Annotated in this window: 55 protein-coding genes, 1 tRNA gene and 1 pseudogene (2 of these 57 running past the window's edge); 31 read left to right on the top strand and 26 right to left on the bottom strand. The window is 57.1% G+C overall.

Annotation, left to right across the window (positions count from 1 at the left end; genetic code table 11):
* On the top strand, positions 1–463 hold the end of the coding sequence (locus AC2TDA_RS07765) for a DUF6504 family protein (protein ID WP_480845218.1). It extends 1,190 nt beyond the left edge of the window; the window shows 463 of its 1,653 coding nt (coding positions 1,191–1,653); its start codon lies off the left edge, out of view; its stop codon occupies positions 461–463.
* A gap of 3 nt (positions 464–466) precedes the next feature.
* Here AC2TDA_RS07765 and AC2TDA_RS07760 read toward each other — a convergent pair whose 3' ends face one another.
* Positions 467–1,192, bottom strand: a complete 726-nt coding sequence (locus AC2TDA_RS07760) for an SDR family NAD(P)-dependent oxidoreductase (protein WP_480877523.1) — start codon at positions 1,190–1,192, stop codon at positions 467–469.
* A gap of 193 nt (positions 1,193–1,385) precedes the next feature.
* Here AC2TDA_RS07760 and AC2TDA_RS07755 point away from each other — a divergent pair, with 193 nt between their 5' ends.
* From AC2TDA_RS07755 to AC2TDA_RS07715, 9 genes are all read left to right on the top strand, one after another.
* Positions 1,386–2,720 carry an NAD(P)/FAD-dependent oxidoreductase gene (locus AC2TDA_RS07755; RefSeq protein WP_480877525.1) on the top strand — a complete coding sequence of 445 codons (1,335 nt, stop codon included), beginning with the start codon at positions 1,386–1,388 and terminating at the stop codon, positions 2,718–2,720.
* The gene (locus AC2TDA_RS07750; protein ID WP_480877527.1) at positions 2,671–3,216 is read left to right on the top strand and encodes a hypothetical protein; all 546 of its coding nucleotides are present in this window, start codon (positions 2,671–2,673) and stop codon (positions 3,214–3,216) included. The genes AC2TDA_RS07755 and AC2TDA_RS07750 overlap by 50 nt, the downstream gene beginning before the upstream one ends.
* Entirely contained in the window at positions 3,216–4,439 is a 1,224-nt protein-coding gene (locus AC2TDA_RS07745) for an MFS transporter (RefSeq protein ID WP_480877529.1), read from the top strand. Before AC2TDA_RS07750 ends, AC2TDA_RS07745 begins: the two co-directional genes overlap by 1 nt.
* Complete coding sequence (locus AC2TDA_RS07740) at positions 4,436–5,053, top strand: DUF3833 domain-containing protein (protein ID WP_480877531.1); 618 nt, start codon at positions 4,436–4,438, stop codon at positions 5,051–5,053. Before AC2TDA_RS07745 ends, AC2TDA_RS07740 begins: the two co-directional genes overlap by 4 nt.
* Positions 5,050–5,589, top strand: coding sequence for a DUF3833 domain-containing protein (locus AC2TDA_RS07735; protein ID WP_480877533.1), 540 nt, complete (start codon positions 5,050–5,052; stop codon positions 5,587–5,589). Before AC2TDA_RS07740 ends, AC2TDA_RS07735 begins: the two co-directional genes overlap by 4 nt.
* Positions 5,590–5,727: 138 nt before the next feature.
* Positions 5,728–6,936: a YcaO-like family protein gene (locus AC2TDA_RS07730; RefSeq protein ID WP_480877535.1), complete on the top strand. Its 1,209-nt coding sequence runs from the start codon at positions 5,728–5,730 to the stop codon at positions 6,934–6,936.
* Positions 6,933–8,261, top strand: a complete 1,329-nt coding sequence (locus AC2TDA_RS07725) for a TfuA-like protein (protein ID WP_480877537.1) — start codon at positions 6,933–6,935, stop codon at positions 8,259–8,261. Before AC2TDA_RS07730 ends, AC2TDA_RS07725 begins: the two co-directional genes overlap by 4 nt.
* Positions 8,262–8,312: 51 nt before the next feature.
* Positions 8,313–9,608: a gluzincin family metallopeptidase gene (locus AC2TDA_RS07720; protein ID WP_480877539.1), complete on the top strand. Its 1,296-nt coding sequence runs from the start codon at positions 8,313–8,315 to the stop codon at positions 9,606–9,608.
* A gap of 154 nt (positions 9,609–9,762) precedes the next feature.
* On the top strand, positions 9,763–10,626 hold the full coding sequence (locus AC2TDA_RS07715; protein ID WP_480877540.1) for a hypothetical protein: 864 nt from the start codon (positions 9,763–9,765) through the stop codon (positions 10,624–10,626).
* A gap of 52 nt (positions 10,627–10,678) precedes the next feature.
* Here the strand turns inward: AC2TDA_RS07715 and AC2TDA_RS07710 are convergent, their stop codons facing one another.
* The 8 genes from AC2TDA_RS07710 to AC2TDA_RS07675 form a co-directional block, all read right to left on the bottom strand.
* Positions 10,679–12,400 (bottom strand): adenylate/guanylate cyclase domain-containing protein, encoded by a 1,722-nt coding sequence (locus tag AC2TDA_RS07710; protein WP_480845205.1) that lies wholly within the window; start codon positions 12,398–12,400, stop codon positions 10,679–10,681.
* A gap of 141 nt (positions 12,401–12,541) precedes the next feature.
* Positions 12,542–13,156: a GNAT family N-acetyltransferase gene (locus AC2TDA_RS07705; RefSeq protein WP_480845204.1), complete on the bottom strand. Its 615-nt coding sequence runs from the start codon at positions 13,154–13,156 to the stop codon at positions 12,542–12,544.
* A gap of 258 nt (positions 13,157–13,414) precedes the next feature.
* Positions 13,415–13,852, bottom strand: a complete 438-nt coding sequence (locus AC2TDA_RS07700; protein ID WP_480877542.1) for a hypothetical protein — start codon at positions 13,850–13,852, stop codon at positions 13,415–13,417.
* On the bottom strand, positions 13,849–14,922 hold the full coding sequence (pheS, locus tag AC2TDA_RS07695; RefSeq protein WP_480845202.1) for a phenylalanine--tRNA ligase subunit alpha: 1,074 nt from the start codon (positions 14,920–14,922) through the stop codon (positions 13,849–13,851). Before pheS ends, AC2TDA_RS07700 begins: the two co-directional genes overlap by 4 nt.
* A gap of 82 nt (positions 14,923–15,004) precedes the next feature.
* A complete protein-coding gene (locus tag AC2TDA_RS07690; protein WP_480877544.1) occupies positions 15,005–16,375 on the bottom strand; it encodes a glutamate--cysteine ligase in 1,371 nt (456 codons plus the stop codon).
* Positions 16,376–16,440: 65 nt separating this feature from the next.
* A complete protein-coding gene (locus AC2TDA_RS07685) occupies positions 16,441–16,968 on the bottom strand; it encodes a hypothetical protein (RefSeq protein ID WP_480845200.1) in 528 nt (175 codons plus the stop codon).
* Complete coding sequence (locus tag AC2TDA_RS07680; RefSeq protein WP_480896856.1) at positions 16,965–17,810, bottom strand: GNAT family N-acetyltransferase; 846 nt, start codon at positions 17,808–17,810, stop codon at positions 16,965–16,967. The genes AC2TDA_RS07685 and AC2TDA_RS07680 overlap by 4 nt, the downstream gene beginning before the upstream one ends.
* A complete protein-coding gene (locus AC2TDA_RS07675) occupies positions 17,810–18,535 on the bottom strand; it encodes a 16S rRNA (uracil(1498)-N(3))-methyltransferase (protein ID WP_480877548.1) in 726 nt (241 codons plus the stop codon). The genes AC2TDA_RS07680 and AC2TDA_RS07675 overlap by 1 nt, the downstream gene beginning before the upstream one ends.
* Positions 18,536–18,547: 12 nt before the next feature.
* On the opposite strand from AC2TDA_RS07675, the gene ubiA reads away from it, so the two are divergent.
* The 4 genes from ubiA to AC2TDA_RS07655 all read left to right on the top strand — a co-directional run bounded on the left by ubiA (position 18,548) and on the right by AC2TDA_RS07655 (position 22,494).
* Positions 18,548–19,510 carry a 4-hydroxybenzoate octaprenyltransferase gene (ubiA, locus tag AC2TDA_RS07670; RefSeq protein WP_480877549.1) on the top strand — a complete coding sequence of 321 codons (963 nt, stop codon included), beginning with the start codon at positions 18,548–18,550 and terminating at the stop codon, positions 19,508–19,510.
* A 66-nt stretch (positions 19,511–19,576) separates the two neighbouring features.
* On the top strand, positions 19,577–21,481 hold the full coding sequence (locus AC2TDA_RS07665; protein WP_480877551.1) for an OmpA family protein: 1,905 nt from the start codon (positions 19,577–19,579) through the stop codon (positions 21,479–21,481).
* Position 21,482: 1 nt separating this feature from the next.
* Positions 21,483–21,803: a hypothetical protein gene (locus tag AC2TDA_RS07660; RefSeq protein ID WP_480845194.1), complete on the top strand. Its 321-nt coding sequence runs from the start codon at positions 21,483–21,485 to the stop codon at positions 21,801–21,803.
* Positions 21,804–21,963: 160 nt separating this feature from the next.
* Positions 21,964–22,494 (top strand): hypothetical protein, encoded by a 531-nt coding sequence (locus AC2TDA_RS07655; RefSeq protein WP_480877553.1) that lies wholly within the window; start codon positions 21,964–21,966, stop codon positions 22,492–22,494.
* Between the two features lie 47 nt (positions 22,495–22,541).
* Here AC2TDA_RS07655 and AC2TDA_RS07650 read toward each other — a convergent pair whose 3' ends face one another.
* From AC2TDA_RS07650 to pgsA, 3 genes are read right to left on the bottom strand one after another with little or no spacing between them, the layout of a single operon-like run.
* Positions 22,542–22,985 (bottom strand): molybdenum cofactor biosynthesis protein MoaE, encoded by a 444-nt coding sequence (locus AC2TDA_RS07650; RefSeq protein WP_480877555.1) that lies wholly within the window; start codon positions 22,983–22,985, stop codon positions 22,542–22,544.
* 4 nt (positions 22,986–22,989) lie between these two features.
* Positions 22,990–23,235, bottom strand: coding sequence for a molybdopterin converting factor subunit 1 (moaD, locus tag AC2TDA_RS07645; RefSeq protein ID WP_480845189.1), 246 nt, complete (start codon positions 23,233–23,235; stop codon positions 22,990–22,992).
* A gap of 3 nt (positions 23,236–23,238) precedes the next feature.
* Positions 23,239–23,907: a CDP-diacylglycerol--glycerol-3-phosphate 3-phosphatidyltransferase gene (gene pgsA / locus AC2TDA_RS07640; RefSeq protein WP_480845188.1), complete on the bottom strand. Its 669-nt coding sequence runs from the start codon at positions 23,905–23,907 to the stop codon at positions 23,239–23,241.
* A 191-nt stretch (positions 23,908–24,098) separates the two neighbouring features.
* Here pgsA and AC2TDA_RS07635 point away from each other — a divergent pair, with 191 nt between their 5' ends.
* Entirely contained in the window at positions 24,099–24,983 is an 885-nt protein-coding gene (locus AC2TDA_RS07635; RefSeq protein WP_480877557.1) for a DMT family transporter, read from the top strand.
* On the opposite strand, the gene uvrC is transcribed toward AC2TDA_RS07635, so the two are convergent.
* The 7 genes from uvrC to AC2TDA_RS07600 all read right to left on the bottom strand — a co-directional run bounded on the left by uvrC (position 24,980) and on the right by AC2TDA_RS07600 (position 32,282).
* A complete protein-coding gene (uvrC, locus tag AC2TDA_RS07630; RefSeq protein WP_480878099.1) occupies positions 24,980–26,854 on the bottom strand; it encodes an excinuclease ABC subunit UvrC in 1,875 nt (624 codons plus the stop codon). The genes AC2TDA_RS07635 and uvrC overlap by 4 nt on opposite strands.
* 290 nt (positions 26,855–27,144) lie before the next feature.
* Positions 27,145–27,924, bottom strand: coding sequence for an SDR family oxidoreductase (locus AC2TDA_RS07625; protein ID WP_480845185.1), 780 nt, complete (start codon positions 27,922–27,924; stop codon positions 27,145–27,147).
* Positions 27,925–27,945: 21 nt separating this feature from the next.
* The gene (locus tag AC2TDA_RS07620; RefSeq protein WP_480845183.1) at positions 27,946–28,908 is read right to left on the bottom strand and encodes a calcium/sodium antiporter; all 963 of its coding nucleotides are present in this window, start codon (positions 28,906–28,908) and stop codon (positions 27,946–27,948) included.
* Between the two features lie 168 nt (positions 28,909–29,076).
* Positions 29,077–29,874: a S49 family peptidase gene (locus tag AC2TDA_RS07615; protein ID WP_480877559.1), complete on the bottom strand. Its 798-nt coding sequence runs from the start codon at positions 29,872–29,874 to the stop codon at positions 29,077–29,079.
* Positions 29,875–29,978: 104 nt separating this feature from the next.
* Complete coding sequence (locus AC2TDA_RS07610) at positions 29,979–30,740, bottom strand: ABC transporter permease (protein ID WP_480877561.1); 762 nt, start codon at positions 30,738–30,740, stop codon at positions 29,979–29,981.
* Positions 30,737–31,666 carry an ABC transporter ATP-binding protein gene (locus AC2TDA_RS07605; protein ID WP_480845180.1) on the bottom strand — a complete coding sequence of 310 codons (930 nt, stop codon included), beginning with the start codon at positions 31,664–31,666 and terminating at the stop codon, positions 30,737–30,739. Before AC2TDA_RS07605 ends, AC2TDA_RS07610 begins: the two co-directional genes overlap by 4 nt.
* A gap of 91 nt (positions 31,667–31,757) precedes the next feature.
* On the bottom strand, positions 31,758–32,282 hold the full coding sequence (locus AC2TDA_RS07600; RefSeq protein ID WP_480845179.1) for an SRPBCC family protein: 525 nt from the start codon (positions 32,280–32,282) through the stop codon (positions 31,758–31,760).
* Positions 32,283–32,432: 150 nt separating this feature from the next.
* Here AC2TDA_RS07600 and AC2TDA_RS07595 point away from each other — a divergent pair, with 150 nt between their 5' ends.
* Positions 32,433–33,545 carry a CaiB/BaiF CoA transferase family protein gene (locus AC2TDA_RS07595; protein ID WP_480877563.1) on the top strand — a complete coding sequence of 371 codons (1,113 nt, stop codon included), beginning with the start codon at positions 32,433–32,435 and terminating at the stop codon, positions 33,543–33,545.
* Between the two features lie 36 nt (positions 33,546–33,581).
* On the opposite strand, the gene hemE is transcribed toward AC2TDA_RS07595, so the two are convergent.
* Positions 33,582–34,616: a uroporphyrinogen decarboxylase gene (hemE, locus tag AC2TDA_RS07590; protein WP_480877565.1), complete on the bottom strand. Its 1,035-nt coding sequence runs from the start codon at positions 34,614–34,616 to the stop codon at positions 33,582–33,584.
* Positions 34,617–34,723: 107 nt separating this feature from the next.
* Here hemE and hemC point away from each other — a divergent pair, with 107 nt between their 5' ends.
* The gene (gene hemC, locus AC2TDA_RS07585; RefSeq protein WP_480877567.1) at positions 34,724–35,683 is read left to right on the top strand and encodes a hydroxymethylbilane synthase; all 960 of its coding nucleotides are present in this window, start codon (positions 34,724–34,726) and stop codon (positions 35,681–35,683) included.
* Between the two features lie 237 nt (positions 35,684–35,920).
* On the opposite strand, the gene AC2TDA_RS07580 is transcribed toward hemC, so the two are convergent.
* Positions 35,921–38,146, bottom strand: a complete 2,226-nt coding sequence (locus tag AC2TDA_RS07580) for a CHASE2 domain-containing protein (RefSeq protein WP_480878101.1) — start codon at positions 38,144–38,146, stop codon at positions 35,921–35,923.
* Positions 38,147–38,333: 187 nt separating this feature from the next.
* Positions 38,334–39,305 (bottom strand): FecR family protein, encoded by a 972-nt coding sequence (locus AC2TDA_RS07575; protein ID WP_480877569.1) that lies wholly within the window; start codon positions 39,303–39,305, stop codon positions 38,334–38,336.
* Between the two features lie 372 nt (positions 39,306–39,677).
* Between AC2TDA_RS07575 and AC2TDA_RS07570 the strand changes: the two genes are divergently transcribed.
* A tRNA-Ser gene (locus AC2TDA_RS07570) sits at positions 39,678–39,767 on the top strand.
* A gap of 140 nt (positions 39,768–39,907) precedes the next feature.
* Here the strand turns inward: AC2TDA_RS07570 and AC2TDA_RS07565 are convergent.
* Together AC2TDA_RS07565 and AC2TDA_RS07560 are read right to left on the bottom strand one after the other, a co-directional pair.
* Positions 39,908–40,611 (bottom strand): annotated as a pseudogene (locus AC2TDA_RS07565) (IS5 family transposase).
* Positions 40,612–40,735: 124 nt separating this feature from the next.
* The gene (locus tag AC2TDA_RS07560; RefSeq protein ID WP_480877571.1) at positions 40,736–41,428 is read right to left on the bottom strand and encodes a GntR family transcriptional regulator; all 693 of its coding nucleotides are present in this window, start codon (positions 41,426–41,428) and stop codon (positions 40,736–40,738) included.
* A gap of 103 nt (positions 41,429–41,531) precedes the next feature.
* Between AC2TDA_RS07560 and AC2TDA_RS07555 the strand changes: the two genes are divergently transcribed.
* From AC2TDA_RS07555 to AC2TDA_RS07495, 13 genes are all read left to right on the top strand, one after another.
* A complete protein-coding gene (locus AC2TDA_RS07555; protein WP_480845171.1) occupies positions 41,532–42,134 on the top strand; it encodes an amino acid synthesis family protein in 603 nt (200 codons plus the stop codon).
* Entirely contained in the window at positions 42,106–42,933 is an 828-nt protein-coding gene (locus AC2TDA_RS07550; RefSeq protein ID WP_480877572.1) for an alpha/beta fold hydrolase, read from the top strand. Before AC2TDA_RS07555 ends, AC2TDA_RS07550 begins: the two co-directional genes overlap by 29 nt.
* The gene (locus AC2TDA_RS07545) at positions 42,930–43,868 is read left to right on the top strand and encodes a flavin reductase (RefSeq protein ID WP_480877574.1); all 939 of its coding nucleotides are present in this window, start codon (positions 42,930–42,932) and stop codon (positions 43,866–43,868) included. Before AC2TDA_RS07550 ends, AC2TDA_RS07545 begins: the two co-directional genes overlap by 4 nt.
* A gap of 2 nt (positions 43,869–43,870) precedes the next feature.
* Positions 43,871–44,908, top strand: a complete 1,038-nt coding sequence (locus AC2TDA_RS07540; protein ID WP_480877576.1) for an LLM class flavin-dependent oxidoreductase — start codon at positions 43,871–43,873, stop codon at positions 44,906–44,908.
* A gap of 13 nt (positions 44,909–44,921) precedes the next feature.
* Positions 44,922–46,388 (top strand): aldehyde dehydrogenase, encoded by a 1,467-nt coding sequence (locus AC2TDA_RS07535; protein WP_480877578.1) that lies wholly within the window; start codon positions 44,922–44,924, stop codon positions 46,386–46,388.
* A gap of 260 nt (positions 46,389–46,648) precedes the next feature.
* Entirely contained in the window at positions 46,649–47,692 is a 1,044-nt protein-coding gene (locus tag AC2TDA_RS07530; protein WP_480877580.1) for a pyridoxal-phosphate dependent enzyme, read from the top strand.
* On the top strand, positions 47,689–48,834 hold the full coding sequence (locus tag AC2TDA_RS07525; protein ID WP_480877581.1) for a M24 family metallopeptidase: 1,146 nt from the start codon (positions 47,689–47,691) through the stop codon (positions 48,832–48,834). Before AC2TDA_RS07530 ends, AC2TDA_RS07525 begins: the two co-directional genes overlap by 4 nt.
* On the top strand, positions 48,831–49,541 hold the full coding sequence (locus AC2TDA_RS07520; RefSeq protein WP_480845160.1) for a maleate cis-trans isomerase family protein: 711 nt from the start codon (positions 48,831–48,833) through the stop codon (positions 49,539–49,541). Before AC2TDA_RS07525 ends, AC2TDA_RS07520 begins: the two co-directional genes overlap by 4 nt.
* A gap of 136 nt (positions 49,542–49,677) precedes the next feature.
* Positions 49,678–50,778, top strand: coding sequence for an ABC transporter ATP-binding protein (locus AC2TDA_RS07515; protein ID WP_480845159.1), 1,101 nt, complete (start codon positions 49,678–49,680; stop codon positions 50,776–50,778).
* 102 nt (positions 50,779–50,880) lie between these two features.
* The gene (locus tag AC2TDA_RS07510) at positions 50,881–51,972 is read left to right on the top strand and encodes an extracellular solute-binding protein (RefSeq protein ID WP_480845158.1); all 1,092 of its coding nucleotides are present in this window, start codon (positions 50,881–50,883) and stop codon (positions 51,970–51,972) included.
* A gap of 70 nt (positions 51,973–52,042) precedes the next feature.
* On the top strand, positions 52,043–53,320 hold the full coding sequence (locus AC2TDA_RS07505; RefSeq protein WP_480877583.1) for an ABC transporter permease: 1,278 nt from the start codon (positions 52,043–52,045) through the stop codon (positions 53,318–53,320).
* Between the two features lie 5 nt (positions 53,321–53,325).
* Positions 53,326–54,537: an ABC transporter permease gene (locus AC2TDA_RS07500; RefSeq protein ID WP_480877585.1), complete on the top strand. Its 1,212-nt coding sequence runs from the start codon at positions 53,326–53,328 to the stop codon at positions 54,535–54,537.
* Between the two features lie 162 nt (positions 54,538–54,699).
* On the top strand, positions 54,700–55,920 hold the full coding sequence (locus tag AC2TDA_RS07495) for an aminopeptidase P family protein (protein WP_480877587.1): 1,221 nt from the start codon (positions 54,700–54,702) through the stop codon (positions 55,918–55,920).
* Positions 55,921–56,229: 309 nt separating this feature from the next.
* Here AC2TDA_RS07495 and otnC read toward each other — a convergent pair whose 3' ends face one another.
* Together otnC and otnK are read right to left on the bottom strand one after the other, a co-directional pair.
* Positions 56,230–56,862, bottom strand: a complete 633-nt coding sequence (gene otnC, locus AC2TDA_RS07490; protein WP_480877589.1) for a 3-oxo-tetronate 4-phosphate decarboxylase — start codon at positions 56,860–56,862, stop codon at positions 56,230–56,232.
* Positions 56,859–57,377 carry the end of a 3-oxo-tetronate kinase gene (otnK, locus tag AC2TDA_RS07485; RefSeq protein ID WP_480877590.1) on the bottom strand. The gene runs 711 nt beyond the window's last position, so the window shows 519 of its 1,230 coding nt (coding positions 712–1,230); the start codon falls outside the window, past its right edge; its stop codon occupies positions 56,859–56,861. The genes otnC and otnK overlap by 4 nt, the downstream gene beginning before the upstream one ends.

Genomic DNA, 57,377 nt, shown 5'->3' with positions numbered 1-57,377 from the left:
GGCCCGCAATCGGCTTGAGGGCAATACGGCTGTAGACGACCTGATCGGCAAACTGGGCGCCCGGGTCGGGCTTGAGGTGATCACAAGACGCCACCCGGCAGCTTCGCACATCCCTGAGAAAACGGCGCAGATTCTGGCCGCCGCATGGTCAGAACCTGCCCGCAACTGGCCCGCCCCGCCGCGCCCCCGGCCCTTGCAGATGTGGCAGCCCGAACCGGTAATGGCCCCGGAAACCCCCGACGTGCCCACCGCCTTTCGCTGGCGCGGGCGCGACTGGCAGCTGGCGCAGGCCACCGGCCCGGAACGCATTGCGCCGGAATGGTGGCTCGACGACCCCAATTGGCGCAGCGGCGTGCGCGATTATTGGGTGGTGGTGACCGAACAGGGCGAACGGTTGTGGCTGTTTTACGGCCATGGCGGCACCATGTCGGCGGGCTGGTTCTGTCATGGGCAGTTTGGTTAGACTCTATTTCCCGCGATAAACCAGCAAATCCGGCAAGTAGTCGATCAGACGGATCATCCAGGAAAACGGGGCGGGAAAATCCGTACGAAACCGGCGGCGCGACATCGCCTTGACCACGCGCTCTGCCGCACCCTCGGGCGTCATCAGCATGGGCATCTTGAAACTGTTCTTCTCGGTCAGTCGAGTTTTGATGAAGCCGGGATTCACAATTCGTACAGTCACACCCGTGCCCGCCAGATCATGCCGCATCGTTTCCGCCAGAGAGATCAGCGCCGCCTTGCTGGCCCCGTATCCGATCGCCGCGGGCAAACCGTGATAACCCGCCAGGGATCCGATCAGCGTTATCTCGCCGCGACCGGCCTGAACGAAGCCGGGCACCGTTTCACCCAAGATGCGCACAGCACCCAGATAGTTCACATCACTCATCATCAGAGCGGATTCGGTATTCCATTTCGCCGAGCGCATCGGATCGTAAGCACCGGCGTTATAAACCAACCCATCTATCCTGCCGACCTCAGCCATGGCGTGGCGAACAGACTCTAAATCAGTTACATCCAGCGGGACCGGCTTTGCATTTGGCAATGCGGCACAAATCTCGGCAAGACGGTCGGCATTGCGCGCCGAGAGGATCAGGTGCGCCCCATGACGGCTCAGCACTACAGCCAGCGCGTGGCCCAGGCCTTCGCTTGCGCCAACAATCCAATAGGTTTTTCCGTCAAAGCTGCTCATATGTAGACCGTTTCACTTGGAGTTGTTGAATTTTACGGCCTCAAGACTGTGTTGGATCAAACCATGTCAAAAGAATTGGGCTCTGAAACCGGACGTCATGACCTAGTGCATCTGTCAAAAACTTCTAATGTGATTGATCCATCCTCGCCTACCCTGCGTATCCCATTGTAAAATGCCGATTAATGAGGATGGAATGTTCGACGAATCCCGTAACGTGCGGAAGAAAATCGCGATTGTAGGTGCAGGCATTTCAGGTCTCTCTGCCGCTTACTATCTATCTGAAAACAACGACGTGACGATTTACGAAGCCGAACCCCGGCTGGGCGGTCACGCGCGGACGGTCATTGCCGGAAAAAACGGTGATCAGCCGGTCGACACCGGATTCATCGTGTTCAACTATGTCACCTACCCCTATTTGACCAAACTGTTCGACGAGCTGAATGTGCCGGTCATCGAAAGCGAGATGAGCTTTGGCGCGACCATCGACAATGGCCGCATCGAGTACGGTCTGAATAACCTGCGTACACTGACGGCGCAAAAGCGCAATCTGGCACGGCCTGCCTACTACAAAATGATCGCCGACATCCTGCGCTTCGGCCAGGAGGCCCCTGATGCCGCACAAGACGATGACACCACAATAGGTGAGCTGGTTGATCAACTGCGTCTGGGCCACTGGTTTCGCCACAACTACCTGATACCGATGTGCGGCGCGATCTGGTCTACGCCGGTCGAGTTTGTGGATCAGTTTCCGGCCCGATCTCTGGTGCAGTTTTTCCGCAACCACGCGCTGTTGGCCAGCGGCCGCGCCAACCAGCACCAGTGGTACACAGTCAAGGGCGGCAGCATCGAATATGTCCGCAGGATCGAGGCTGCCCTACGCACCCGTGGTTGCGATATCCGCGTCGCCGCGCCGGTTCAGCATATAGACCGGCACGATCTGGGCGTAACCGTTCACAGCGATGGCCAAGCCGATCTGTTTGACGAGATCATTCTGGCAACCCACTCCGACCAGTCTCTGGCCATTCTTGGCAAGAGTGCAACCGTCGAGGAAACGGCAGCTCTCGGTGCGATCCGATACCAGCCTAACACCGCCATTCTACATTGCGACTCGGGCCAGATGCCAAGGCGCCGCGCGTGCTGGTCCAGTTGGACCTATCGCTCGCAAGCCGGCAATGTCGGGGTCACCTATTGGATGAACCGCCTTCAGAACATTCCAGACAGCGACCCGCTATTTGTTACGCTGAATGCATCTTCAGAAATTCCAGCGACAAAAATCTATGACCAAGTAGAATTCGCCCACCCGATATTCGACAAAGCCGCTTTGCGAGCACAAGGGCAGATCCGTGAGATGCAGGGACGAAACCGTACTTGGTTTGCCGGGGCATATAACCGACATGGCTTTCACGAAGATGGGATCGCCAGCGCAATGCACGTCGTCGATTTGCTGAATGGCACCTCGCAAACCATCGGAGCTTACAATGGCATTCTTGAAGAAGACCCGGCCATACCTGCGCCGGCCAATCTCTGACATCTGGCAGGTGGCCCTGGTTTCGATTGCATTGCTTGCCCCTGTCGGGCTGACGGCGTCACCGGTGGCAGATGCGCTCAACAATGCGCAGCTTAAAGGAAGTTCAACGTTTCGCTTTTTAGGCGTACCAATCTATGACGCAGAACTTTTCACGCCCGAAGGGGCTGCATTCAGTTGGAATGAAGATTTCGGCCTGAAACTGACATACCGCAAGGCTCTCAAACAGAAAGCGCTGGTTGAATCGACGCTTGAGGAAATGACTCGTCAAGGGAATCCCGCACCGACGCAAAGTCAGTTGGAACAGTGTTTTCAGGCGGTCAGCAAGGGTGACAGCTATCTTGCCGTCTCCAAGGGGCCGAACGTTGTCGAATTTTGGCGCAATGGCCGCAAGACCTGTTCCTTGTCTTATCCGGGCGCCAAGCGTGCCTTCATGTCCATCTTTCTGGGTAATGATACGCGGTCGGCCACCTTTACCAGGCGGTTAAAGGGGCAGTGATGCTGTATCCTCGCGTCAGTCTGTATGCCCTGATGCTGGCTGCGGCGGGAATACCGCTGTACATTCATCTGCCACGTTTTGCCGCCGTCAATCTTGGCATTGGCCTCGGCGTTATCGGAACCGTCTTGCTGGTCATTCGACTGGTGGACCTGGTGCAGGACCCTCTGATTGGGTGCGCCATCGACCGTTGGCCGAAAGGGCAGGCTTTGTTTGCGGCGATCGCGGCAGTCGGCCTGGCGATTGGATTTCCACTGCTGTTTACATTGCCCAAAGGGGCCAGTGTTAGTGTCTTGATTGCCATCCTGGTGCTGTTGTTTTCGGCCTACAGCCTCGGGACTATCTTGCTGTATGGTCGCAGCGCCACACTGGCAAAGAAACCGGATGCAAAAGAACTGATGACGCTGGCCGCCTACCGCGAGGGCGGGCAGCTGACCGGCGTTATCATAGCTGCCGCCGCGCCTGCTTTGTTTGTGGCCCTTGGTGCCAGTGCGCAGGGATATCCATCCTTTGGCCTGTTTCTGGGCTTGCTGGCTATTGTGACTCTGGTCCTGACACTTCCAATCTGGTGGCGCGCACCTATCACAGGGCAGGCTCTGTCCTTCGCCGAGCTTGGTCAGGTCGGAGCGCTGCGCCTGCTGGCTCTTGCACTGATCAACAGTCTGCCGGTCGCGATAACCTCGACCCTATTTCTGTTTTTTGTCGAAGATCGTTTGCAACTACCTGGTAAGGCGGGGCCACTTTTGATCCTGTTCTTTCTCAGCGCAGGTGTCAGCGTGCCGCTTTGGGCGCGGCTCAGCAACCGAATTGGACCAAAACAGACTCTGATGATCGCTATGCCGCTGTCTATCGCGGGATTTATCGGGGCTGCGATGCTGTCTGCTGGGAACCTTGGTGCGTTTTCCCTGATCTGCATCGCCTCAGGTGCAGCGCTTGGCGCCGATATGGTTGTTCTGCCCGCCATGTTTTCGGTCGTGTTGACCCGTGCGCGCCTTAATGCCTCGGCCGCTTTTGGCATCTGGTCTTTTGCCGGCAAGCTGGGCCTGGCCCTTGCGGCCTTTTTCACACTGCCACTGCTGGAACGCAGTGGATTTTCTCCCGGACAATCCAACACGGCGCAGGCGCTAAACACGCTCAATCTGGCCTATGCCGTTCTTCCCTGCATTCTCAAACTCGGCGCATTCGGAATGGTTCTGACGCTGCCGACGGAGGTCCCTACCAAATGAAACTCCTGGCTGTCATTCTATTCGCGGTAATTGCTGTAATTGTGGGCAAAGCGCGATTTCTCAGCTTTCGGTCTCAATCGCCGTCGGACTATGCCAGCACCGGGCCTGAGTTCTCGCTCAAGGATCATCTGAACGGAGAGATCCTGTCCGAAGGTCTGATCTATGGACCAAACGGAAAGATGTCGAACAGCTTCGTCGCCCGCATGATCGGCGAGTGGCAGGGTAACACCGGTACGTTGGCCGAGCAGTTCACTTACTCCAACGGCAAGCAGATGGTCCGCAAGTGGCATTTGACGATAGGCACCGGAAATACATTCACCGCCACTGCCGATGATATTGTGGGGGAAGGTCAGGGCTTCATATCGGGTTCTACCGTAAAACTGACTTACCGCATCATTTTGCCGAAGGACGCCGGAGGTCACATACTGGATGTCACCGACTGGATGTATCTGACCGAAAACGGTGCGATCATGAACAGGTCCGAGATGCGTAAGTACGGCATCAAGGTAGCCGAGCTGATCGCCACAATGCGTCCGGCCCCTGCCATTGCATCTGCACATCTGAACGGGGGCTACGGGCATGATGCAAAGGCTGAATCGAGGCCCCTGCAATGATGTCTCGTCGAATCCTGTTTGGCGCGTTCACAATTGCTGGTCTGGCCATCCTGACTGCCTGCTCTGCCAAACCTCGAGTCCCCAAGACCTTTCTGTCGGACAGACAGCTTAACCTCGAAGAATTCTTTGAGGGGAAGGCCATCGCCTATGGTCAGTTTCAGGATATCCTGGGCAACGTCTCACGCCGTTTTACGGTCGAGATCGACGGCACGTGGAACGGTGAGACGCTGACGCTGGTCGAAGATTTCGTCTATGACGACGGTGCAACCGAGCAGCGGATCTGGACCTTGATCAAAACGGGCGAAGACACCTGGACCGGTACTGCACCGGGCGTTCTGGGTACTGCGTCCGGGATTGAACGTGGAGATACCTTCAACTGGAAATACAAGATCGACCTGCCCGTGAAAGACGGCACCATGCGAGTGAATTTTGATGACTGGATGTGGCTGCTGAGCGACGACAGATTGCTCAACCGCGCCTATGTCTCGCGTTACGGGGTGCGTCTGGGCGAAGTCATTTTGTACTTTGAAAAGTAATGACATTTGACGCTGTCGCCTTGCGGCGGTTGACCCGTTCGACTTCATCCCCCATCCTTGCCAAAACCAGACCGGGCTTGATTATTAACACCGCATTGGCGCGGACGGTCTGAGCGTCATTATGGCAGGGTCAGGTGCATGCCCAAGACATCGCAGAAGACATATGTTCTGGATACCCATCGCCTGCGGGACCCGGAACAGACCCTTGCCATCGTCCGGCCTCATCTGAAACGGATGGGCATCACTCGCGTCGCCAACCTGACCGGGCTGGACCGTATCGGCCTGCCGACAGTGATGGTGACCCGCCCGAATTCGCGGTCTGTCGCCGTGTCTCTGGGCAAGGGCCTTTCCTTGCAGGCTGCTGAGGCGTCCGGTGTAATGGAGGCGATTGAATCCTGGCATGCCGAACGGATAGAGCTGCCCCTGCGGTTGGCCAGCCACACCGATCTGATTCAGGACAAGGCGCATGTCGCGGATGTTTCGGCCTTGCCGCAGGTTACAGGTGGCCGCTTTGATCCCCATCGCAGCATGCTGTGGGTGCAGGGACGCGATCTGACGGTCAATCAGGATTGCTGGGTTCCGTATGAGATGGTCGATACGGACTACACCGGTTCGCACAGTGCCGGGCAAGGCGCCTTTCCGCGGACGACAAATGGTCTGGCTTCCGGCAATAACGTTATCGAGGCGAGTTGCCATGCCATCTGCGAGCTGATCGAACGTGACGCCACCACGCTCTGGCACCATCGGCCGGTTCCACCGCGTGTAGATCCTGACAGCGTTGACGATCCAAGATGCCAACAGGCGATGGACCTGATCACCACGGCAGGGCTTGAGATGGGGATTTGGGATACAACCTCGGACATTGGAATCGCGTGTTTTCGATGCGTGATCAGTGAGGCGGGCGACAAACCCGGCCATATCGGCATCGGCGATGGTTGCCACCCCGACAGTTCAATAGCCTTATTGCGCGCCCTGACAGAAGCCGCTCAGACACGGCTGACTTACATATCCGGAGCGCGCGACGATTTGGATCCGGCCGAGTTCACGGACAAGGCGCAATCTGATCGGTGTTCCTATGTCCGCAACCTGATCAAAACGGCAACGGCGTCAACGGATTTTACGAACTGCCCCACCAATGTCACCAGGTCATTCGACGAAGATCTTGCCCTTCTACTCGAGCGCTTGTCGTCTGCAGGGATGCCTCAGGTTATCACCGTCGATCTGTCCCGCTCCGAGGTCGACATTGCCGTGGTTCGGGCCGTTATTCCGGGGCTGGAGGCGCCCCATGACGATCCCGATTATGTTGCCGGACACCGGGCAAAACAGCTCGGGGACGCCACCGCATGACATCTGTAATCTTCGTTGGCCCCACCCTCACCGCCGAAGAAGTGGCGCAGTGTCTGGATGCTACCATCCTACCGCCTGTGCGACAGGGCGATGTTTATCGCGCTGTCCACAGCAAGCCACGCGCAATCGGTATCATTGACGGCTTTTTCGAAGGCGTGCCGTCGGTCTGGCACAAGGAAATCCTGTGGGCGATGGAGCAGGGTATTCCCGTCTATGGCAGCGCCAGCATGGGGGCTTTGCGCGCCGCGGAGCTGGCCGATTTCGGAATGATCGGCGTCGGGCGCATTTTTCAGGATTACCTCAGTGGCGCATTGCAGGACGACGACGAAGTCGCGGTCCTGCACAGCCCCGCCGAGCTTGGGTTCCTACCACTTAGCGAGCCTATGGTCTCGGTCCGAGCCACCGCAGAGCGGGCAGTCAAAACCGGCGTTGTGACGCCGGACACAGCATCAGAGATGCTGCGCGTCGCGAAGGCGCTGAACTATCGCGAGCGGACGTGGAGCAGGATTTGCGATGCGCTGGGCGGACGTTCCGATACGGCAGATTTCACACTGTGGTTGCCCGAGGGTCGGGTTGATGCCAAGGCCGATGACGCTCGCGAAATGCTCACACAGATGGCGCAGCAGGACGCGCCGGAACAGGCCAATGGCACACCAGTTCGAGTCGAACCTACTCTGGCCTGGCGTGAGTTGCGTGCCCGCATTGACGGAGAACCTGCCGCGGGGGCAGTCAGTGATCAGAGCACAATCGATGAATTGCGGTTGGACCCGGAACGATATGCCCAGCTTCGAGACCTTGCTCTACTAAGCCTGCTGGCAGACGAGGACGCTCGACGTAACAATCGCGAGCCAGACCGCGATGCCCTCGTGCGGCAAATGTCTGATCACAGAACCAACGCAAGGCTTTCGCGGCGCTCTGATCTCATGCGATGGCTTGAGGAAAACGACCTGAGCCCACAGGATTATGAGGCCTTGCTGGCCAACCGGTCTCGCGTCCAGGCGGCCCTGTCTTCGCGCGCCGAGATGCTGGATGTCCCCTTGCTGGCCGAGCTGAGGCAAAACGGCGAGTACATCGCCCTGCGCGACCGCGCCGCCCGCAAAGCAGATGCTATCGCACATCTCCAACGGCCAGCTGGAAAACAGGCATCAGTGGATCGGTTGCAGGCTCTGATATGGTATTTTGAAACGCGGCTTGACCAAGAGGTGCCAGATGATCTTGAATCATATGCAGTTTCACTCGGCCTGGCCGGGCGCGATGCATTTTACGAATTGATCGAAACAGAATTCTTGTTTTGCCAGTCAGATGGCGATCGCACAGAACCCTGACCCTGCCACCCAGGCAGGCACAGGTCTGGCAAATTGCAGGAGGGTAATTTGATGAACCGGCCCGAGCACATAGAAGACGAAGCACCGGGCACGCGGTTCCTGCTATACCCGCAGTCCCCTTATCTGGAGCCGGGCGCACAGCCAGAGCTGGTGGAAATCTCGGCACCGCCCGGCAGTATCGGCGCCGGCCCGTCCGGGCCGCGCATGTACACCGTTAACCCCGTCGGCAAAACCACACCATATGGCGCAATAGTACCCGGTCCAAATGGACCACAGATGTATCTGCCGCCCTGGAACGGGTATTTTCAGCCGCCACCTGAACCCGATGAATTCGGAAATTTTGTCCATATCGCACCCTCTGACCCTAGCTTTGAGGCGGCGCACCTGTTCGGTTCGGCGCATTTCACAATGGACGTTTGGGAGGGGTATTTCGGCCGACCAATCCCTTGGCATTTCGCTCGCGACTTTGACCGTTTGGAATTGTCGCTACTACCCAGCCTCGACAATGCGCACATTGGCTGGGGATTTCTGGAAACCGGTGGAACGTGGGAACACGGCGACGAATACCGCCCCTATAGTCTGAACTTTGATGTCGTGGCGCATGAAATCGGGCATTCCATAATCTACAGCGTAATCGGGATGCCGTCGGACGGGGACGCCTCGGGTGAATATTACGGGTTCCACGAATCTGCGGCGGATATGGTGGCGCTACTGGCATCGCTGCATTTCGGTTCGGTCGTTGAGGACCTGCTCAGGAACACGCACGGCAATCTGTATACCTTCAATCGCCTGAGCCGATTTGCCGAACTGTCGCAGAATGCACAGATCCGGATCGCCGCCAATGACCGTACCCTGTCAGAGTTTGCCCAGGGTTGGTCCAGCGAACACGCCTTATCAGAGCCTCTGACAGGTGCAATGTTCGACATTCTGATCGATATCTATCACGAAAGGCTGCTGGTCCATGACCTGATCAGCCCCGAGATGGAAGACCTGTCGGACCAACTGGAAGGATCTCCCAAGTACAGCGAGATCATGCAGCAGATGTTCGATACTCAGTATGCCGCCAATCCCGAAGGGTTCCGCTTGGCCCTGCTGGAAGCGCGCGATTTCCTTGGCTCTTACCTCGCGGACGCGTGGGAGATGCTGGATGCGGATATGCTGAGTTATTTTGGGGTCGAACGGGCGTTGCTGACGGTGGACCATGAAATCACTGGCGGTGCGTTCCGGCAGATTATCGAAGGTAACTTCCGAATGCGGGATATAGGGCTGGTGGCGGCGGGTCCACGTCTGGCCGAACCAGACGACTCCAGCCATGCGTCTTCGGTGCGTACGCGGGTGCCTGGATAAGCAAAACCTTAAAGTCTTTGTTTTCACCCCGTTTTGTGGCATTTTGGCCGCGCGGGATGATATTTTTTTAATTTAGGCACGCACAGGTTGCGGGCTAACAAGGGGGGAGATGGGGTCTCTGGCGTCGTCGATCCTGTAAGAGGGAGATAGTGATATGTCTGAGTCCTTGCTCAGTTTTTCAGAAGTGTTGTTATTCGGACGCCTGCTTCACGACATCGGAATATTGGAACCTACCAAGGTCGATACTGCGTACGAGGCAGACACTGGAGCGGTGCCAACTATTGGAGCAGACGATAAGCTTAACGGTGTAATACTGAAAGCCGATGATCTGGTGTTGGTACAGATCGACGATGGGCCACTGAAGAGTGGCATCTACAAAGTATCTGGAACCACAGGCAGTCTTACTCTCGGCGGTCGCGCTACGATTGAGCGCGGAAATATTGCCATTGTAAAGAGAAGTGGCAAGCCCAGTCGTTCCGTCTGGCGGCAAAAAGCAAAAGAACTCAATGAGCAATCCTTCAAAAACACTGGTAAGCGTTGGCGGCGCGGCAAGGGGAACAACAATTTCCTGGGCGATCAGTTCGGAACTAATACCCGTCTCGCCAGAATTTATGGCTTCTCTTACGAAGGAACTTATTACGATCTTCCAGAGCCTTGCATTTTCCTTGTTCATGGCAACGGAGACAGCGCTACAGATGGTGATCTTCCAAGCGGCCAGGGAGCCCGTGCGCCTCAGGATCCTTCGATATCCGGAGTTGCAGCAGCGGACTATCAAATAGCTAACGATATCCGTGTGTGGGATTACGACAAGGCAGACTACACTATGCGCATGGACGTTCTAGCCGGCCAGTTTGAGCAGGTTCTGCTCGACATCTACTTCGGCTTTGACAGCCCGGCGATCAGTGGTGCGAAAGTCAGCGGCGCAAAAGTCAGTGGTGCCAAGGTCAGCGGTGCAAAAGTCAGCGGTGCCAAGGTCAGCGGCGCAAAAGTCAGCGGCGCAAAGGCACGCGGCGACTGACCCCCGATGAACCCAATCTCAGGGCGTGCAATTTGCACGCCCTTTATTGTTTTCAGAACCCGGCCTTTTTCAAGCCTTCCACGAAATGCTGGGTATCGTCCTCTAACCGGTCTGGCTGAACTTTTGACCACCGGTCCAGCGAAAAATTAGGGTGCGCCTCGCGGTGCTGGTCCGCGATGAGGCGGGCCATTTCCATGTTGCCCATCTGCGCATAGCTGGCCGCAAGAATTCGTTGACCTTCGGTCGGATTGTTCATCTTGTTCACCGATTCGATCACGTCTTCATACTGCTTCAGATTGTAATAGGCACCGCCCAGGTGCCACAGATATTGGTCGGGGAAATAGGGGTTCAGGCGCATGGCCTGCTGTAAATGGTTGATCGCCGCTTCATTGTCGCCGGAATGGGCCAACGCATCCGCAAAATCGGAATGCATATCCGCGTCGTTGGGATTAAGCGCCAGTGCCCGCCTATACGACTGGAGCGCCGAGTCATGCTCCTTGCGATAGAGATGCACGAAGCCAAGCTCACCAAAACCGCGGGCGTCGGTGGGGTCCAAATCGATCGCACGCTGCGCCAACCCCAAAGCTTTGTCCAGCGCACCTGACGGGTCTTCAGCCCATGAATACCGCCAATCTATATTCAGCGTCCGCGACAGCGCGGCAGCCGCCCGGGCGTAGCCGCCGTCCCTTTGCAGAGCTGATTCATAGAAATTCTGAGCTTTTCGGTTGTCGTTACGTGTGTACTTGAAAATATGGTGCTGCCCCTGCAACACCGACCCATATGCCTGGAGATCTGAAGGAACAGCCTGCACCGTCCGCTGTTTTTCATGAGACTCGATCATTACCGCCATAGCCGCAACGATGCATTCGGTCACTTCGTCCAGAATGTCGAATATATCGTCGATCTTGCGGTCGAACCGTTCCGCCCAGATAGTGCGCTCGGACTGTGCGTCGATCAGCTCGGCTGTGATCCGAATTCGACTGGAAGACCGGCGCACACTGCCCCGTGCGACATAACGGACGTTCAATCGTTTCGCGGCATCCTGCGGTGGCATGGACTGCGTCTTGAAAAAGAACGACGAATTCCGCGCGATGATGAACAGGTTACGGAACTTGGACAGGTTCATGATGATGTCATCTGTCAGACCTTCGGCGATCCAATCATCGTTTTCGTCCTGTCCGGTGATGGAAAACGGTAAAACGGCCACAGACGGTGTGTCGGGGCGCTGTAACAGAAGATCCGGTTGCGGTTCCGCGCGCATCGCAGCCGCCATCGTTGCGCCTTCGACTTCGCTGCGGACGCAGTAAGTGGACACGGGCGACATGATGTTCTTGAGTTGCTTGGGCCCCAGATACTCATAACCATAGCGTAAGCGGTTGCGGATCTGGTCATAGACGGCCGAGCTGACATAGACCCGTTCAGGATCGGCAATTTCCTGAAGCCGCGCGGCTATGTTGACATTGTCGCCGTGAATTCCGCGCTCATCGATCAGGACTTCTCCCAGGTGAACGCCGGCCCTGAACCTGATCGGCTCGGCATATGGACGCGTTTGGTTGTACTTGGCGGCAACACGATGCAGTTCGATCGTAAATTCGACGGCGCTGGTGGCAGTGTCGAACAGAGCCAAAATACCGTCGCCTCGTACTTCGACCACTTCTCCGGAGTAGGTTTCACAAGTGGTTTCCAGATGGGAAATAATGGATTTCAACGCGTTATACGTATCCATCTCATTTTCGCTCATCAAACGGGAATAGCCGACAACGTCGGCAAACATCACCGCGCCAAGCTTTTGTTTGATGGGTCTGTCCGAACTGGAACTATTCACTGGCATTACTCGATTGGGTTCTATCGATGATTCTGTCAGGCAAAATATAGTCGATTCTGCCGCGTTGTGCGGTTGCAAGCTTGTGACATTTCAACTGCCTCCAATCTCCCTGGGTGGCCATGACCAGCTGGCAGAAACATCAGATCCAAAGGTAACGACTGTCTCGGAACCCAAATCCCGCGCCAGGGATTGACGATGCGCGATCCAGTCCGGTTGCAAAAGGCCGACCACGACGATGTCGTGAAACTGCCCGTCCGCAAACCAGGCCTGACGCATCGTGCCTTCATCCTGAAAACCCAGGCTGCGAACCACGTCCCGGCTGCGCTGGTTGTCAGCCCGACAATACGACGTGATACGATTCAGACCAAGCTGCCGGAACGCAAAGTCCAGCAACAGGGCCGACGCCCGGATCCCTACACCGCTGCGCCGCACGGACTTGTCAACAAACAACGGAATAACCGCGTCACGGTTGATGCTGGATATCGCGTCTAGTCCGGTCATGCCCAGTGTCTCTCCGGTGTCGGTTTCGATGACGAACCAGCATTTGTTACAGTCTTTCGAAGCGCTGACGGCATCGTCCCACATGTGTTCAGTCTGTAATTGATTCAACGGAATACGGCAGGACCTGTCGAAAAGCGCGAGGTCTTCGACGTCCTGAAACCATCGCTTAACATTTGCCAGATCCGCCTTTTCCAAAGGACGCAATCTGAACAGCCTCGTCGGAATATCGGCCAAAAGAAATGACCCCCAAAATGAATGCGTAAATTTATTCGGAGGATACTAGCACGAAAACGCGTTAAACAAGAAAGGTGTATTTTACACATAACTCAGCGGGGTGTTTTTTCGCTGGCGAAGAGTGAGGTTACCCGAAGCAGCGCAAGCCGCGCCATCGCCAGACCGCGGGATGGCGATGGCGCGGCGGCCTATCGGCCTTTGCTCCGCGCTTAGTTCATCACGTGAAGATCAGCGGCTCACACCCAAGCCAATGAGCGCCAATGCGGCAGCAACGATGACGCAAACTGGTAAAACGAAATATTTCGCAAACGCACCTAAAACACCTGCAACTGAGGTCTTGTTCTCGCGTTGGGCCTGCTTTTCAAGTTTTTCGGCTTTTCGCTTATTTTCCAGATACTCCTGTCCCCGTAGGGTGAGCTTTAGGCTTTCAATGCTATCCTTTGTAAAGATGCCGTCAACCAAACGCTCTTTGCGAAGCATAGACAGATAGTGGTCTCTCTCGGAGATAGACATCCCGACTTTCGCTTCTGCCGTACCTGTGTATTGAGGCGAGTTTGGATACATGGCGTTCAATCGTTCAGCCCTGTCATCAAAAGAGGCTCCGGAAACACCCGAAGCCTCAATGTATTCCATAAGTTGGAGAAGCTTGTCAGAATCGCCCGTCACCGCGACAAACCACCATGCAGGTTCGGCATATCCAGCGCCGCAAACCCGTAGTGGCGCAGCCAGCGCAGGTCGGAATCAAAGAACGCCCGCAGATCCGGAATGCCATATTTCAGCATCGCCAGACGGTCGATGCCGATGCCAAAGGCAAAGCCCTGATAGACCTCGGGGTCGATGCCACCGGCGGCGATCACTTTGGGGTGGACCATGCCGGAACCCAGAATCTCCATCCAGTCGTCGCCCTCACCGATCTTCAGCTGGCCGTTGTCCCACGAACAGCGGATATCGACCTCGGCCGACGGCTCGGTGAAGGGGAAATGCGAGGCGCGGAAGCGCAGCTCGACATCGTCGACCTCGAAGAAGGCCTTCACGAACTCTTCCAGAACCCATTTCAGGTTCGCCATCGAGATGTCCTTGTCGAGGGCCAGCCCCTCGACCTGATGGAACATCGGCGTGTGGGTCTGGTCATAGTCGGCGCGGTAGACGCCGCCCGGGCAGATCACGCGGATCGGCGCGCCCTGTTTCTCCATCGAGCGGATCTGCACCGGCGACGTATGGGTGCGCAGCACGTGCGGCGGGCGGTTATCGCCCTCGGCGCGGTGCATGTAGAACGTGTCCATTTCGGCCCGCGCGGGGTGGTGGCCGGGGATATTCAGGGCGTCGAAGTTATGCCAATCGGTCTCGATCCGCGGCCCTTCCGCGACAGAGAAGCCAAGTTCGGCAAAGATCGCGGTCAATTCCTCGGTCGCCTGGCTGACGGGGTGGATCGAGCCCTGACGGCGCGCACGGGTCGGCAGCGTGACATCCAGCCATTCGGTGCGCAGACGCTCATCCAGCGCGGCATCGGCCAGTGCAGATTTCTTGGCGGTCAGCGCCGAGTTGATCTCGTCCTTCAGGGCGTTCAACGCAGGGCCTGCGACCTGTCGTTCTTCGGGCGTCATCTTGCCCAGCTCGCGCATTTTCAGCGCCACTTCGCCTTTTTTGCCAACGGCGGCGACGCGGATCGCTTCGAGCGTATTTTCGTCGCCAGCTTCGGCGATTTGCCCCAGATATTTTACCTTAAGATCGTCCATGACGCTTTCCGAACTGGCCCCTGAATTTGGTCCAGAACCTGCTATCGGCCTATCCTTGCGAATGCAAGCCGGACGGTGCGGATCAATAGCTGTATTCGGGGTAAATCCGGGTCAGATCGCCGTTCCAGTCACTGTCGTAGCGCTCCATCAGCTCGTCCGCCGGAACTTTGCCGGATTCGATACTGTCTTTGAGCGCGTTCAGGAAATGGGTTTCGTCCGGGACCAGACCGCCTGCGCCCGGTCGAGCGCGCGATTTCAACCCTGCATCGGCGATCGCAACAACTTCGCGGGACAGATCGTGCATGCTGATCCCGCCGACCTTAGCCTGAAGCCCGTCTTTGGCGGCCTCGACCCGCAAAGCCTCACGCGTCTCGGCATCCCAGCCCTTGACCAGATCCCAGGCGGCGTCCAGCGCACTCTGGTCATAGGTCAGGCCAACCCAGAAGGCAGGCAGGGCACACAGGCGGCGCCACGGGCCGCCATCGGCTCCACGCATTTCCATGAACTTCTTGATCCGCGCTTCGGGGAATGCGGTCGTCAGATGGTCGGCCCAATCGCTGAGCGTCGGCGTCTCACCGGGCAAGGCAGGCAATTTGCCTTGCAGGAAATCGCGGAACGACATGCCCAGCGCGTTGATGTATTCGCCATTGCGGTAAACGAAATACATCGGCACTTCGAGCGCGTATTGGACATAGCGTTCGAACCCGAACCCTTCTTCGAACACGAATGGAAGCATGCCGGTCCGCGCGTCGTCCAGATGCCGCCAGATATAGCTGCGCCAGCTTTTCTGACCGATGGGTTTGTCTTCAAAGAACGGAGAGTTCGCGAACAGCGCCGTTGCCATCGGTTGCAACGCCAGTGCCACCCGCAATTTCTGTACCATGTCGGCCTCGGACCCGAAGTCGATGTTGACCTGAACCGTACAGGTTCGGCGCATCATGGCACGGCCCATTGTGCCAACTTCTTCCATATAATCGTTCATCAGACGATAGCGCCCTTTGGGCATTAAAGGCATCTGATCATGGGTCCAGATCGGGGCGGCACCCAGGCCGATGAATCCTACGCCGATCTCGTCGGCGATATCCTTGACCTCGCGCAGGTGAATGTTCACCTCGTCACAGGTTTCGTGAATCGTCTCAAGCGGAGCCCCTGAAAGCTCCAGCGCGCCGCCCGGTTCCAGGCTGACATTGGCACCATCTTTCTCCAGCCCGATCAGATGTCCGGCCTCGCGCACTTCGGCCCAGCCGTGGCGATCCCGCAGCCCTTCCAACACTGCCACGATCGAGCGTTTGCCCTCGAACGGCAACGGCTTCAGCGTGTCCTTGCAATAACCGAATTTCTCGTGCTCGGTCCCGATGCGCCAATCCTGCTTGGGCTTGCAGCCCGATTCCAGATATTCGGCCAGTTGTTCGTGGCGTTCGATCGGTCCGCCGCCGGACTGGGGGATGGACATGAAGCGTGCTCCGATCCTGATGTGTCTTTCTTGGAGGTCTTTCGTGGGCGCAAACTGTCCCGGTGTCAATGCAGGCGGATATGGGCCGGGCGCATCGGTTGACGTTCCCAGATAACAACAGGATGCATTGCTCCGCCATTCAGTTCCGACAACATTTGTTCGGTTTTCAGCCCTGGCAGTGCTGAGAACACATCGAACAGCGCCTCAGCCCCTTCGGCATTCACGGGAATGTGAAGCGTCGGCTGTCCCGGCTGATCCAGAATCCAATGCGCCGGAGACGAAGTGGGGTCCAGCGCAAGCCGCTCGATTTCGCGCGCGGCCACGATGCCGCCATCAAGCGGCCCGAGATAGGTAATCTGACCTTCGTCAATCGTCACAACACCCGGCCCGCCGACCCCGAGTCGAAAGCGCGCGCGCTGCAAGCCGATAACGGCCAACGCAGCCGAGATGGCTACCAGCACCCATCCCAACCAGCCCAACAATCCCCCTGGTCCGTTGATCCAGCTGAGACCCAGAATCAAAACGAACACGGCCACCAACACTTCGCGCCAGCGCCACAGAGCCAGTTTGGCTTCGGGTCGGATGAAACTCATGCAACTTCCTCCGGGTTTGTGAACAGGATCAGAGAGTACTGGCCTGCGGGTTTGAACCCGATAGCAATATAGGCACGCGCGGCAACATCTGAAGCGGCAAACAAGACCGCGCGCGAAACTCCGGCGTTTCGTGCCTCGGTCAGATGCAGGGCAACGGCCAGACGGGCAATACCCCGACCTCGCAATTCGGGCGGCGTAAAGACGCCGCCTATCTGAACCACCTCGGGCAGGCGCGCGTTAAAACCAGTCATGCCTGCGGGTTGACCGTCGATTAACAAAACCCTGTGAGAATCGCGCGCCACGTAAGCTGCAATGTCTTTCTTGGCCTGTTCCTGCGCGCGTGCCGGGTCAAAATCCATGGCCTCGATCAGGTAGTTCTGCCGCCATGTTTCGGTGGCGGACCTATCGACTTCGCCCAACGACACAAGCTCCGCCCCTGTGGAATCAGGCAATACAAGATGGCTCAGCTCAAGCGAAAACCCCGGCTCGTCACTGTTCAGGGTCGCGGGTCGATCCTCCCACCCGGCAAGTCGCATGATCCGCCGGGTCTGGGCGGCCTCGGCAGCGATGCCGAACAGCTTGCGACCACGGACCAAACTGATTGCGCCCCGTAGTTCTTCGTCCGAACTATCGGGGCATTGCGGCAGAAGCATTCCCTCGTTGGTCACGGCGAACACCGCGCGCAATTCATTCCCAAGCAGCCACATACGTACCGCTCTTGGATTGGACCCGTTCAGACCGAAATCCTTCATGTTTGCCAATGGGAACATCGAACTTTGCACATGGCGATACAGGAATGCCTCGATTTCGGGCACGTCCTGAGCTTGCGCTAGTCGCCACATCACGCCCAGTCCCCAAGTGCCTGCTGCCACATGGTCATCGCAGCCACGGCGGCGGTATCGGCGCGCAGAATGCGCGGGCCCAAGCTGACCACATGGGCGTAAGGCAAGGCAGTCAACCGTTTGCGCTCTCGTTCGGAAAACCCGCCTTCGGGGCCGATGAGGATGGCCCATGGCAGGTCCCTGTCATTTTTGGCGAGGCGCAGGGCAGACCCGACTTCCGCCTCATCACAGAACATCAGCTGGCGACCTTCGGGCCAGGCATCCAGATAACGGTCAAGCCGCTGAAGCTCGGAAACCTCGGGCACAAATGTTCCGCCGCATTGCTCGGCCGCTTCGACTGCATGGGCCTGGAGGCGGTCCTGACGGATACGCTCGGAATTGGTAAACTCCGTCTGCACCGGAATGATCCGCGCCGCGCCCATTTCTGCTGCTTTTTCAACGATGAAGTCAGTGCGCGACTTTTTGATCGGCGCGAAAAGCAGCCACAAATCCGGCGGTAATTGCAAAGGCTTCGACTGCTCGAAACAGACCAGCACGCCCCCACGCTTGCCGGCTTCGGCAACCTCGGCCAGCCATTCACCATCCTGTCCGTTGAACAGCGCGACTTGACCACCAACAGTCAGGCGCATGACGCCAAACAGGTAATGTGCCTGATCACGCGTCAAAGGAACTGATTGCCCCGGACCCAAAGGGTGCTCTACATACAGTCTGATTTTTGCACTCATGAGACCTTACATATGCAAGGCAATGCCCCAACACCAGACGGTCAGGTCGCCGATTCTGTCACCGGCAACTGGGTCGATACACACGCGCCAGCATTTACCCGTCCGTATCTGCGACTGTCGCGTGCAGATCGACCGATTGGCACTTGGCTGTTGCTGATCCCCTGCTGGTGGGGTTTGGCGCTGGCTATCATCAGCGGTGGAAACGCGCGCTGGGGGGATCTGTGGATTGCTGTAGGGTGCGCGATCGGCGCCTTTTTGATGCGAGGGGCGGGGTGCACGTGGAATGACATCACCGACCGCAAATTCGACGCACAAGTCGAGCGTACCCGGTCCCGCCCGATTCCGTCTGGTCAGGTCAGCGTGCGACAAGCCGTGATCTGGATGGTGCTGCAAAGCTTGCTGGCGTTTGGGATTTTGCTGACCTTCAATCGGGCAGCCGTCGCAATGGGGGTGCTATCGCTGCTGCTTGTGACGATTTATCCCTTTGCAAAACGATTCACCTGGTGGCCGCAGGTCTTTCTGGGTCTGGCATTCAACTGGGGCGCATTGTTGGCCTGGACTGCCCATAGCGGCACGGTCGGCTGGCCTGCCGTCACCCTGTACCTGTCGGGTATTGCCTGGACGCTGTTCTATGACACCATCTATGCCCATCAAGATGCAGAGGACGACGAACTGATCGGCATTAAGTCTACTGCCCGCCTATTCGGAACGGATACCGCTCGGTGGCTCAAGTATTTTCTGGTCGCCACGGTTTGCCTGATGGGGCTGGCCATAATAGACGCAGCCCTTCCACAAGCATCCATTCTGGCACTTGTCGTTGCGCTGGCCGGACCCTGGGCCATGGGCTGGCACATGGCATGGCAACTGAGGGGTCTGGACACTGAAGACAATGCCAAGCTGCTTCAGCTTTTCCGCGCCAACCGAGACACCGGCCTTATTCCGCTGATCTTCTTCTGCGTCGCGCTGCTGCTCTGATTGCACCTTCCCCGCGTGCCCGCTATGAGTCCGGGGCCAATCGCCAGAGGAGTCCCAAGCTCACCCATGCGTCTGCCGTATCTCATCGCCGTTACCCTGATTTTTGTGGTGTCTGCCGTACTGTCTCTGGTCGGTGCCGGGCTTGCGGTTACAAAGATTGAAGAGGCATCGGAATTGGCAGTTCGCCGGGCACTAAATCTGAATGGCCATGACTGGGCCGAAGTTCAGTCTGACGGGTTGCGGGTCGTGCTGACCGGCACCGCGCCGAACGAAGCAACGCGATTCAATGCACTTACGGCCGCGGGCACCGAAGTCGAAACCTCTCGGGTTATTGACGACATGGACGTGGCCCCAACCGCGAACTTGACCCCGCCCAAATTCTCGGCCGAGATTCTGCGCAATGACAGTGGCATTTCCGTTATCGGGTTGGTCCCCGCAAGCGAAGATCGCAAAGCGCTGATGGACAGCCTGCAGGATCTGGACCCGAGCACATCGGTTTCGGACCTGATGGAAAGTGCGGATTACCCAAAGCCAAAGGGATGGGATGAAGCCATCGCCTATGCTGTCGAATCGTTGTCAAAACTGCCGCGCGCCAAAATCTCTGCAAGTCCCGGACTAGTTCGAATTACGGCAATCGCCGACAGTCAGCAGGAAAAAGAGCAACTGGAGCAGGCTCTGACCCGCGCAGCGCCGCCTACGCTGCGTATCGGCCTTGCGATTTCGGCTCCGCGACCGGTGATTACGCCATTTACGCTGCGCTATCTGATTGACGATCAGGGCGGCCAGTTCGACGCCTGTTCCGCAGAGGATGAAGAGGCCCGGGACATCATTGTTGCCGCCGCGCAGAACGCGGGGCTGACTGGTCCCTATTCCTGCACAATCGGCTTGGGCGTGCCATCACCAAACTGGGCGAAAGCGGCCGAACTCAGCATCAGCGCGCTGGCCGAGATCGGGCAAGGAAGTGTGACACTGACGGATGCCGATATCACGCTGGTCGCCGCGCAGAACACAAGTCCTGTATTGTTCGACCGGGTTGTGGGCGAACTGGAAACCGCGCTGCCCGAGGTCTTTGCCCTGCACGCCGTCCTGCCCGAGCCGGAAACCGAGGCACAGTCAGGACCAGTCGAGTTTTCCGCGACACGCAGCCCTGAAGGCCTTGTACAACTGCGAGGCCGGGTAGGCGATGAAACCCTGCGCGATATGACCGACAGTTTCGCACGCGCTGCCTTTGGATCCGGGCAGGTACACACTGCTACCCGGATCGCACCGGACCTGCCGTCAGATTGGCCGGTCCGCGTTTTGGCCGGTCTCGAAGCCCTGTCATTTCTCCATCACGGCGCACTGACTGTTACACCAGACTCGGTGGAACTGTCCGGGGTCAGCCACGAGGAAGACACGAAGGCGCGGATTGCAGGCCAGCTGTCCGAAAAGCTGGGCGATGCGCAGGATTTCACGCTCTCGATCACCTACCAGAAGCCGCCTGAACCCGAAGACGCCCTGCCCGATCCCGAGATTTGTGAGGCACGGATCGCCGAAGTTCAATCGGGCAAAAAAATCGCGTTTGAGCCGGGTTCGGCGACGATTGCAGGAGACTCTCGCGATTCCGTCAATCAGATCGCGGACATTTTGCGCGAATGCGGACCTATCCGGCTGGAGATTCAGGGCCATACGGACAGTCAGGGGCGTGAAGAGATGAACCAGCAGCTTAGCCAGGCTCGGGCGCAATCCATCCTGAACGAGTTGCGTGGACGTCGCATTCCGACCTCCAGCTATACCGCCGTCGGTTATGGCGAGACACAACCCATTGCCGACAATGACACCGAAGAAGGCCGTGAGGAAAACCGCCGGATCGAATTTCGTCTGATCCGACCGGAGCCGGTATCTAACTCCGAAACCGGGTTGGAGGCGATGGAAGCGACATCAGGTAATTCGGATACCGCCACCTCAGACGCGGACGCAGAGGACCAGTAAGTTGAACAGAACAGAATTCGTCATCGCAACTGCCATTATCCTGTTCGCAGCCTTCTGCATGGGCTGGTTCGCCAACTGGCTGGCACATCGCCTGTCCCGTGTGCGCCAAAGCGACGTGGCCGATTTGGACCGGATGAGCCAGGAACTGCACGAGGCCGAAGAAACCCGCGATCAGGCAATCACCTATCTGCAACAACGCGAGGCGGAACTGACAAATCAACTGACGCAGGCCGAGGCCGAACTGGCCGCCGCCATGGAAGGCTTACGCGCCGCACGACAAGAGGCTGAAGAACTGCGCGGACGGATCAACAACGCGGATTAAACTGCGGTCTCACTTATCTTCAGAGTGACGAAGTCAATCGGCGTGTTTTAGCCGGTTGATTTCTGCCGTCTTCAACCCTTCAAACAAATTCAATACCATGAATTAGTGCAAATTTGCCTGCACAATTCAATGTCCACGATCCAGAAAATTGGAGTGTATAATGAATTTCCAAACAACTTTTAAGACCGCCTTAATCCTCAGCGTTTTTTCTGCAACCTCAGCTTTGGCTGGCAGTGACGTGATCCCATCGGAGAACGACACATTTTCGAACTGGGGCGATGAATCGGGCTGGACCATCTTTGTGGATGATAACCGCGGATCCTGCCTGATCGAACGTATGGATGAAAACCAGAACGTCGTGCAGATGGGTCTGACCAAGGACCATGAAATGGGGTATCTTGGCGTTTTCACAAAAAACGACATCGGGCTGAAAGGCAAAAAGGAAAAGATCTTCCTGTCGCTCGACGGCAACGTGTACGAGGCTGAGGCGCACAAGAAAACCAAGCATCTCGCCGAAGGCTATACGGGTGGGTACATTCTGGCGAACAACGCACAGTTTGTCGACGACGTCATGCATAAACACGAAATGACTGTGTTTCCGGAAAAAGAGTTTGCTTTCACCGTCAGCCTGGATGGCACTCTGAAGGCTATCAAAGCGGCACGACAGTGTAACACCGAACAGTCCAGCTAAGCTGAACCAACGAATCCGGTACCTGCCCAGCGGGTGCCGGTGCAAACCTACCAGCGGGTCAGAGCGTCCTCGTCCTCATCCTTTGCAGCGACCCACTCGGCGCCGGATTTGGTAATTTCTTTCTTCCAGAACGGCGCACGGGATTTGAGGTAATCCATCAAAAACTCCGCCGCCTCGAACGCGTTCTTGCGGTGCCGTGATGCCGTGGCGACCATCATGATCCGGTCACCAGGCGCCAGACGCCCGTACCGGTGGATGACCAGCACATCACCCAAAGACCAGCGATCCATGGCTTCTTGTGCGATCTTGGTCAGCGCCCGCTCGGTCATGCCCGGATAGTGTTCGATCTCCATTACATCCAAATCACCGGTGGCCAGATCGCGTACAACACCGGTAAAGGTGACGACCGCCCCGTTCACTGCGTCACCTGCGGCAAAGGCGTTCGCCTCGGTCCCCAGATCAAACGCCTCTTCCTGAACTGCGATCCGCATTGCGTCAGCCTCCGGTCATAGGCGGGAAAAACGCGACTTCCCGAACACCGGACAAGGGCGCGTCAAAATCCGAAAGCTCCTGATCCAGCGCAACGCGCAAAGCGGACAGATCAGAGAATGCAGCAGCATAGCGGTCTTCGCGCGCGCTCAGTTCCGCAACCAGATCAGATACTGTTGCGGCATTGGTCTCGACCTTTTCCTTGGGCAAACCAATCCGTTCGCGCACCCAGGCGAAATATAGCACATCCATCCCTTAGCTCTCCTTCAGGTGGGGCATGGCTTTACGTAAGTAGTCATAGCCAGTGATCAATGTCAGTGCCGCCGCAACCCAAAGCAGCCACAACCCGATCCGGCCCGACCAGAACATGGCCTCAAGGTTTCGGCGCACACCATTCAGGTCTTCGAGCTGCCCGGTCAGGACCTGATCAATTGTTGTGGAATCCATTCCAAAAGTGGCCATGACAAAGTAATGCTCGAAGATCCCCTGCGAGAATAAAACCGCAATGGCGATCATTTGTGCCGTGGTCTTCCACTTGGCCAGTTTCGTCACCTTCAGCGTTCCGGCAACATCGCCCAGATATTCACGCAGGCCCGAGACAAAAACTTCTCGGAACAGGATCACGGTCGCGGGCAACACCAACCATGGCGTCCAGTGTTCGGTCGAGTACCCCACTAGGATCATCAACGCGACCACGACCATTGCCTTGTCGGCGATCGGGTCCAGCATCGCCCCCATCTTGGTCTCCTGCTTCCATGCCCTGGCCAGGTAACCGTCAAACCAGTCGGTGATCGCTGCCGACAAGAACAGGATCAGCGCGAACCAATCGGCATACGGACGGGTGAAGTACAAAAACATTACCGCTAGACCGGGAGCGGCGAGCAGACGAAGGACCGTCAGGATGTTTGGCAAGTTCCATTTCATGGATCGGACAGTACATCGCTGCTTCGGGACAGAAAAGGCAGGGTGAAAAAAAACTGGACCAATCACAGGCGTTTGGCGCGGTTCAGGTCAAACCGTCGCAACCGGGAACTCTCATCAGGATACAACTTGGCGCGCGGCTGGATTGCAGTCAGATTGCCCGACGTACGAGCCAGGGGGTGCACGCGACAAGAATGACTGTAAATATTCAAACCGACCCGCGATCAAACCTGATCGGAAGCGCCTGGATGATCGCCGCAATGGCCGGGTTCGCGCTGGAAGATGCGTTGCTCAAGGCTGCATCGGTCGCTCTGCCGATCTGGCAAGTTCTGGTTCTCTTCGGGGCAGGTGGCGCGGCAGTCTTTGCTTGCGTGGCAGGCCTGCGCGGCACTCCACTACTGCAGCCCGACGTGCTGTCCCGTCCGATGAAAATCCGTGTGCTGTTCGAGGTATTGGGGCGATTGTTCTATGTACTGGCCATCGCGCTGACACCCTTATCTTCGGCCACGGTGATTCTGCAGGCCACACCGCTTGTCGTCGTCGCAGGGGCCGCGTTGTTTTTTGGCGAAACCGTCGGTTGGCGAAGATGGGGCGCAATCTTTGTGGGAATGATCGGTGTCATAGTCATCATTCAACCCACCGGAGACAGCTTTTCAATACTTTCGGTTCTCGCGGTGCTGGGGATGCTCGGCTTTGCCGGGCGCGATCTGGCCAGCCGAGCTGCCCCCGCCACTCTCGGAACCGAGGTGCTGGGGTTTTATGGTTTCCTCTCAATTGTCGTCGCCGGGTTCGCTTACCGGTTCTGGGAAGGCGCCCCGATGGCATCGCTGTCGGTCCACACGAGCCTTCACATGTCCGGCGCGGTTTTCCTTGGCACAATCGCTTATGCGTCACTTATGAAAGCCATGCGAACCGGCGAAGTTTCAGCCGTAACCCCATTTCGCTATTCCCGGCTGCTGTTTGGAATCGGTTTGGGCGTTTTCTTTTTTGGAGAGAGCCTGGATCAGACGATGTGGACCGGCAGCGCGCTGATTGTAGCCTCCGGGCTCTATATTCTTTGGCGCGGACGGCAAAGCTAACCTTTGTCGTGGAAGAAATCATAAACCTTCTGCGCCAGCCCGGCTGAGATCCCATCAACCGCTTTCAGGTCCGCCAAATTGGCCCGGCTAACCGCCTTGGCGCTGCCGAAATGGGCCAACAAGGCGCGTTTGCGGGCCGCACCTACACCGGGGATTTCGTCCAGAGGCGTCGCACCGACAGCTTTGGCCCGTTTGGCGCGGTGGGTACCGATAGCAAACCGGTGTGCCTCATCGCGAAGTCGCTGGATGAAATACAGAACGGGGTCGTTGCGCTTCAATGCAAAGGGGCGCAGACCGATCCGGTGGAACTCTTCCTTCCCATGATCACGATCCACGCCCTTGGCGACACCGACCATCGGGATGTCCTCGACCCCGTGCGCCTGCATGATTTCGTGCACGGCGCTTACCTGCCCGGCACCACCATCGATAAGCAACAGATCGGGCCATATTCCTTTGTCACGGTCCGGATCTTCCTTTTGCAGGCGCGTGAAGCGCCGGGTCAGGACCTCTTTCATCATGCCGAAGTCATCGCCAGGGGTCAGATCGTCGCCGCGGATGTTGAATTTACGGTAGGCGTTTTTCATGAACCCCTCAGGCCCGGCAACAATCATCCCCCCGACTGCATTGGTGCCCTGAATGTGCGAGTTGTCATAGACCTCGATACGATTGGGCGGATTGTCCAGTTCAAACGCTTCTGCCACCCCGCGCAACAGCTTGGCTTGCGTGGCGCTTTCTGACATGCGGCGGGCCAGAGACTCACGCGCATTGCGTAATGCGCCCGCGATCAATTCCTGCTTCTCTCCACGTTGTGGCACAAGGATTTCAACCTTTCGCCCGGCCTTTTCGGACAGCGCCTCCTGCATCAGATCGGCATTTTCGATTGCGTCTGACAGGATGAGCTGACGGGGCGGTTCCTTATTGTCGTAGAACTGGCCCAGAAACGCTTCCATGACCTCAGCCTCAGAGACATCTGGCCCTACGCGCGGATAGAAATCCTTGTTGCCCCAGTTCTGGTTGGCGCGGATGAAGAACACCTGCACACAGGCTTGACCGCTGTCCATGTACAGGCCGATCACGTCTGCCTCGGCCACGCCGCGCGGGTTGATGCCCTGAGATGTCTGTACCTGCGTCAGTGCCCGGATACGGTCGCGCAGACCGGCAGCGCGTTCGAATTCCATCGCTTCGGATGCGGCCATCATCTGTTCGGCCAACTCCTCCTGCACCTTGGTCGATCGGCCCGACAGGAACCGTTCTGCATCCTTGACGCTTTCGCGGTAATCAGCTTCCGAGATCAAACCGACGCATGGGCCTGAACACCGTTTGATTTGATAAAGCAGACAAGGCCGCGTTCGGCTATCGAACATGGAATCCGAACAATTGCGCAGCAGGAACGCCTTTTGCAGCTGGTTCAGCGTCCGGTTTACCGCACCCGCACTGGCGAACGGGCCGAAATAGGCGCCCTTTTCCTTTTTCGCCCCGCGGTGTTTTTTGATCTGCGGAAAGGCGTGATCCTTGGCGACCAGAATATTGGGAAAGCTTTTGTCATCCCGAAGCAGCACATTGTATTTCGGCTTCAGCTGCTTGATCAGGTTTTGCTCCAGCAGCAGTGCCTCGGTCTCGGTGCGTGTCGTCAGGAACATCATCGAGGCGGTCGCGGCGATCATCCTCTCGATCCGCCCGGAATGACCCGGCCGCGCATAATTCGACACCCGTGCCTTTAGGTTTCGCGCCTTACCCACATACAGAACCCGGCTATCGTGATCGAGCATCCGGTACACACCGGGTGAGCTGTCCAGCGTTTTCACGAAACGCTGAATGCATGCATAACCGGTAGGTTGGGTTTCCGAAGTCGATTCGCTGTGAGCAGTCATGTGCCTGAGATATGATTCTCTGACCATGGCTGCAATCTTGTGGGCTTCAGATCAAGAGAAAACAAATCCACGGTTTCTGTGGATAACTATGCAGATAAGTTTTGGGGCAATACGATTTTCCCTTGAATCATTGCCTATTCTTTGATTTGCACAAAAATTAGGCGCTACACTAAGGTATTGTTTTTTCATTGTATTTTTTTCATCGTGAAACAAGTGTATGAAAAACAAGACAATTTTGTAACGCGCCGGTAACAGGAATGAGAGCGGTGCAAAACTTGTGACGATTATGTCTATTCTACGCCCAGAACATCCGGCGTTTGCCAGCCCAAATGTTGACCACCGTCCACGCACAAGAGCTGACCGGTGACAGCGTGTGCATCCAGAAAATAGCCCAGCGCAGCTGTGATATCGGACGGATTCGCCCCGCGCTCTAGTACGGTGTTCTTGCGCTGCGCTTTGAAGTGGCTGTCGCTTTGGCGATGCCCCTGCAAGGTGGGACCCGGCCCAATTGCATTGACCCGGATGGCCGGTGTAAGCGCCTGAGCCGCAGTGCGGGTCAGCGTCCACAGCCCCATTTTTGCTATGGTGTAGGACATAAACTCGGGCGTGAGTTTGCGCACCCGCATGTCCACCATATTGACGATCAGACCGGTCGCGACCGGTTCACCTGCCTCGTCCATTTCTGCGGCAAGACCCTGATCCGCCATAGCCTGCGTCAGAACGAATGGCGCCCGCAGGTTGCTGTCGAGGTGCCGATCCCAGCTTTGGCGCGTGGCGGTATGAATATTGTCGTATTCGAAGATCGAGGCGTTGTTCACAAGACAGGTGATCGGCCCGCCCAGAGCCTCGGCCGCGCGGGGCAAAAGCGAGGCGACCTGCGTTTCATCCAGAAGATCTGCCTGCAGCGCGACCGACGCTCTGCCCAAAGCCTGAACCTCTGCTACAGTCTCAAGCGCCGAGGCTTCGGAAGCTGCGTAATGGACGGCCACGTCGTATCCGCGCCGGGCCAGATACAAGGCCATCGCGCGACCCAGGCGTCTGCCGGCGCCGGTTACCAAAGCTCGGGTCATTAAGCACCTCCCTCAGTCAATTCATGCCAGAAGGATAATGACGTAGGCAACGTATAACAGGGTCAAAATCATGCCCCAGATACGCGTAATGTCCTGTTTGAAGAAGACAAACGGGATCAGCAACAGCGACGCGCCCAACATGACCCACAGGTCGAACCTCAGGAATTCGGGATCGACGGGAATACGCCCAAACAGAGTGGCAATTCCGACGATGGCCAGCAGGTTGAACATGTTCGACCCGATCACGTTGCCCAGCGCAACGTCAGCTTGCCGGCGCAAAGCCGCCATAACCGTCGTCGCCAACTCGGGCAGCGAGGTACCAACGGCAATCAGTGTCAAACCGATCACCGTTTCGCTCACCCCGTAAGTGCGGGCAATGACCGTGGCGTTATCCACCAGAAGGTGCGCGCCCATAGGCAGACCGATCAGCCCAAGGATCAGGTAGATCGACACCTTCCAATACGGCATGTCAGGATCTGCTTCTTCCAGCGCCTCCAAATCATCGTCATCAGCACACGCCTCGCCGCATGCCTTGCGGTGGGCATGCGCTTCGCGGAAGGCATTAATCAGGATGAGAGCCAGTCCGGCCAGCAAGATCGCACCACTGAGCAGGTTGAACACGCCACAGAAAGCCAGCCCAATGAACAGCACCGAAGCCAACAGCATGAAGATATAGTTCTTACGGCTGTTGCACTCGCTGGTGTGCAGCGTTGCCAACAGGGCAGGCACACCAAGAACCAACAAAATGTTGGCGGTATTCGACCCCACAACATTGCCCAGCGCAATGCCCGGAGCGTTTTCCTTGATCGCGCTGATTGCGATCAGCAATTCAGGTGCCGAGGTGCCAAATGCCACGATGGTAAGGCTGACAATCAGGGCCGGGACGCCCAGTCGCAGGCTGAGATTCACCGCACCGCGCACCAGCGCATCGCCGGCCAGCAACAGGATCAGCAGCCCGAGACCGGAAAGCAGCCACGCCGTCATCCACGGCCTCCCTTTTCACATGGGCAGGGGCCTTTGCCGATCCGAAAACGTCCACATTTTGGACATTTGGCAGAGCTAAGTCGCTTTTGTCCCGGAAAGCGCAGCTTGCCGAACATTGCCAACACACCCATGGCAATCAGGAAAAGAGTGACGGCTTTGATGATCACTTTACAACCCGAAACGCGCAAATGCCGCGCGCTCCTCCAGCCCAGCGACTGCGTCCTGCGCCAGTGCGGCCCCAAAACGTGACCAGATTGGTTTGCGCAAACCATAGCGGCGGAACTTGACCTTGTCGCCGTACCGTTCCTGCATCTTGGGCTTCAGATGCGCGATGCCGTCAATCAGCCCCAGTTCTTTCGCGCGTCGCGCCAGCCAGACGTCGCCATTGAACAAATCAGCATCTGCGTCCAGCTTGCCGTCCCTTCGGGTTTTGACATGCGCAATGAAATTCTCGTGGATATCGCCTAGCAAAACCTGGAGGCGCGCGACGTCCTCTTTCTTTTCTGGCGCAAACGGATCGAGCATGGACTTCGACTGCCCGGCCGTGTGAACGCGTCTCTCTATGCCTTGCCGTGCCAGAAAGACATGCGCGCCAAATCCGGACGAAATCACACCGATCGAGCCCAGAACCGAGCTTTCATCAGCCCAAATCTCGTCGGCTGCAGCTGCCAGCCAATAGCCGCCGGATGCGGCCACGTCTTCGACAAAGGCAATGACGGGAATTTCCAGTTCCTCCGCCAGGCGCCGAATGCGCGACCCTATCAGAGAGCTTTGGACAGGTGAGCCGCCGGGCGAATTAACTTCTAGCGCTACGGCAACGGGTTTGCCTTTGCGAAAGGCTTTTTCCAGAACCGGGGCCAGCGACGTGTCGTTCATCGACGCGCGCCCGGCCATTCCGATGGCGCCGGACAAACGGACAATGGCCACAACGGGCTGCTTTTTCAGGAAAGGCAGGCGTAGTTTCATGGAAGCCGATGTAGAGGGCGCCACGACCGTTAACAAGGGACACGCGCGCCCATAAACACGACGTGAACCAATTTCCCACACCCGATGGGCAAAAATGCAACGCCTTAGCTGCGGATACGCCAACCGGTTTTGAAGATCCAACCGATGACCGCAAGGCATATTCCGGTGAATGCCAAGATCGCCAGAAGGCTCCAGAAAATCGGAACATCTGCGATGCCGTAAAACGACCAGCGGAAGCCCGAGATTAGATAAACCACCGGGTTAAACAAGGTGATTGTCTGCCAGAGTGGTGGCAGCATCGAGACGGAATAGAACGTGCCGCCCAGAAAAATCAGAGGTGTCACAACAAGTTGCGGTACCAGCGACATCTGCTCGAAATTGCTGGCCCAGATGCCGATGATAAATCCCAGCAGCGAAAAACTGAGACAGGACAGGATCAGAAATGCCGCCATGGCAAAGGGATGTTCAATCCGCAAATCGACAAAAAAGGTGGCGGTAACCAAAATGACAAGACCAACGAACAAAGCTTTGGTCGCTGCTGCCCCGACATAGCCGATCACAATTTCTATGAAATTGATCGGGGCTGACAACAGTTCATAGATGGTACCCAGAAACTTGGGGAAATAGATGCCGAAGGACGCGTTCGAAATCGACAACATCACCACCGACAACATGATCAGTCCTGGTACAATGAACGCACCATAGGATACGCCTTCGATCTCCTGGATGCGGCTGCCAATGGCGGTGCCAAACACCACGAAATAGAGCGAGGTCGAAAGAACCGGCGACAGAAAGCTCTGCCCCAGCGTACGGAAGAACCGCTGCATCTCGAACCGGTAGATGGCGGCAATGGCGGACCAGTTCATGCGGGTTCTCCCGACACCAGATTGACGAATATTTCTTCAAGGCTCGACTGCCGTGTCTGAACATCGCGCAGTACCAGCCCTGCCTGGGCGACATCGTTCAGCAGCGTTGTAATCCCGGTACGTTCAGCATTGGTGTCGTAAGTGTAGACCAGCACATCCCGGTCACCGTTCAGGGTCAGATTGTGGGCCTTCAGGCAATCGGGGATGGTTGAAACCGGTTCGGTCAGCATCACCTCGATCTGCTTCTTGCCCATCTGAGCCATCAGCGTGTCCTTGTCCTGCACCAGCAGCAACTCGCCCTTGTCGATTACGCCGACGCGGTCGGCGATGGCTTCAGCCTCTTCGATGTAATGCGTGGTCAGGATGATGGTGACGCCGCTGGCCTTCAACTCGGCAACCATGTCCCACATGTCCTTGCGCAGCTCTACATCCACCCCTGCAGTAGGTTCGTCCAGAAACAGCACCTGAGGCTCGTGCGCCAGCGCCTTGGCGATCAGCACGCGGCGCTTCATGCCCCCTGACAATTCCCTGATGGCATTCTTGCGCTTGTCCCACAGGGACAGTTTACGCAGGATTTCCTCGATCCGGGCGTTGTCCGTGCCGTGACCGAACAGACCACGCGAAAACCGAACCGTGTTCCAGACCTTTTCGAAAGGTTCCAGCGCAATTTCCTGTGGCACCAAGCCGATCATCTTGCGAGCAGCCCGAAAATCCGTCTGAATATCATGGCCACCCACTGTGACCGAACCCGCAGTCGGCGTAGTGATCCCGCAAACGGTAGAGATCAGGGTCGTCTTGCCCGCGCCATTGGGGCCGAGCAGCGCCAGTATCTCGCCCTGCTCGATATCCAACGACACGCCTTTAAGCGCCTCAAAGCCGCCCGCGTAGGACTTGCGCAGATCCTTTATGGACAAAATCGGTGTCATGCGTCTCCTCGGTTCTGGCGGGCACCCTATCGCGCCGAACCGCAGCAGAACAGGTCAAATTCGCACAGCGCTCTGCGCGTCTGTGCAGGGCCTAGTCGCGCCCTGTCAGACGCCCCAACCATCCCTTTTTAGCCTCTTCATCTTCAGGTTCGCCTTCGTCCGTCTCTTCAGGCGGCCCCTCCAGATGCTCTTGCAGATTGGTAAAGAACTGGTCGGCCATCTTCTTGGCGAACCCGTCAATCAGACGGCTGCCCAACTGTGCCAGCTTACCACCAACCTTGGCATCAACATCATACGTTAATGCCGTACCGCCCGTTTCGTCCGGCGCAAAAGTCACCGAGGCGCTGCCCTTGGCAAATCCGGCTGCGCCCCCCTTGCCTTCTCCGGTGATTGTCAGCTGCTCAGCCTCGACCATATCGGACATCGTCACGGTGCCTTTGAAGGTTGCTTTCACGGGCCCGACCTTTTGCACCACGGTCGCCACATACCCGTCTGCCGGGGTACCGGACACTTCCTGTGCCCCGGATATGCAAGCTTTCAGAACTTCGGGGTCCAGCAGAGCCGCGTAAACAGCGGCAGGCGCGGCCTGAATAGTCCTCGTGTCGCTCAAATGCATCGCAATAACCCCTCTTGCAGCCCGGTGGCAGATCACCACAGACGTAGCCCCTAACACTAGGCGCAGGCAACCAATTTGCGCGCGCACCTTCGAGCAATCTCTTGCAATCCGGCCGTTCTGACGAAACTCTGCCCTGCGGGAGGCCGGGCTATGCTAGACGGAATGCGGATTATCGAAATCGAAGGTTTGGGCCCCGGCCCTTTTGCGGCGATGCTATTGGCGGATCTGGGTGCAGACGTGATCACCATTCACCGCAAAGGCGGTGCTGTGACTCCGGGCATGCCGGAACAATCCCTGCTGGATCGTGGCAAACGATCAATCGCGCTGGACCTGAAGGACCCTCAGGATTTGAACACGGCTCTAAACCTGATTTCCACTGCGGACGCCCTCATCGAAGGATTCCGGCCTGGCGTAATGGAAAAACTCGGCCTTGGGCCGGAGACCTGCCATGGATTGAACCCAAAACTGGTCTATGGCCGGATGACGGGTTGGGGGCAGGACAGCCCACTTTCCGACACGGCCGGCCACGACCTGAACTACATCGCGCTGTCCGGAGCGTTGTGGTACGCCTCACCCCCTGGTCAAATCCCACAGACCCCTGCAACACTCGTCGGCGATATCGGCGGTGGTGCGTTGTATCTGGTGACGGGCATTCTGGCCGCACTGATCCATGCGCGGGCAACCGGCACAGGTACGGTCGTCGATGCGGCCATTTATGACGGCTCGGCCCATATGATGAACCTGCTCATGAGTCTGAGCCAAACCGGCAACCTTTCGGAAACCCGCGGCCAAAGCTTGCTGGACGGCCCACACTGGAGTCGTTGCTATTCTTGTGCGGATGGAGGGCATATCTCGGTGCAGTGCCTCGAGCCGAGGTTTTACGCTATATTCCTGGATCTGCTTGGACTGTCGGATGACCCGCAGTTTCAGCGCCAGTTTGACCGCCAGCTTTGGCCCGAGCTAATCAATCGCCTGACGCATCTGTTTGCCGAAAGACCCCGCGATCACTGGGCGGCTTTGTTTTCAGGTACCGATGCCTGCGTCGCCCCGGTCCTCAGCCCCGCACAGGCAAAAGACCACAGGATGAACAGGCGTCAGACCTGGCAAGAGGCCCACGGCACACTTCAGGCTGCCGGCGCACCCAGATTCTCCACTGCGTCCTGGCACCCCAAGCCCAGCCCAACACGAGGTGAACACACACAAGAGATTCTGAGCGAGCTCGCCCAGATTCCTTCTGCGGACTTAAATCCCAAGGCAAGTTGACCGGAGGTCGAGAGGGGTCGCCCCCTCCCGCAACCGTTACCGCGCACGCACGGTGTCGATCATCAGCTGCACATTTTCAGGATCGGCATCCGGTGTGATCCCGTGACCCAGATTGAAAATATGCGGGCCTTTCGAGAATGCCTCGACAATGTGCCGGGTATCATCCACCAACGCCTGCCCACCGGTTACCATATGCGAAGAGGCCAGATTGCCCTGGACACAGCCGTCGACCTGCACCTGCGCAGCAGCCCAATCAGGCGAAACCGAATTGTCCAATGCAACACAGTCTACGCCGGTGGCTTTGGCGAAACCGATATAGCCCTCGCCCGCTTCGCGCGGGAAACCGATCACAGGGATACCCGGATGCCGCGCCTTGATGGCCTGAGTGATCACTCGGCAGGGTTCTACAGCGTATTTCCGGAACGCTTCACCTTTCAACGACCCGGCCCAGCTGTCGAAAATCTTGACGACCTCGGCACCGGCATCGATCTGCGCCGAAAGGTATTCGATCGTGGCTGCGGTGATCCGCTCCAGCAAGGCCTCGAACAAAGCGTTGTTTTCTTCGCGCAGCGCGTGGGCCGGGCCCTGATCCGGCGTGCCGCGTCCTGCAATCATATAGGTCGCCACGGTCCACGGGGCACCGGCAAAACCGATCAGAGTGGTCTCGGATGGCAGTTCGCGCGACAGGATGCGCACGGTTTCATAGACGGGCGAGAGGGTCTCGTGAATGTCCTCAACCGGCTTCAAGGCATCAAAATTCGATTGCTGCGTAATGGTCGACAGGCGAGGTCCCTCGCCAGTGACAAACCACAGATCCGCGCCCAGCGCCTGCGGTACCAGCAAAATGTCCGCAAACAGAATCGCTGCGTCGAAGCCATAGCGCCGGATCGGCTGCAAAGTGACCTCAGCCGCCAATTCGGAATTATAGCAGAGCGACAGAAAGTCCCCGGCCTGTGCGCGGGTCGCGCGGTATTCCGGCAAATACCGTCCTGCCTGACGCATCATCCAGATTGGCGGAACGTCCTGAACCTCGCCCGCCAGCGCCCGCAGAATTTTCTTTGTCTCGGCCATTCCTGCCCCCGATCTTTAGATGTGGCGCAACGGGTCTTCCTTCGGCGTCAATTTGTCAAGCTCTGCCCCCATTGTCAGGGCAATGTGACGCGACTAAAGCTAGGGCCATGACTTTGACTCTGCCCTCTCCCGCATCGCCTCTCAGAATCGGCACACGTGGATCCCCACTGGCGCTGGCTCAGGCCTATGAAACCCGTCAACGGCTGAGCGACGCCTTCGACCTGCCCGAAGAGGCATTCGAGATCGTCGTGATCAAGACGACCGGCGACAATCGTGCCATGATCGACGCGGATCGTCCGCTGAAAGAGATCGGCAACAAAGGTCTGTTCACCAAAGAAATCGAAGAAGCCATGCTGGGCGGTGAGATCGACATCGCCGTACATTCGACTAAGGACATGCCGGTCGAACAACCAGAAGGGTTGGTGCTGGACACATTCCTGCCGCGCGAAGATGTGCGGGACGCGTTCATTTCACCTAGTCTGAGTTCGATCCACGACCTGCCGCAAGGCGCAGTAGTGGGCACGTCGTCTTTGCGTCGGCGCGCGCAATTGCTGAACCGTCGCCCTGACCTGAACGTGGTCGAGTTCCGGGGAAATGTGCAGACCCGATTGAAGAAGCTGGCCGATGGCGTTGCAGATTGCACTTTTCTCGCCATGGCCGGGCTACGCCGCCTGCAAAGAGATGACGTTCCGGCGACCGCGATTTCCCCAGACGACATGTTGCCCGCCATCGCGCAGGGCACAATCGGGATTGAGCGGCGCAGCGATGACAACCGCGCCGCTGCAATGCTCGAAGCTATTCACCATTCCGAAACGTCACATCGCCTTGCGGCCGAACGCAGCCTGCTGGCTGGTCTGGATGGATCTTGCGAAACCCCTATTGCCGGGCTGGCGGAGCTGCGGGACGGCCAGCTCTATCTGCGCGGAGAGGTTCTGCGACCGGACGGATCCGAAGCAATCAGCGAAACGGCTACAGGCGCGGTTGAGGACGCTGCCAAACTTGGGCGTTCCATGGCCGAAACATTGCTGAAACAGGCTGGGCCAGGATTTTTCGACTGGCGCGGATGACAGTTTTTTTCTGTAATGTGAACTACTTCACTGTCGGGCACCATGAGGCTGTGCAATAAGAGGTTATTCCGGAAGGATATCCGGTCAGTCTCGAATATCGAATGTTTTAGCCCGTTTTGTTTTAGATAGTTCTCGAGGGGGCGAGACTGATCCTAAATATCCAATCGAGGCGGGTCGCTGTCATATAGTCTGGCAGCGATCCGTTTCCTTTTTCGCATCAAAACAAACCCGCCACATTCATCGGATCACCGTATTTCGACCGTTGTTATGGCTGAAAATAACTTGGTCCGTTCGACTGTCCGACCGGAAATCAGCGGACCGACCAAGCAGCGCAAGATAGAATTTCTCAAGCCCCGGCTCCAGACCCACTGCCAGCGCGGTACATTCCGCACACGCCACTTCAATGACCGATCGCGGTTCACCGTCTCGGATGGCTGCGATCAGCTTTCCATGCGCGGCCAGTAGAGATCTGAAGTCGGCACTTTCAGCAAGCATCCGGTCCCCTACCAGAACATAAACGGGCTCTGGTTCACTCCGCCCTTTCAGGTCGACGAACCCTGCCTCCAACAACGCCAGTGTCGACCCAACCACCTGTTGGACTGACCGCGAAACCAGAATGTCATAGTCAACATGACGGCAATTCTGCTCGATTCGCGCTGCTACATTCACGACATCTCCGATCACCGTATAGTTGAACCGGCTGCGTGAACCAATGTTGCCGACACAGGCCGTTCCGGTGGCGCATCCCGTTGCCAAAGCGATCGGCGGACGTTGCCGCATCTGGTCCGAGGTATTAAATTTTGCCAATGCCTGCCGCATCAGCAGCGCCGCCCGGGCGGCGCGCCAGGGGTGATCGTCGACTGGCACCGGCGCATTCCAGAACGCCATGACCGCATCACCGATAAATTTGTCGATTGTGCCGCGCTCCAGCAGTATCTGATCTCCGATCTCGGAAAACAGCTCGTTCAGCAAGGCTACCAGATCCGTCGGCGATACTGATTCCGACAGTGGTGTGAACCCCCGGATGTCCGAGAACATCACCGTGATCTCCTGCGATTCGCCGCCCAGCTGAAGGCTGTGACCCGAGGCCTCCATCTCGTCCAGTATTTCTGGCGCGACATAATGCGAGAATTTCTGACGGATCACCCGCTTTTCCCGCTCGGTTGAGATGAACAGATATCCCGCCAGCAACCCGAAATTCGCCATACCCCCTATCAGCGGGAATGTGGCGTCGAACAGAACGGATTGGTTTTGAAACGCCAGCCAGCTGATAGCCATCACGACAGCAGCAGCAACTCCACCGGCAATGAAAGAAGCCACAGCCCCGAAACTGGACATGACCACTGTCACCACCACCCCTAGTATGACAAAGGCCAGCAGCTCTAGTGCGGCTGTCACGTCAGATCGGCTGAGCATATCGCCAAGAATGATTTGTTCGATGATCTGTGCATGAATCGAAACACCGGGCACAGTCTCGCCCAGCGCGGTTTCACGTATGTCGAACAGACCCGCCGCCGTTGTTCCGACGAGTATGATCCGTCCCTCTATTTCCGCCCGCAAAGCAGGATCTTCTCCGCGCCGCATAATGTCGTCGGCAGACAGATACAGGCCCGGATCGTCCCGCCTGTAGCGCACCCAGATTTCACCGTTCTCGGTCGTAGGCAGCAGAAAATCACCGATTGCCACCCCCAACATAATACCAGCTTCGTCCTGCGCACCTTCGGCAAAGATGACTGGCTCGTCCAAGGCAACACGCAAGGCCTCAACGCCCAGGCTCGGCAGCACGCCTCCGGGGCCGGACCACAGCACCGGCACGCGCCGCACCACGCCCATCCCACCGATCGGTGAGACGTTGACGCCACCAATTCCCGCCGAATCTTCCCCCAACGGAGGGGCCAGCGTGGTCCAATGTGAAACCCGAACCAACCCGGCCGCGGGCTGCTCGCCAATCTCAACGACCCCAACCTTCGGTGTTATCGCAGGCCCGCCAGCTGTCTGTCGCGCCGCCACCCCCAGAACAACTGGCCAGTGGGCAATTCTTTCCCCAAAAAGCACATCGTTGTCCAAATTCGCGGCATCCTCATGCACACGCAGCATGTCGGCCAGTGAGGGATCCTCCAACAATCGTGCAGGGGAATAGCGATCCGGCTCTGCAAACAGTAGGTCAAAGGCGATGGCTGCAGCGCCGTAGTCACCAAGCTTGTCGACCATTTGCCCTAACCGGCTGCGAGGCCACGGCCACTGACCCCAGGCGGTCAGACTTTGTTCGTCAATGTCGACGACGCGCACCGGCAAGTCCGGGTTAAATTCGCGTGGTGCAATTCTTTGGAGCACGTCGAAGTAGATCATCCGGGTCGTCTGCACGGGATATGGATCGCTGACGCGCACGAAGCAACCAAGCAAAATCAGACCGACTCCAACCAGGCGGAAAGCCAACCGTCTTGCAAACCGGTCTTTTGTCATGCCCGCCACATCAGCCTCCTTGGCGTCCGGGGAATGGAGAATGTTCAGATGGCGAGGTCTCTCTGCATTCCTGGACGTTCAGCAGTTCAATCCTCGCCGGTGTGTCTCGCGGCAACACGAACCCTTCCATCAGGCCCCTACGGCCTATTGCTTCATTCATAGGCTCGAGCGCCCATTCCATGACGCATCATTCTCGCTCGGTATCAGATTCTTCCGCACCGCGATCTCCGTCCTCGTCACCTTCAGGGTCCCGGACCTCGTCGTTTTCCGAGTCTTCTTCCGGCTCTCTCTCCGGCCTATCTTCGCCCTCTTCTTCCGGCTCTTCTTCGCGCTCTTCCTCCGGCTCTCTCTCTGGCTCTCTTTCCGGCTCTTCCTCGCGCTCTTCTTCTGGTTCCCGGCCCTCGACTGTTTCGCCCGTGGGCTGAGGGGCAGTGACTTCGGCGACTTGTGGCCTCGCAGCCCGCACTTGACGCCTCTCTGGTTGTTCAGGAGCGATTGTCGGAACAAATACTGCTCCGCGGGCACATCCTCCGGCATTCACCTGGAACTGAGGCAGAAGCTGCTGTTCTGACTGAATAAATGGGAATCCAGTCTCCAATGCCTTGGAATACTGCTGCTGGTCAGCCGGACGGCCGACACCTCCGCTGGCATTTGTCGCAAACATGCTGCATTGGCGTCGGCCCGAACGACACGAGCCACCTTGGCCGCACATGCGTACGGTACCTTCAAGCACCAGCAACGCACTTTGCTTGTCTGCGACAATCCACATATCAAAGATCGTGCCACGCACTGCCATCGTGGCAGTTGGTGTTTTGACGGAATACGCACGTTTTCTGCTACTGCCGGAAATGAACCGGAAACTCCCCCCCAGGGCCTGCACAGCAAAGCTCTTGGCCCTGCGTTTTCCGCGAAGCATCGTTACATCCAGGACCATGCGCGCATTCGGTCCGACGGCTATCTTGGTTTCATCTAAGAATACCAGTTGCACGACACCAGAACTGTTGGTGGAGATTGTGTCACCCGACACGATCTCCATCCCTTCCCGCACCCGCGTCGTTTTACCAGCACGGGTCAGTTCGGCGCCCTGCTTAACGCTGAGAACTTTACCAATTGTCGCTAAAGCCGTTTCAGGAAGGGCCAGAACGGCCCAAAAAATCAAAAAAACTCGTAACCAGGCCAAAACCAAGTTCCTTTCCCCCAAAGGATCCCAGAAGGGCGTCAACCGCCCTTTGCCCGACACTCATTGCCCCTCAAGACCTTTAACTATGGTCATTTAACTCATTAAATATGAACAAATATGCATGATTGAGCGCTCGCTTTGCAAGCACTCTGTTCTGCAAGCAAAGTTCGACGAGTAATGTCGTCACGCGTAACTGGGTCTGGCACAGGTATTCAAGCAGTGGTTTTCAGGCACCCAACGACTTCCGCGCCGGATGTAGTGTTTGCCTATGCACATTGGAGTGCAGAAAATTGCCACGATCCGGGAAAATCGTCTTGTAACTGGATAACAGGCAAGGATATACCGGCCAGCGGAGACGTGGCCGAGTGGTCGAAGGCGCTCCCCTGCTAAGGGAGTAGGCCCGGAAGGGTCTCGAGGGTTCGAATCCCTTCGTCTCCGCCATTTACACGCAAAATACCTATATAATACAGGCCTTTAGGCCTCACCACCCCTTGAAATCCTTGGTTTGTCTGCGCGAAATGTGGGGCAAAATGTGATTTGAGTATTAATCCCAGGATGATTTGAATGCATATGCTCAGGATTCATAGACAGTAGATGACAGTTGCTGCGAGAGCGATGGCTGAGAGGAAGACCGGGACATCGGTCGTCGCAGATCGCTACGCGCCTCCCTTCCTTGAGCCAGCCAAACATGATCTCGATGCGGTTTCGCCGCTTGCATCTGCGCTTGTCGTGTTTGATCGGTGACTTGCGCTGTTTTCGGCCGCGGGGATGCCGGCGTGTATCCCTTTGTCTTTCAACGCCTCCCGGAACCGGTCGGCGTCATAGCCGCGGCCAATGAGTAGCCAGTCCACGTCTGGGAGACTGCTTAGCAAAGCCCGAGTACCGATGTAATTGCTGACGTGCCTGGCGGTAATAAACAGGTTGAGCACGACGCCATTTGCCATTGTGCTTAAACCAATAGCGCACCATGGCACATCTATCGCAGATGGCATGCAGCTTGGTATTCATGTCGCGCTTGGTTCGCCCCCCCTCTCGTCCGCACCTTTCGGATGCGCCTGCCGGACTGTGGATCAGGCGGCCAGGCTGACCATAATTCGGACGAAGATACCTTTCTCGCTCCAACGCTTTCACCGGCTGTCGAGCGTCTTGTGCGGCCCATGGGTTTCCGCAGCGCTTCGCCAGCGCAACCCATTTCGATTGATGAAGATCGTTCCCCTCAACACACGTTTGTCATCAACCCGAGGCTTGCAAATGACTTTGGGAAAAAAGGGGCAAGCTTGGCCATCTGTTCGACGGTCAGCGAACAAAGATCGCTCGTGTCACCACTCCGTTTTCCAAGACGTGAATCACGCAGCGCGGCAAAAATCAATGCGTTCTAGCCCTAGGTTTTCCCGCCATCGTTGATTGCATCAACCATCCTTGGAGCCCTCAACGTCTGACAACAGCTTTTCCGAGATTGCCATTGTGTCGTCCAGATGATCCGCCACTGCTTTGCGCGCCGCAGCTGCATTACCCGATACGATTGCGTCACAGATGGTCTCCATATGCACGATTCCCGGTCGTTTCCGATCAGTTGAAGACAAGGTCATCATACGAAGGCGACTTATCCGGCCATTCAATCGCTGGACAATTTCCCAAGCGATATGGTGCCCGGCGCCATCGAATATCTCAGAGTAAAAATCAGCTGTTGCACGAAACAACACACCGGGCGTGGGATCAGCAAAGCCTTCTTTCAAGCGATTGAGTGCAGCATTTAGGGCGCGTGCACGCTCGGGCGTGATATTTTTTGCGCAGCTTTCGGCAGCGGCGGTCTCGAGCATGCGGCGAATGTCGTAAATCTGACGCGCGTCCTCGAGGCTGATGGTGGCCACAATCGGACCGCGGCCTGGCAGAATCTCAACCAGCCCCTCGGCCTCGAGATACCGTATGGTTTCGCGAATAACAGTTCGGCTAACACCAAGCTGATCGCAAAGCGGACGCTCCACAAGCCTTTGGCCTGGCTGAAAAACCCCTTCAATAATGGCGTCTCGCATACGCTCCTGCACCATGTCGCGCAGGGTTGCGGGCGGGTGTTCGATCTTTGTCAGTGTGGGCAAGCTCATGGGCAAAGAGCTAGCAGCTTTGGGTAGATGTTTTCAAGGTATGATTGCCATATTGTATTATGGTATACCATATGACAACGCGCGAATCATTCAGGAGATACCCATGCCCGCGGAAATCCGTAAAACGCTGCTCCACGTCGAGAATACTTTGATAGAAGGCGGCAGGGTAGCAGAGCAGCCCCTGAAGATGATCGCTGCCATCGCTGTGATCAAAAACCCCTGGGCGGGCATGGGATTTGTTGAAGATCTCAAGCCGTCAATTCACGACTGTGCTCCCGGCCTTGGGCGACTGCTGACGGATATGGTGCTTGATTCCACCGGTGGTGGAGACATGATCGAGGGGTATGGCAAAGCGGCAATGGTCGGGCTCAACGGCGAGGTCGAACATGGATCGGCGCTGATCCACACATTGAGGTTCGGAAACTTCTACCGCGAGGCTGTAGGCGCAAAGTCGTATCTCGCTTTCACCAACACACGCGGCCCCGCCAACGCCGCCCTGCAAATTCCGCTGATGGACAAAAACGATGGTGGTCGACGCAGCCACTACCTCACGATCCAGACACAGATTGCAGATGCCCCTGCTGCGGATGAGATCGTGATTGCGCTTGGAGCGTCAATTGGAGGCCGACCGCATCACCGGATCGGCGACCGGTATCAGGACCTGAAGGAATTGGGGCATGACGTCGACAACCCTGCTGCTGTCTGAGCCTTTCGGCAAAGTCGCATTTCGACAAGCCGGGGTTTCCAATGCCGGAAAAGCCGCCCCTTTGGTTTTTGTCCATGGGGTCGGAATGCAGTCGGCCGCATGGGCGCCGCAGCTCAGAGAATTCGCAAAAACCCACCACATCATCGCACTGGACCTACCCGGCCACGGCGGCAGCGATCCAATTCCCACCGGATCGACGCTAAAGGTTTACCTGGACTGGTTCCGTGCGGTTTTGAATGCTTTGGATTTGGGTAGAATAAGCCTTGCGGGTCACTCCATGGGGGCCCTTATTGCTGGAGGTTTTGCGGTGCGCCATCCAGAAAGGCTGGAACGGGTTGCTCTGCTCAATGGGGTATTCTGTCGTGACGCGAACGCGAGCGCCTCGGTCAAGGCACGAGCCGACTTGATCGAGACGGGCGCCTTTGATCTGGAGACACCGCTCAACCGCTGGTTCGGGGACAGCCCGACCGAGCAGTCGGCAAGAGCACAGGTGGCGGAATGGCTCGGGGCGGTTAACATGGAAGGCTATGCAACGGCTTATTCGGCCTTTGCGCATGGTGACGCGACTTATGCGGAAGGGTTCGCCAACATCCCCTGCCCGCTGCTGGCGCTGACCGGAGAGGCGGACCCCAACTCTACGCCAGCGATGTCTCAGGCCATGGCAGATGCCGCCCCGCGCGGCTGGGCCGTTATCATAGAGAATCACCGCCACATGGTGAATCTGACGGCCCCGGAATCCGTCAATGCCGCGTTGCAGGAATGGCTGCACACCTCAACCGAGGAGATAGATGTCGCATGATACAGTTTGACACCCGGATGCTGAGTAATCCGCGCGCTCTGCGCACTGCGTTTGGTAGCTTCATGACCGGCGTTACTGTTGTCACCACGGTTGACGACGGGGATGAACCCTTAGGGTTCACCGCAAACTCTTTTACATCTGTGTCTCTTGAGCCGCCGCTTGTCCTGGTTTGTCTGGCCAATACATCCAGAAACTATGACACCTTCGCCAATACACAGAAATTTGCGATCAATATTCTGTCTGAGGCGCAGATTGACGTGTCCAATACATTCGCTCGCCCGGTAGAGGATCGTTTTGCAGCAGTCGATTGGCAGAATGGCCCCCATGGCTCGCCAATTCTGGATGGGGTTTCAGCGTGGTTCGATTGCGCGATGAACAAGACCGTGGATGCGGGTGATCACCTGATCCTGATCGGCGAAGTCAAAGCCTTTGATCACACTATCGCGCCCGGATTGGGTTACGCGCGCGGCGCGTATGTCACACCGGCAGCAGAGGTCGAAGCTCTGAGCAGGCGAACCGATATGGTGGTGTCTGCCTTGATCGAACAAGACGGCAAAGTTCTTCTGGTAGACAATGAACTTGGCCACCTCACGTTGCCCCTGACAGAGGACGTGTCGAAAGGTGCGAACAGCGCTTTGGCGAAGCTGATTTCGGACACCGGTGTCAATGCCGAGCCGGGTTTCATTTACTCAGTTTACGAAGATGAAGCGCGCAAACACCAACACATCGTCTTTCTGTGTCAGGCTGCAGGTGGTGCGCCGATCAAAGGCGTATTCACCGAACTGAGCGAGTCGACGCTGACAGATATCGCTGATCCGGCAATGTGCACCATGTTGGAGCGCTTCGCGCAGGAAAGCCGCATGGGAAATTTCGGGGTGTATTTTGGCAACGAAGTGGTCGGAGAGGTGAAGCCGATCATTGATGGGAGAAAGTGAGCATGAAGTTCTCGTTATTCGCGCACATGGAACGCATTTCGGAGGAACAGGATCAGCGGCAGCTTTACGAAGAGTTCCTTCAGATATGCAAGATCGCGGACGACGGTGGGATGCATGCGATTTGGACTGGCGAACACCATGGCATGAATTTTACCATCGCACCCAACCCGTTTCTGAGTTTGGTTGACGTCGCACGTCACACAAAACACGTCCGACTGGGGACCGGCACCGTTGTCGCGCCCTTCTGGCATCCAATCCGACTGGCGGGTGAAGCGGCCATGACTGACATCATTACGGATGGGCGTCTTGATTTGGGCGTTGCCCGTGGTGCGTACAGTTTTGAGTATGAGCGGCTTATGCCGGGAATGGACGCCTGGGAGGCAGGCCAGCGTATGCGCGAGCTTGTCCCGGCGGTGAAGGCCTTGTGGGAGGGTGACTACGAACACGACGGGCAATTCACACAATTCCCTAAAACGACGTCATCCCCCAAACCGCTGCAACCAAACGGCCCGCCAATCTGGGTCGCAGCGCGAGATCCGAACAGCCATGAGTTTGCCGTTTCGAATGGCTGCAACGTGCAGGTCACACCATTGTGGAACGGGGACGACGAGGTCGAGAACCTGATGTCGAAATTCAACGCGGCCTGCCAGAAATTTCCCGAAGTCCCACGCCCCAAGATCATGTTGCTGCGACATACCTACGTGGCAGAGGACGAGGCCGATGCAAAGCTTGCCGCCAAAGAGTTGAACCGCTTTTTCTGCTATTTCGGCGCTTGGTTCATGAACAAGCGCGAGATCACTCAAGGCCTGATTGACCCCCTCACCGACGAAGACATCGCGGCGCACCCGTTTTATACGCCTGACGCCATGGAGCGGGATCTTGTGGTTGGCACAGCTGAAACCGTGATCGAGCGTATCCGCATATCGGAAGCGCTGGGTTATGATGAGTATTCATTTTGGATCGACAGCAGCATGAGCTTTGAACGCAAGAAGGCTTCGCTTGAGCGGTTCATCAAAGATGTCATGCCGGCATTTCATTGAGGGCTCGGGATAGATGCAGCAGTTTCAGCAATACATAGACGGTGAGTTTTCAAACGGTTCTGCACGGTTTGAAAGTCGAGATCCGGCAAGCGGCGCCGTTTGGGCGATGATGCCCGAGGCCAAAGCCGCAGATGTAAACGCGGCCGTAGATGCGGCCGAGGCTGCATTCTTCGCGCCGGAATGGGCAAACATGACTGCTACGGCCCGGGGAAAGCTGCTGTATCGGCTGGCTGATCTGGTCGAAGAAAACGCTCAGACCCTGGCCGCGCTGGAAACCCGTGATACGGGTAAGATCATTCGCGAAACCTCTGCGCAGGTAGCTTATGTTGCCGAATACTATCGATACTACGCGGGTCTTGCAGACAAAATCGAAGGCGCGCATTTACCGATCGACAAGCCGGACATGGAGGTCTGGCTGCGCCGGGAACCGGTCGGCGTGGTTGCCGCGGTCGTCCCGTGGAATTCACAATTATTCCTGTCCGCAGTGAAGATCGGCCCTGCTTTGGCGGCTGGTTGCACGGTCGTTCTGAAAGCTTCAGAAGACGGCCCGGCACCGATGCTTGAATTTGCCCGCATCTTTGATCAGGCAGGTTTCCCAAAGGGCGTTCTCAACATAATCACCGGTTTTGGCGCAGATTGCGGCGCTGTCCTGACCAGCCACCCAAAAGTCGACCACGTTGCATTTACCGGCGGGCCGGAAACTGCACGCCATGTAGTGCGTAATTCTGCCGAGAACCTTGCGTCCACTTCGCTGGAACTCGGCGGCAAATCGCCCTTCATTGTGTTCGAAGACGCCGACATCGAAAGCGCCGTAAACGCTCAGGTCTCGGGCATTTTTGCAGCCACGGGTCAAAGCTGTGTCGCTGGTTCGCGGCTTATCGTTTCCAATAAGATCAAAACTGTGTTCCTGGCCCGCCTCAAAGAAAAAGCCGAAAGCGTGGTGATCGGAAACCCAGATGACATGGCAACGGAAGTTGGGCCATTGTGCACTTCGGGTCAGATCAGCAAGGCGACAGACCTGATCGCGGCGTCGGAAGCGGCTGGCGCCAGTGTCATCACAGGCGGCAAGGCAGCGGATCGTGAGGGGTACTATTTCCCACCGACAATCATCGATTGCTCGGATGCCCCGGACGCCCCATGCCTGACGAATGAATTCTTCGGGCCAGTCTTGTCCGTCGTCGGCTTTAACACTGAAGCAGAAGCTTTGCGGTTGGCCAATGACACTGAATTCGGGCTGGCATCCGGGTTGTTCACAAAGGATCTGACCCGGGCACATCGAATGATGCGCGGCTTGCGCGCCGGGATAGTGTGGGTGAACACATATCGCGCGGTTAGCCCAGTTGCGCCTTTTGGCGGACATGGGCTTTCGGGTCACGGGAGAGAGGGCGGATTGCAGGCGGCACTGGACTATACCAAAGTTAAAGCGGTCTGGCTGCGCACAAGCGATGACCCGATCCCCGATCCCTTTGTTATGCGCTAGCGAACACTATCAACTGCTGAAACAGACCGGTGTCCAAACCATCGACCAACGCTGCGCTGGCGCGATTGGGTTGGTCTTACGGGTGGTCGACGGCGCGACATCTCAGACCTATTGTGGCCATGGCATCCCATGTATCGGTCAGCGGCAGTCGTTTTCCCGCGACGGAAGCCGGGACGCCGGCATCGCCCATCGAAAACAAACTGAGTTGACACAATTCCGTCAATCGGATCACGTCATTGGATCGAGTTCTCGGAGCGGGCATGCAGATCATCAACAATCCTCATCGGGCGGGTCAAAAAATTGTTCCCTCCGCACCTTACCCATCAACGGATGCGGCCAGAGTGGCGGACTTGCTATCTGCGTGCCCAGCGGCGAAGGAAACACCTCTGGTCGACGCCAGTGAGTTAGCACCAGTTTCTCAGTTTTGGGTCAAGGACGAGCGCACTCGAATGAACCTTGGGTCGTTCAAAGCCCTTGGCGCGGCGTATGTGATTGCTCGTCACGCCGCAGAAAAAGCAAGCAAACCAGGCGCAAACACGCTGGCTGGCACAACCTACGTCACTGCCAGTGCTGGAAACCATGGAATGAGCGTCGCAGCTGGCGCCAAAATGTTCGGTGCAAAGGCAGTCGTACATATTGCCGACACCGTTCCCGAGAGCTTTGCCCAACGCCTGCGCGCCCAAAATGCGGACGTTGTACGCAGCGGCGCCGACTACGCCGCCAGCATGGAAGCAGCAAGCGCGGCAGCCAGGGAAAACGGATGGATTCTCTTGTCGGATAGTTCGTGGGATGGCTATTTTGAACTGCCGCAAATTTTGATGGAGGGGTACCTGCAAATGGCGGCAGAAGCGGCGGGACAATGTCCTGAGCCGCCCACGCATATACTCCTGCAGGCTGGTGTTGGCGGTTTAGCCGGAGCAGTCTCAGCTTACGCGCGAACAGTTTGGGGCAACGCGCCTAAGATCATCGTGGTCGAACCCGAGGCCGCTCCTGCCTTGCAAGCAAGCATTTCGGCCGGAAAGTGCGTCTTTGCGGATGGGCCGGACAGCATCATGGGGCGACTGGATTGCAAAGAGCCTTCACTGATCGCATTGAATGGGTTGGCCAGAGACGCCGATCTCTTCCTGACGCTGACCGACGAGGAAGTGGCCCAGCAATTGGACGTGATCGCGGATGCGGGGCTGGAAACAACGGCGTCCGGCGGCGCAGGGATAGCGGCCGTAATGAATGACGAGGCCAGACAGGCAATGGCAATCGATGACCGGTCGCGCGTTTTGTGCGTTCTATCGGAGATCGCGGAATGAGGGGGTTCGAGCAGACCGAATTCGAAACGCGCACAAAACGCGCACAAGAGTTGATGGAAGCAGCCGGTCTCTCTGCCTTATTGCTGACCACCGAAACGGACGTGCGTTACTTCACTGGGTACCTGACCCGTTTCTGGGAAAGCCCGACGCGTCCCTGGTATCTGATTGTCCCCGCCAAGGGAAAACCTGTTGCCGTGATCCCGTCTATCGGGGCCGCGCTCATGGGTCAGACATGGATCGATGACATCCGAAGCTGGAGTTCACCAGATTTGAGGGACGACGGTGTTTCGCTTTTGGCAGATGCTCTGACGGAACTGACACCACTAGATGGTCGCGTCGGAATGCCTGATGGTCATGAGACCCATGCGCGTATGCCCTTGGCAGATATTGAGCGTTTACGTGGAAAACTCGGCACGCGCGGGATAGTGGGCGATAACGGTATTCTGCGCGCCCTGCGCATTGTCAAATCCGCAGCCGAGATTGCCAAGATTGAGACCGCTTGTGGCATTGCTGGCCGGGCCTTTGCACGTGTTCCCGAGATCGCCAAAGCCGGTGTTCCGCTGGACGAGGTGTTCCGCAAGTTTCAAATACTCTGTCTGGAAGAAGGAGCTGATTGGGTCCCCTACCTGGCCGGTGGAGCAGAACAAGGCGGATATACCGACGTTATCTCACCTGCCCGCCCAACTCCTTTGGTATCAGGAGATGTCTTGATGCTGGACACAGGATTGGTTTGGGATGGGTATTTTTCTGATTTCGACCGCAACTGGTCCGTTGGTCCAGCGAATTCTGACGTGAAATCCGCCCATGCCAGGCTCATCGAAGCCTCGGACGCCGCGCTCGATATCGCCCAGCCGGGCGCAACCGCCGCGGACTTGTTTCACGCTATGAACAACATCCTTACCAAAGATGCAGAAGGCACGGATGCAGGACGGTTGGGACACGGGTTGGGGATGTCGCTGACTGAATGGCCCTCTCTCATTCCGACCGATGACACTGTTCTTGAGGCGGGCATGGTTCTGACACTGGAGCCGGGCATAGCTGTCGGTGGCAAGATACTGGTTCATGAAGAGAACATCGTTGTTACGGATGGGAAACCGCGCTTTTTAAGCCCGCGTATCGGGTCGGAGATGATCGAACTATGACACACATTCCGTACACCCTGGACCAGGACGATCCGCAAGCCTCACCGCTTGGCCTGATTGTGCTGCAGACGGATGAAACGCTCGAGCCGGAGTTCAGCGCGTATTTCTCGGATCGAAAATACCCGATCCACGTGACCCGAATTCCGAGTGGCACCGAAGTGACCACGGACAGCCTGGCTGAAATGGAAACTGCCTTGCCTGCGGCTGCGGAATTGCTCCCCAGCGCAAGGCCTTACCGTGTTGTGGGGTACGGGTGCACATCGGCAAGTTCGGTCATCGGATCCGAACGTGTGGCGCAACTTGTCAAACAAACCTGCAACACGGCCGAGGTCACAAATCCGTTGCGCGCAGCCGCGGCGTGTGCCGAAAGCCTTGGTGTTTCGAAATTCGCGTTGTTGTCTCCCTATATTGAAGAGGTCAACGTGCCTCTGCGCCGGGCCTTTGCAGAGAGCGGGATAACGACCGATGTGTTTGGCACATTCGGAGAAGCCGAAGAAGCCAAGGTCGTTCGGATTTCCAATCAATCCGTGGTCGAGGCGGCAACACGGCTGGGATCAGATCCAACGGTGGATGCAATTTTCCTGAGTTGCACCAACCTTAGAACCCGTGACGCTATTCCAGAGATTCGCGCAAGAATTGGTAAACCTGTGCTTTCCAGCAATCAAAGTCTAGCATGGCATATGAGACATCTGAATTGCACCAATTGAATTCTCAATCCGACACCTAAGCCCGCAAATATCGTATTCACTGTTGCAATACGTATGCCGCTCGGTCTTTACTGATGCCTACTGATCAATGAAATCCGATGCTTTCGGATAATCATTTGACGAAACAGGGGGTCTTGTGACCGAAACAACGAACGACGCCGCGTTTGTCGAATTTCAACGCGTTCAAAAGTCTTATGATGGCGAAATTCTCGTCGTAAAAGACCTCAATCTGGCACTGCCGAAGGGCGAATTTCTGACGATGCTCGGGCCTTCGGGATCGGGCAAGACGACCTGTCTGATGATGCTTGCCGGGTTTGAAACCGCAACCCATGGTGAAATCCTTCTTGATGGACGCCCCATCAACAATATCCCGCCGCACAAACGCGGCATCGGGATGGTGTTCCAGAACTATGCCTTGTTCCCGCACATGACGGTGGCCGAGAACCTCTCGTTTCCGCTTGAGGTTCGCAAGCTGGGCAAATCCGAACGCGAGGCAAAAGTAAAACGCGCGCTGGACATGGTTCAGATGGGCGAATTCGGAAGCCGCCGCCCTGCGCAACTGTCGGGTGGACAGCAACAGCGGATCGCATTGGCGCGTGCCCTGGTGTTCGAGCCCGAGCTGGTTTTGATGGATGAACCGCTGGGCGCGCTGGACAAGCAGCTTCGCGAACACATGCAATTCGAAATCACGCGCCTTGCGCATGAGTTGGGGATCACCACCGTTTACGTGACACACGATCAGACCGAAGCTCTGACGATGTCCGATCGTGTTGCGGTGTTTGACGACGGGCGTATTCAGCAGCTTGCACCGCCTGATCAACTGTATGAAGAGCCGGAAAACAGCTTCGTCGCACAGTTCATCGGTGAGAACAACACCATGGAAGGTGTCGTGAAATCGATCGACGGCGACACATGCCTTGTCCAGCTGGATGATGGCTCGGAAATTGATGCTGTTCCGATCAATGTCCACAAACCCGGCGAGCGGACCAAAGTGTCGATCCGGCCCGAACGCGTTGAATTCAACAAAGACCGCCTGCATGCGGATGCGCATACCCTGAAAGCAACCGTCAAAGAGTTCATTTATATGGGCGACGTGTTTCGGTTCCGCATGTCGGTGGCAGGTAATGATGAATTCATCGTCAAAACCCGAAATGCGCCGGACGCCGTCCGCCTGACCCCAGGTCAGGAGATCGAGATTGGCTGGCTGGCCCAGGATTGTCGTGCGCTCGACGCATAGACCAAGCTGCGCGAGACAAGCGGAGCCAAGCTGAGGGACCGGCTGATGAAAACCCGTGCATCAGCCGACCATACAACAAACGGGAAGTACTGGGAGTAACACATGAAACCAACAACAACTTTATTGACGGCAGTCGCCCTTGCGGCCGTTGCGGGGGCATCTGCTGCCGAAGAAATGACCATCGTGTCTTGGGGTGGCGCCTATTCCAAGTCGCAGCTTAAGGCGTATCACGAGCCCTATTCGGAAAAGACCGGTGTCACCATTCTGAACGACGACAGCTCGAACGAGGCCGTTGCCAAGCTGCGCGCGATGAACGAAGCGGGCAACATCACCTGGGACGTGGTTGACGTGGTCGCAGCAGACGCGATCCGCTTGTGCGACGAAGGCTTGGCGCTTGAGATCGATTTCGACAGCCAACTGGCTGCAGCCCCGGATGGCACGCCTGCCTCCGAGGATTTTGGTGACCTTCTGGTCAGCGACTGCTTTATCCCGCAGATCGTATATTCGACCACCTTTGGCTATCGTACCGATCTGGTGGGCGACACCCCGCCAACCGACATCTGCGCCGTGTTCGATCTGGAAACCTATCCGGGCAAGCGCTCGCTCGAGAAGCGCCCGATCAACAACATGGAATGGGCTCTGCTCTGTGACGGTGTAGCCAAAGATGACGTCTATGACGTTCTTGCTACCCCGGAAGGGCAAGACCAAGCACTTGCCAAGCTGGGCACCATCAAGGACAGCGTTGTCTGGTGGTCTGCAGGTGCAGACACGCCGCAATTGCTGGCGGATGGCGAAGTCATCATGGGTTCGACCTACAACGGCCGTTTGTTCAGCGTGATCGAAGAACAGAAGCAGCCCGTAGCTATGCTGTGGGACGCACAGGTGTTTGACCTTGACGGCTGGATCATCCCCGCCGGCCTGAGCGAAGAGCGTCAGCAGCGTGCGCTGGACTACATCATGTTCGCAACCGACACCCAGCGTCTGGCGGATCAGGCCAAGTACATCTCGTACGGCCCGGCCCGTGCCTCGTCGGCTCCGCTGGTCGGCCAGCACGCCGATCTGGGCATCGAAATGGCACCTCATATGCCGACCGATCCGGAAAACGCCAAGAACACGTTCCTGTATAACTACGAGTTCTGGGCGGATTACCGCGACGATATCGACGCCAAATTCCAGGCGTGGCTGGCGCAATAAGCGTCTGATTTCCTAAGATTGTCGGGGGCGATCAGTCGCCCCCGGCCCCAAAAGCACCCAAGGGGCACTGATGACTGACGCCACCCAACAAAACTCCGGTCCGATGCTGGCCGCCGATGGAACACCGCTCAAGCAATCACTGGCGCGGTCGCTGCGACGGCAGAAACTTCGGGCTCTGATGCTGGTGGCACCGCTTCTGCTGTTCGTGATGTTCTCGTTCATTGTGCCCATTGCCTCGATGCTGTTCCGGTCGGTGGAAAACAGCATCGTCCAGGAAACGCTGCCGCTGACGGTCGAGGCGCTGCAGGACTGGGATGAGACCAGCGGCGAATTGCCGGAGGAGGCAGTCTATGACGCCTTTGTCCGAGATATGGTCGTGGCCGTCGACAACAAGACACATACCCGACTGGGCTCGCGTCTGAACTACGAAGAGACCGGCATGTCTTCGATGTTCCGCCGCTCGGGTCGGAAAATGGGCAAGCTGGACCCCGAAACAGACGGGCCGTTCAAGGAACAGGTGATCGAGATTCACGATGGCTGGGGTGAGCCGCAGACATGGGCGGTGATCAAGACCCACTCACCTGCCATCACCAACGGCTATTTCCTGAACGCGGTCGACATGCGCCGCACCCCCGAAGGCGCGCAATCACAGCCCGAGGACAAACAGATTCTGATCAAACTCTTTGGTCGTACACTGTTCATGTCCCTGGTGATCACCGGGGCCTGCATCCTGCTGGCCTATCCGGTCAGCTACCTGCTGGCGACCCTGCCGATGCGGGTCTCGAACCTGCTGATGATCCTGGTACTTCTGCCTTTCTGGACATCCCTTCTGGTGCGAACCTCGGCCTGGAAGGTCATGCTACAACAGCAGGGTGTGATCAATGACACGCTGGTCTGGCTGGGGTTGGTTGCCGATGATGCCCGGTTGATCATCATCAATAACCAGATCGGCACAATCACTGCCATGACGCACATCCTTTTGCCGTTCATGATTCTACCGATGTATTCGGTGATGCAGACCATCCCGCCGTCATACACGCGCGCAGCAAAGTCCATGGGGGCGACCAACTGGACAACGTTCTGGCGTATTTACTTCCCGCAATCCATTCCAGGCATCGGTGCGGGCTCGATCCTCGTGTTCATTCTGGCAATTGGCTACTACATCACCCCCGAAATTGTGGGCGGCACCAAGGGCGTATTCATCTCGAACCGGATCGCCTATCACATCTCGTCCTCGCTGAACTGGGGGCTTGCCGCGGCCTTGGGTACGATCCTACTGGGCGTCGTGCTGTTGCTCTACTGGGTCTACGACAAAATCGTGGGCATCGATAACGTGAAGTTGGGATAATCAATATGGCCGCACTCACACCGATATCCCGCAAGCCGATGTCCATGGTTCTGCCCAGCGTTGCCTTGGCAGGTGCCTTCGCAGGCATCTTCGTTGGCGCAGGCAACGGTTCAGTCTTTCTGGGAATTCTGGGCGGAGCGGTCCTGATATCCGCATTGGCCTGGGTCTACATAAACATACTGAAAAACGAAAACCTTGCCCGCTGGATCACCATCCTGGGCTTCGGCATTGTGGGCTTTTTTGCTTCCGGCCTGGTGGGCGGCGTTCTTGGCCTTTTGGGCGGCTGGTTCTTCAGTTGGTTCATCTATTGGCTTTATGAAGGGCGGTATCGTCGCAAACTGCTGCCCTATCTGACGGCTCAGCAGGTCTTTTATCACTACCTGTTCCGAGTCATCTGCGGCGCAATTTTTGTCTTCCTGATCACGCCGATCCTTGTGGTTCTGCCGCTGTCTTTCAACGCACAGGACTTCTTTACCTTCACACCCGAGATGCTGCGGCTGGATCCCGAAGGGTATTCGCTTAAACACTACCGGGACTTCTTCACCAACAACGAATGGCAGCGCAGCTTCAAGAACTCGCTGATCATCGCGCCGATAGCGACGATCATTTCGGTCTCGCTGGGGACTTTGGCCGCCATCGGGCTTAGCCAATCCCACGTCCCGGGGCGCCGGGCGATCATGGGCATCCTGATTTCTCCTATGATCGTCCCTTTAATCATCTCGGCGACGGGCATGTTCTTTTTCTACAGCGACATCGGACGGTTCCTCGAAGGTACGCTGGGCATGAACAAGAACATTGTGGGCTACCTGAAAGTCATCCTGGCACACGCCGTTCTGGGTATTCCATTTGTCATCATCACCGTGACTGCGACGCTGGTCGGCTTTGATCGCTCGCTGACACGCGCCGCGGCAAATATGGGGGCCGGTCCGGTCCGCACCTTCTTCAAGATCCAGATGCCGCTGATCTTGCCGGGCGTGATCTCAGGCGGTCTGTTCGCATTCATCACCTCATTCGATGAAGTTGTTGTGGTGCTGTTTGTGGGTTCCGCCAGTCAGAAGACTCTGCCCTGGCAGATGTTCACGGGTCTGCGCGAACAGATCAGCCCAACCATTCTGGCGGTTGCGACGATCCTTGTGGTCCTCTCGATTGCGTTGCTGACAACCGTTGAACTGCTGCGGCGCCGCTCGGAACGGTTGCGGGGTCTCTCTCCCGCTTGACGGAGCAATCTGTCTGATTTAACGATTCACCCGTTCATCCCCGCCGCGATGGCGTCGCGGCTCTCACGGGGATGATCGGCTCTCGGACCCCGAGACCGCCTGTCCTGAACGCCGGGACATGTGGCCGGGTTTTGCACATCCGGCAAAGTTGAGAGACCAGAGATGACAGATACGTCCAACCGCCCCGAATTCTTCACCTGCCACAATGGCGACAAAGCCCCGCTGCCGTTCAGCAAGGCCGAGTATGATCGCCGCCTGACTGCACTGCGCGCTATCATGGCAAAACGGGATATCCCTGTGGTTCTGCTGACCTCGATGCAGAACATCGCCTATTACTCGGGCTTTCTGTACTGCACCTTCGGCCGACCCTATGGCTGCGTTGTCACGCAGGATACTTGCACCACCGTTTCGGCAAATATCGATGCCGGGCAACCCTGGCGTCGATCAGTCGAAGACAACGTGATCTACACCGACTGGAAGCGCGACAATTATTGGCGCGCGGTTGCCAGCCTGATTGGGAATGCCAAACGGGTCGGCATCGAAAGCGATCACATGACGCTCGCGGTGCGCGACACGGCGCTGAACATGCTGGGTGGGCCCGAGCTGCTCGACATTGCGCCCGACACAATGGCTGCCCGCATGGTCAAGTCCGCAGAGGAGATCGAACTGATCAAAGGCGGTGCCCGAACCGCCGACGTTGGCGGCGCGGCTATTCACGCCGCGATCCGCGAGGGCGCAACTGAGATAGAGATTGCCATGGCAGGACGCGACGCCATGGAAGCCGAAATCGCCCGGGCCTATCCGGACGCCGAGTACCGCGACACCTGGGTTTGGTTCCAATCCGGTCTGAACACAGACGGCGCACACAATCCTGTCACCAAACGCGCCTTGCAAAAGGGTGATATCCTGTCACTGAACACCTTCCCAATGATCTCGGGCTATTACACGGCCTTGGAACGCACTTTGTTTCTGGGAGAACCGGACGCAGACAGCCTGCGCCTTTGGAAGGCCAACGTTGCTGCACATGAACTGGGTCTCAGCCTGATCAAACCCGGGGCCACCTGTTCCGGCATCACTGCCGAGATCAACCGCTTCTTTGCGGACGAAGGCCTGCTGCAATTCCGCTCATTCGGTTATGGCCATTCCTTTGGCATTCTCAGCCACTACTATGGGCGCGAGGCAGGGCTGGAGTTGCGCGAGGATATCGACACGGTACTCGAGCCTGGCATGGTTGTGTCCATCGAACCGATGCTGTGGATTCCCGAAGGACAGCCTGGTGCGGGCGGCTACCGTGAACATGATATCCTCGTTGTCGGCGAGGACGGGGCCGAGAATATCACCGGATTCCCATATGGTCCGGGTCATAACATCATCGGTGCCTGATCTAAACGGGTGGAGCATGTGCTCCACCCTATTTCAAGCGCCTCGGCTGCACGCAGAGTTGGGCCAAGAATATTCAGCAGGAGTATTGCTTGCCTCAGTTTCGCCCGAGCAAGCCAGCGCCTCGCAATATTCGCCCCATACAAACTCGGCCGCGAAGCCGCACAAAATTAGCTAGTTATTCGATAAAACTACCTGATTGCTTCCTGGAGCTAGAATACGAGCACCTTCCGCCCCTGTTGAAACTGGCTATTATCGAACCTTGGGTAAAGGTTTGCTTGTCTACAAAATCACCGGTCACACGGGCGATGGTTAGCCAAGGTTCTGAACGGCACGCATTTCCTCCATGCTAAGGGCCTTTGGCTTCCGTCCATGAGTAAGCAAAGCAAGTTTTGCGGTTTCCTCCAGTTCTTCCATCGCAAACACCGCGGCTTGCAAGTCTCTTCCAGCAACAACAGGTCCGTGGTTGGCCAACAGGACTGCAGTGCGTTGGCCAGCCAAACCTCTCACAGCGTTGCCCATCGCCGCATCACCGGGCAAATAGAATGGAAGCAACTTAACCTTTCCCAACTTCATTATCGAATAGGGCGTAAGCGGTGGCAGCACGTCGTCGGGGTCCGTTTCCGGTAGCATCGACAATGCGACCGAATGCGTTGAATGCAAATGAACGACTGCTCCGGTCCCGCTGCGGGTATCATAAAACGCCGTATGTAGTGGCGTTTCCTTTGTTGGACGGTCACCACTCAAAAGTTGCAGGTCTTTGTCCAGACGGCTGACGCGAGCGGGATCCAAAAAACCCATGGAACTACCTGTGGGCGTCAACAGCAAAGTTCCGTCGGATAGTCGCGCCGAAATATTCCCAGACGCGCCACAGGTGAGCCCCCGGTCAAACATAGACTTCCCCAGAACACAGATCTCTTCGCGCAACTTGGACTCTTCGCTCATCCCGATTGCTCCATTCTGGCAAGGGCATCTGCGAAGAAGTTTTGATCTCCGAAGTTGCCCGATTTCAGTGCCAAAGCGATTGGGTGTGCGCATTGAAGGCGCAACACTGGCACCCCGGCGGCCAATCGCGGGCCGATTTCCAGTGCTTGCGCCTGAAGTCCCTTGACCGCGGCGCCAGAAGTCTCACCTCCTGCCACGACAAATCGGGTGACACCTTTGGCGAGCAACTGAGCTGAAAGATCGGAAAAGAGCGTTTCGATTGCAGAGGCCGCACGATCCGAGCCGAATTCTATTTGTGCCGCCTTTACCAATTCAGGATCCGCCGAAGAGTAAACCAGGGGCGGCACACGCTGCGCCAGCACCCAATCAGCCAGCTTCTGTGTATCGACATTCCCCTTTACGGCATCTGCTGCGCTGATTTCGCGATGTGGGGCCAGTTCCTTGTAAACCTCCACCTGATGACGAGTAGCCCTGCTGCACGAGCCCGAAAGGACAACGCCCGGGCCTTGTATGGC

The sequence above is a fragment of the Ruegeria sp. HKCCD6426 genome, from assembly GCF_057221115.1.
The sequence above is the reverse complement of the archived record's forward strand: the minus strand, read 5'-3'. Positions and strand labels throughout refer to the sequence as shown.

Coding starts and splice junctions, on each gene's coding strand:
- otnC (WP_480877589.1), bottom strand. CDS start 56,862: ATGAGCGAAGAGTCCAAGTTGCGCGAAGAGATCTGTGTTCTGGGGAAG.
- AC2TDA_RS07650 (WP_480877555.1), bottom strand. CDS start 22,985: ATGCGGATCGCAGTTCAGGAAGAGGCGTTTGATCTGGGGACCGAGGCG.
- AC2TDA_RS07760 (WP_480877523.1), bottom strand. CDS start 1,192: ATGAGCAGCTTTGACGGAAAAACCTATTGGATTGTTGGCGCAAGCGAA.
- AC2TDA_RS07535 (WP_480877578.1), top strand. CDS start 44,922: ATGCAGCAGTTTCAGCAATACATAGACGGTGAGTTTTCAAACGGTTCT.
- AC2TDA_RS07655 (WP_480877553.1), top strand. CDS start 21,964: ATGAATTTCCAAACAACTTTTAAGACCGCCTTAATCCTCAGCGTTTTT.
- AC2TDA_RS07540 (WP_480877576.1), top strand. CDS start 43,871: ATGAAGTTCTCGTTATTCGCGCACATGGAACGCATTTCGGAGGAACAG.
- AC2TDA_RS07740 (WP_480877531.1), top strand. CDS start 4,436: ATGAAACTCCTGGCTGTCATTCTATTCGCGGTAATTGCTGTAATTGTG.
- AC2TDA_RS07545 (WP_480877574.1), top strand. CDS start 42,930: ATGATACAGTTTGACACCCGGATGCTGAGTAATCCGCGCGCTCTGCGC.
- AC2TDA_RS07560 (WP_480877571.1), bottom strand. CDS start 41,428: ATGAGCTTGCCCACACTGACAAAGATCGAACACCCGCCCGCAACCCTG.
- AC2TDA_RS07505 (WP_480877583.1), top strand. CDS start 52,043: ATGACTGACGCCACCCAACAAAACTCCGGTCCGATGCTGGCCGCCGAT.
- AC2TDA_RS07715 (WP_480877540.1), top strand. CDS start 9,763: ATGTCTGAGTCCTTGCTCAGTTTTTCAGAAGTGTTGTTATTCGGACGC.
- AC2TDA_RS07685 (WP_480845200.1), bottom strand. CDS start 16,968: ATGAGTTTCATCCGACCCGAAGCCAAACTGGCTCTGTGGCGCTGGCGC.
- AC2TDA_RS07690 (WP_480877544.1), bottom strand. CDS start 16,375: ATGTCCATCCCCCAGTCCGGCGGCGGACCGATCGAACGCCACGAACAA.
- AC2TDA_RS07750 (WP_480877527.1), top strand. CDS start 2,671: ATGGCATTCTTGAAGAAGACCCGGCCATACCTGCGCCGGCCAATCTCT.
- AC2TDA_RS07615 (WP_480877559.1), bottom strand. CDS start 29,874: ATGAAACTACGCCTGCCTTTCCTGAAAAAGCAGCCCGTTGTGGCCATT.
- AC2TDA_RS07680 (WP_480896856.1), bottom strand. CDS start 17,810: ATGTGGCGACTAGCGCAAGCTCAGGACGTGCCCGAAATCGAGGCATTC.
- AC2TDA_RS07755 (WP_480877525.1), top strand. CDS start 1,386: ATGTTCGACGAATCCCGTAACGTGCGGAAGAAAATCGCGATTGTAGGT.
- AC2TDA_RS07600 (WP_480845179.1), bottom strand. CDS start 32,282: ATGCATTTGAGCGACACGAGGACTATTCAGGCCGCGCCTGCCGCTGTT.
- AC2TDA_RS07730 (WP_480877535.1), top strand. CDS start 5,728: ATGCCCAAGACATCGCAGAAGACATATGTTCTGGATACCCATCGCCTG.
- pheS (WP_480845202.1), bottom strand. CDS start 14,922: ATGGACGATCTTAAGGTAAAATATCTGGGGCAAATCGCCGAAGCTGGC.
- AC2TDA_RS07525 (WP_480877581.1), top strand. CDS start 47,689: ATGAGGGGGTTCGAGCAGACCGAATTCGAAACGCGCACAAAACGCGCA.
- hemC (WP_480877567.1), top strand. CDS start 34,724: ATGACTTTGACTCTGCCCTCTCCCGCATCGCCTCTCAGAATCGGCACA.
- moaD (WP_480845189.1), bottom strand. CDS start 23,235: ATGGATGTGCTATATTTCGCCTGGGTGCGCGAACGGATTGGTTTGCCC.
- AC2TDA_RS07675 (WP_480877548.1), bottom strand. CDS start 18,535: ATGAGTGCAAAAATCAGACTGTATGTAGAGCACCCTTTGGGTCCGGGG.
- AC2TDA_RS07710 (WP_480845205.1), bottom strand. CDS start 12,400: ATGTTTGCCGACGTTGTCGGCTATTCCCGTTTGATGAGCGAAAATGAG.
- AC2TDA_RS07605 (WP_480845180.1), bottom strand. CDS start 31,666: ATGACACCGATTTTGTCCATAAAGGATCTGCGCAAGTCCTACGCGGGC.
- pgsA (WP_480845188.1), bottom strand. CDS start 23,907: ATGAAATGGAACTTGCCAAACATCCTGACGGTCCTTCGTCTGCTCGCC.
- AC2TDA_RS07580 (WP_480878101.1), bottom strand. CDS start 38,146: ATGACAAAAGACCGGTTTGCAAGACGGTTGGCTTTCCGCCTGGTTGGA.
- AC2TDA_RS07555 (WP_480845171.1), top strand. CDS start 41,532: ATGCCCGCGGAAATCCGTAAAACGCTGCTCCACGTCGAGAATACTTTG.
- AC2TDA_RS07665 (WP_480877551.1), top strand. CDS start 19,577: ATGCGTCTGCCGTATCTCATCGCCGTTACCCTGATTTTTGTGGTGTCT.
- AC2TDA_RS07520 (WP_480845160.1), top strand. CDS start 48,831: ATGACACACATTCCGTACACCCTGGACCAGGACGATCCGCAAGCCTCA.
- AC2TDA_RS07550 (WP_480877572.1), top strand. CDS start 42,106: ATGACGTCGACAACCCTGCTGCTGTCTGAGCCTTTCGGCAAAGTCGCA.
- AC2TDA_RS07720 (WP_480877539.1), top strand. CDS start 8,313: ATGAACCGGCCCGAGCACATAGAAGACGAAGCACCGGGCACGCGGTTC.
- AC2TDA_RS07500 (WP_480877585.1), top strand. CDS start 53,326: ATGGCCGCACTCACACCGATATCCCGCAAGCCGATGTCCATGGTTCTG.
- AC2TDA_RS07510 (WP_480845158.1), top strand. CDS start 50,881: ATGAAACCAACAACAACTTTATTGACGGCAGTCGCCCTTGCGGCCGTT.
- AC2TDA_RS07635 (WP_480877557.1), top strand. CDS start 24,099: ATGACTGTAAATATTCAAACCGACCCGCGATCAAACCTGATCGGAAGC.
- AC2TDA_RS07725 (WP_480877537.1), top strand. CDS start 6,933: ATGACATCTGTAATCTTCGTTGGCCCCACCCTCACCGCCGAAGAAGTG.
- AC2TDA_RS07495 (WP_480877587.1), top strand. CDS start 54,700: ATGACAGATACGTCCAACCGCCCCGAATTCTTCACCTGCCACAATGGC.
- AC2TDA_RS07745 (WP_480877529.1), top strand. CDS start 3,216: ATGCTGTATCCTCGCGTCAGTCTGTATGCCCTGATGCTGGCTGCGGCG.
- hemE (WP_480877565.1), bottom strand. CDS start 34,616: ATGGCCGAGACAAAGAAAATTCTGCGGGCGCTGGCGGGCGAGGTTCAG.
- AC2TDA_RS07620 (WP_480845183.1), bottom strand. CDS start 28,908: ATGACGGCGTGGCTGCTTTCCGGTCTCGGGCTGCTGATCCTGTTGCTG.
- AC2TDA_RS07735 (WP_480877533.1), top strand. CDS start 5,050: ATGATGTCTCGTCGAATCCTGTTTGGCGCGTTCACAATTGCTGGTCTG.
- AC2TDA_RS07595 (WP_480877563.1), top strand. CDS start 32,433: ATGCTAGACGGAATGCGGATTATCGAAATCGAAGGTTTGGGCCCCGGC.
- ubiA (WP_480877549.1), top strand. CDS start 18,548: ATGCAAGGCAATGCCCCAACACCAGACGGTCAGGTCGCCGATTCTGTC.
- uvrC (WP_480878099.1), bottom strand. CDS start 26,854: ATGACTGCTCACAGCGAATCGACTTCGGAAACCCAACCTACCGGTTAT.
- AC2TDA_RS07625 (WP_480845185.1), bottom strand. CDS start 27,924: ATGACCCGAGCTTTGGTAACCGGCGCCGGCAGACGCCTGGGTCGCGCG.
- AC2TDA_RS07530 (WP_480877580.1), top strand. CDS start 46,649: ATGCAGATCATCAACAATCCTCATCGGGCGGGTCAAAAAATTGTTCCC.
- AC2TDA_RS07610 (WP_480877561.1), bottom strand. CDS start 30,740: ATGAACTGGTCCGCCATTGCCGCCATCTACCGGTTCGAGATGCAGCGG.